Consider the following 57,671-nt stretch of genomic DNA (forward strand, 5'->3'; position numbering starts at 1 on the left):
CCCCTCCTGCGCCAACGCCGCCTTCGTGGAATTCGCCTCGGCGCAGTATCGCAACCTGCATCCGGGCTGGACCTTCTTCGGCTGTGTCTCGCGCTATCTCGACGAGCTGCCGGATGACGAATACGACCTGATCATCTTCGACTGCCCGCCGGCCATCGGCTATCAGTCGCTGAATGCCACCTTCGCGGCGGACGTGCTCTATATCCCCTCCGGGCCCGGCTACTGGGAATACGATTCCACGACGTCCTTCCTCGGCCAGCTGGCCACCGCGATGGAGGATATCTCGGCGGGCTATGCCTCCCATGCGGCGGGCGCGCGGCTGGCCCTGCCCAAGAAGTTCCTCGCCATCCGGGTGCTGATGACCCGGTTCGAGCCCTCCAACGAACTGCACGAGGCGATGAAGCGCGCCTTCCACAATGTCTTTGACGGGCGGGTCTGCGCGCATTCCATCGAGATGACCCGCGCGGTCGAACAGTCCGGGCGGTTCCAGAACTCGATCTATGAACAGGATTACCGGGAGATGACCCGCGACACCTGGAAACGCGCGCGCAAGAGTTTCGACGACGCCTACGCGGAATTCCGCGACACGATCCTGTCGGTCTGGCCGGATCAGGCGAAACCGGCAAGGAAGGCAGGCTGAGATGGCGAAGTCCAAATTCGATATCGTCCCGGGCGTCTCGGCCCGCAAGGCGGCCCAGGCCGAGGCGAAACCCGGCCCGATGAGCACCGCGATCCGCGAGACCGCGCAGACGCTGGACAAGGCCGAGGAGGACCTGCGCCAGCAGCGCAAGCGCAATGCCGAGGAGGCGCGGCAATGGCGGTCCGCGATGGAGGAAGGCCTGATCCTGCTGCGCCTGCCGCTGGATCTGGTGCGGGCCGAGGACCTGGCGCGCGACCGTTCCAATCTGGCGGAAGAGCTGAAGAGCCCCGAGATGGAGGAGCTGAAGCAGTCGATCCGCGTTCTCGGCCAGAAGGAGCCGATCGCGGTGCAGCAGACCGAGGAGGGCTATTCGCTGACCTCCGGCTGGCGGCGGCTGAACGCCTTGCGGATGCTGTTCGAGGAGACCGGGGAGGACCGGTTTTCGCTGGTCATGGCGAAGGTTCAGGTTTCCGCCCATGGCCGCATGGACCGCTATGTCGACATGGTCACGGAAAACGTGGTGCGCAAGAACCTGTCCCTGGCCGAGATGGCGGGGCTGGCGATGGCTGTGGCGGCCGATCCCGAGGCGGGGACGCCCGATCTGCGCGCGGCGATCAACCGGCTCTATCACGCGCAGAGCCCGGCGCAGCGCTCCTATATCAATGCCTTCGCCCGGCTCCTGCAGCTGCTGGGCGACAGCCTGATCGATGCGCGCTCCCTGGCCCGCGACCTGGGCGTCCAGGTCGCGCGGGCGCTGAGCGACGACAACCTTGCCGGGTTGCGCAAGGCGCTGGATGAGGCCGAGGATCCATCGGCCCAGCAGAAGATCCTGCGCGACTTCGTCGAGCGGGTCGAACGGCGTCCGGATCCGCGGGGATCGGCCCGGTCCGGGGCCGCCAAGACCGAGTTCCGCATGGGGCAGGCGAAACTGACTGCCCGCCGGGGCGAGATCCGCATCAAGGCGCCGGTGGATTACGCCGAGGTGCCCCGCGAGGTTCTGGAAGAGGCCTGGCGTGCCTTCGAGGCGGTGCTGCGCGGGGAAAACCAGGGCTGAGTTTAACGGCCGTTAAACCGGCCGGGCGCTGCGGATGCCGGGATTTAACGGCCGTTAAATCCCGGTGCGGGACGGGGTCATCCCTCCAATCCGCGCAGGCGTGCCGCCGTTTCCGGAAGGCGGTCCAGGCTGGCCCCGATGCGGGCCCGCCAGCGCGGCCCGCGCGACAGCGCCTCTTCCAGCGCCAGGGCCAGATCGTCGGGCCGGTCCTCCGCCAGCGCCGCGATGAGGAAGGCCGCCTGCCCGAGATCCTTGCGCGACTTGGCCTGGTCCGGTCCGCCGCGGCGGCGATCGGCGACGATCAGCTTGTGGATGGCGAAACGTTCGGGGCGCGGAACCTGCACCAGCACGCCGGAGCGGTAGAGGACCAGGGCCTGGATCGGATCGGCGATGAGGTAGTTGAGATAGTGCAGCGCTTGGGCGCTGACGCCGAGGGCGGGCAGGGGACGGACGGTCTCCTCTCCGAAGGCGGGGGTCAGGAACTCGACCATGGCGGCGCCCCGGCTCTGCCGCCAGCGCCAGACCTGCCTGTCATGGATGCCGGGCACGGGCTCGAATTTCAGGGCCCGCAGGATCGTGTCCGGCGTTTCCTCGACCCGGTCCTCCAGCGCGATGGACAGCCGTTCGAAACTGGCGACGTCGACATCGCCGGTCTGCGCCAGCTCGTCCATGGAGAAGCGCAGCCCAAGCTCGCCCTGATAGAGGCCGTAGGCCGCGGTGCCGATCAGGGTGCCGCCCAGCCGGAAAAGCCCGGCACGGGCGAAGGCCAGCAGCATGGATCCCGTCTCCCGGTCCGCCGTGATCAGCCCCTCGGCACGGAGGATCCGCGCCAGCCGGGCCATGGTCCTGCGCCGCTCCTGCGCCCCGGCGCGCAGCCCTTCCGCCCCGGCGAGCCGCGCCCGCAGGGCCGGGCTGTCCTCGCCGAGATAGCGGCTTTTCATCTCGGTCCCGATGCGGAACTTGTCATAGAGATAGACCCGGCCATTGCGCGGCCTGGCCTCGAGGCTGCCGACATGACCGGCGGCTGCCTCGTCGAGCTGCAGCCGAAGCAGGTCCTGATAGGCCGCCTGGGCCGCGCGGGAGAGGGAGGGCATCGTCATGGCCGGGGTTGCATCCTGTGTGCAGCATAAGAATCCATGCTGCACATCATGCAGGTGTGCAGCGATTTTTCAAGTGCTGCACATCCCCCGGAAACCGGGGATGCGGATCCGGTTGAAGCCGCCCGTGCGACGCGTATATCGGGATCATGGCACCCAAGAGCTTCTCCCTCGCCCTGCGCGACGACGGCACCGCGCGGCTGTCCTTCATCTACCGCAAGCCCGGGGAACCGGGGATCTCGCGGCTGTCCTGCGACCTCTCGCGCCCTGGCCTGTCGCGCCTGATCGCCTTTGCCGAGATCTGCGACCTGCATTCCGGGCGGCGCCCGCGCTTCGGGCTGGAGCTGGAGGCGCTTTCGCTGCGCTGCCTGCCCGACGGGGTGCAGGTGCTGCGGCTGGGCCGGACCGCGCCGGCGGGGGCGGCCATCGCCTTTGCCGAGCTGCGCGAGGAACTGGGCGAGGCCACGGATCGCTGCCTGGCGCTGGCGCGGCAATCCGGCCGCGGCGGGATGATCTGGGATCTGCTGCAGGATTGCTGCAGCCCCGGGATGCTGCCGCGCGGGGGCGGGGGCGATGCGGCCGATCACCTGCTGCACCGGCTGGCCGAGATCACGCTTCTGTCGCTGGCCGGGGAGGCGGCTAATCCCAGGTCCGGACTGTCCCGCAAGCTGCGCCGCCGGAAGGGTTCGGCAGAGGCGCTGGATCACGTCCGGGCCGCCCTGGCGGCCCAGGCGCGGCTGTTGCACCATGGCGCCGTCCCCGCGCCGGCGATCCCGGCTGCCATTTCCGGGTGAGGCATTGCCGCATATTACCGGACATCGGAAAGCGGGGCAGGGGCGGCGCTTCATCGGTCCGGATGCCGCTCTATCCGCCGCGGATCAGGGACGCCCCTTCGCGCCGGATCAGGATGGCGCCGCAGGCGCAACAGGGGTCGCATCTTTTGCCGGGCCTTCGTGACCGGCCGCCATGCCCTGTCTTTTCAGCGGCCTGAAGCGATCCGGCCCGGCCGGCGTCCTCCGCGCGCCTCCGGACCGGTCATGATGCCCGTTGCCGCGATGGCGCCGCAGCCGGCATGCGCTATTTCGGGGGAGGCGGGCGCAGCATGGTCTCTCCCTCTTTCATCGTCTGAAATCGATCATGGGCGACGCCTTGCCGGTCCAGGGCCTCGGACAGGTCACGTTCCGGTTGCGCGAAGCCTTCCGAAGCCAGCTGGAACGTGCCGAAATGCATGCCGATGCTTGTTCCGGCGCCAAGGTCCCGATGCGCGGTCACGGCCTCGGCGGGGTTCATGTGGAGCGGTTTCATGAACCAGCGGGGCTCGTAGGCGCCGATGCCAAGGAGGGCGACCTCGGGCGGACCCAGCCTTTCCCGGATATCGGAGAACTGGGTGGAATAGCCGCCATCGCCACCGAAGAACAGGCTGCGATCACCATCCTTGATGTAGAAGCTGCCCCACAGGCTTCGGTCGCGATCAAGGAGGCCCCGGCCCGAGGAATGTTGCGCCGGTGTCAGGATCACCCGGGTGCGGGAGCCCGCGCCCGCGCTTTCCCACCAGTCGAGTTCGCGCACATCCTCGATTCCGAGAGAGGACAGCAGGTCGGCATTGCCGAGCGGCACGACGAAGCTCGGCGCGAACCGCTCGTTCAGCGTCTTCAGTGTCGCCGTGTCGAGGTGGTCATAGTGATTGTGGCTGATGAGGACGAGGTCGATGGCGGGAAGCTTGTCCAGGTCGATCCCCGGCCTCCGGATGCGTTTCGGGCCGAACCAGCCAACGGGACTGACGCGGTCGGACCAGACCGGGTCGGTCAGGATGTTGAGGCCCGGAAGCTGGATCAGGAAAGTCGCGTGATTGACAAACGTAATCGCCATTCCGTCCTGACCCAGGTCCTCTGCCAATCGGGGAACGCCGGTCGTCTCGGCGCGGGCGGGCCAGTCGGGCCGAGCTTCGCGGATCATCCTGAACACGTCGGAAATGCCGGGCGACACCTGATCGGCCAAGGTCGGGTTGAGGAACGTCTTGCCGTTGAAATGGTCGCTGGTGTCATAGGTCCGGTCTGGCGTGCAGCCGAGCAGCGTCAGCAGAAGAAACGCGATCTTTCGATGAGCGGACCTGAATCGGGACGGGGCGGGTCTGGCATCAGTCATCGCGGTTCGGACCTGCGGCGATCGCGTCCGCCGGTCTGGGCGGGTAGCGGGGGATTTCCATGGTGATCACCAGCCCGCCCCCGCCCGGCAGGGCGGCGCGGACATCTCCGCCGTGGCGTTCGACGGCCTGGCGCGCGATGGCGAGGCCAAGCCCGTAGCCATCATGGTGCTGTGCATCCTTGCCGCGGGAAAACGGCTGGAAGATCCGGTCGAGGTCTTCGGGAACGACGCCCGGCCCGCTGTCGGTGACCTCGATGGCAAGCCTGTCGGTTGCGGCATTGCAGGAGACCCGGACCTGCGTGCCCGGCGCAGAGTGGCGGACCGCGTTGCGGATCACGTTCTCCAAGGCGCGGTAGATCAATTCGCCCTCGACCTCGGCGGGGAAGGTGCCGCCGATATCGGTCGTGATGCTTATGCCCCGATCCTGGCCTTCGAATGCAGCATCGGCGAGAATATCGTTCAGCAGGTCGATCACGTCCAGCATCTGCGTCTGCAAGGGCACTCCCGAACGGACGGTCAGGCGCGCAAGGGTCAGGATCTCGCCGACCAGTGCATCGAGCCGCTCGACCTCCCGATCCATCCGCTCGAGCATCGGTTCCAGGCGGGCAGGGCTCTTGCGCAGGATCCCCACCGCCGCCTGCAGCCGCGACAGGGGCGATCTCAATTCGTGCGAGACGTGGTGGAACAGCCGCTGCTGGGTCTCGCGGTGTTCCTGCAGCCGTTCGGCAGTCACGTCGAAATCCTGCCCGAGGGCGGTGATCTCGTCATTGCGGCGGGTCATCTTCCTGCCGATCCGCACGTCGAAACGTCCCTGGGCCAGCGCGCTCAGCCCGTCCCGTAGATCCTTGACCGGCCGGATGAGATAGCGCGCCAGCAGGACGGCCGCCAGCAGGCTGGCAAGCAATCCGGCGAGGACAAGCATGATGGGCGCGACCTTGTCCGGAAGGAGCCGGTCATAGGGCTGCAGGGTGATCCGGAAACACGCCGCGCCATCGCGCACCGTCCTGGCGGCCTCGGTCGGGGCATCGGCGCAGTCGCCCCCGATCCTGTCGATGGCAAGCCCCAGAGGGTCGAGCCGGTTGCTTGTCCGGATGAGCTGCCGGACTTCATCCTCGCCGTGCTCGATCAGGGTTTGCTGCGCGAGGTCCAGCAGGATTTCCCGTTTCTGCAGTTCGAGCTTCGGCACCAGCGGCGAGGCCTGGAACTCCATCAGGACAAGCGTCATGCCGGCGATGGACAGGGCCAAGGTCAGCCATATGGTGATGAGGAACTTTCGGAACAGACGCGGCATGTCAGTCCAGCAAAAGCTGGTAGCCCTGGCCGCGCACGGCCTGGATCCGCGACTGCCCGTCCTGCCGCAATCCCAGCTTGTGGCGGACGCTGCTGATATGGACGTCGATCCGGCGGTCATAGGGCGTCAGCGGCTTGCCGAAAGCCTGTTTCGAGATGTCCTGCTTGGATACGAGCTGACCTGCCTTGCGGGCCAGGACCTCGAGCAGGCTGAATTCGGTTCCCGTGAGATCCAGCAGGTGCCCGTCCCATTCGGCCGTCCTGTTGCCGGGGTCCAGGACCAACCGGCCCGCCCGTATCGGGGCCAGCTCGGCCGTACCGGCGGGCTGGCCGCTGCGGCGCAGGATGGCCCGCACGCGCGCGGCCAGTTCGCCGGTGGAACAGGGTTTCGGGACATAATCGTCCGCGCCCAGGTTCAGCCCGGCAATGCGGTCGATATCGTCGCCCCGCGCCGTCAGCATCAGGACCGGAACCTGGCTTTGCCTGCGGATCCGTTGCAGCACCTCGATCCCGTTCATGGCGGGCATCATGATGTCGAGAACGATCAGGTCGACCGAGCTGGCCACGGCCGCGGCAACGGCCGCGCGACCGTCCGTGTTGGTCGCCACGCCGAAGCCTTCGTCGGACAGGTATTCCTGCAGAAGCGCGGTCAATTCGGTATCGTCATCGACGAGAAGGATCCTGGTCAAAGGCTCTTTCCCCATTTGAGTTGCGTCCTTCATATCGTGCCGGCACGGGGTGTCGTGAAGTTTTACCGAACTTTACACGCTCTTGACCGCACTTGACGTTCACCTCGCTACAGCTGGTCGCGACGCGGATGGCGGTCGCCGGTGGTGGCCCGTCACCTGCCGAAGTCACCTGAACCGCCTGGACGTCACCGTGAAAACCCTGCTTGCCCTGCTGGCCGCTGCCGCGGTCGCGACATCTGCCATATGCTCCGCCGCGATGGCGCAATCCGACGCCCCGGCATTGACCGTGTCGCTGGTGACCCCGGCGACGCGCGACTGGCCCGAGACCGTCCCGGCCAGCGGCTGGCTGGCCCCCTGGCAAGAGGCCGTGATCGCATCCGAGGCAGGCGGCCTGCGCATCACCGAGATCCTCGCCGATGTCGGAAGCCGCGTGACCAAGGGCGATCCCCTGGTGCGGCTGACGCAGGAGGGCATCCTCGCCGATATCCGGATCCAGCAGGCGGCCGTCGAGACGGCGAAGGCAAACCTGACACGGGCCAGATCCGATGCCGACCGGGCGCGAAGACTGCGTGAATCCGGCACCGTATCCCAGCAAAGCCTGACCGATGTCCTGACGGGCGAACTGACGGCGCAGGCGGCCCTCGCCTCGGAAGAGGCCGCGCTGGAAAGCCAGCGGATCAGACTCGACCAGACCGAGATCACCGCGATCGACGATGGTGTCATCACCTCGCGCGCGGCAAGGCTGGGCGCAGTCGTGTCGCCGGGAACCGAGCTGTTCCGGATGATCCGGCAGGGGCGCATCGAGTGGCAGGCGGAGGTTTCGGCCCGCGATCTGCCCCTGCTGGCCGAGGGACTGGCGGTCGGGCTCGAGGGGCCGCATGGCGAAGCGTTCCGCGGCGCCGTCCGGCTGGTCAGCCCGACGGTCGATACCGCCACCGGCAGGGCAACCGTCTATATCGCCCTTGATGCCGACACCCCGCCGCGCCCCGGCCATTACGTGACCGGCAGCATCGAGCTGCAGGACACGCCCGCGCGCACCGTCCCTGAAACCGCCATCGTGTTCCGCGACGGGCTGAACTACCTCTTCACCGTCGGCCCCGACAACCGGGCCACGCGCGCGCGGGTCGAGACCGGGCGGCGCCGCGACGGCGAGGTGGAAATCACCTCGGGTCTCGACCCGTCGGCGCGGGTCGTCGCCTCGGGTGGCGCGTTTCTGTCCGACGGCGTGCTGGTGCGTGTGGCGGAGGCCGGGCAATGAACGTCTCGGCCTGGTCGATCCGCAATCCCATTCCCGCGATCCTCCTGTTCGCCCTGTTGACCATCGGCGGCTTGCTGGCCTTCCGCGGCCTGGCGATCCAGGACTTTCCGGACATGGATCTTCCGACGATCAGCGTGACCGCGCGGCTCGACGGGGCGGCGCCGGCCCAGCTTGAAACCGAAGTGGCGCGGGTGATCGAGGACAGCCTCGCCTCCCTCAGCCATCTCGATCACATCAACACCACGGTGTCCGACGGCACGGTCTCGATCCGGGTGTCGTTCAAGCTGGAGAAGGACACCGAAGAGGCCCTGAACGAGGTCCGCAATGCCGTCGATACGGTCAGGTCAGACCTGCCTGCACAGATGGAGCCGCCGAGTGTCACCAAGGTCACGCTGCAGAACTCGGCGCTGATCACCTTCGCGGTGCGCTCGGACCGTCTGAACGAGACCGAACTGTCCTGGTTCGTCGACAACGACATGACCAAGGCGCTGCTTTCGGTTCCGGGCGTCGGGCAGGTCAGCCGCATCGGCGGGATGGACCGCCAGGTGCATGTCGATCTCGATCCCCGGATCATGGCGCAGATGGGTGTCACGGCCGCCGCCGTCTCGGCCCGGCTCGGCGATGTGCAAAGCGACACCTCGGGCGGTGTCGGCGAGATCGGCGGCATCCGGCAGTCGGTGCGCACCATCGGCACGGTGGCGTCCATCGAGGATCTGAATTCGCTGCGCATCCCGCTGGCCGGCGGCGGCCAGGTGCGGCTGGGCGAGATCGCGACGATTTCCGACAGCCATGCGGATCGCAGCTCGATGGCCTATCTCGATGGCGAGCGGGTCATTGCCGTCGAGATCAGGCGTTCGAACGGCTTCTCGGATACCGGCGTCGCCGAGGGTGTCGAGGCGGCCATGGCCGGTTTCGCCGCGGCCCATCCGGCCGTCGAGATCGAAGAGGCCTATAGCGTGGTCGGCCCGATCCTCGAAAGCTACGAGGGGTCGATGCACATGCTCTACGAGGGCGCGGCACTGGCCATCGTCGTGGTGTTCTTCTTCCTGCGCGACTGGCGCGCGACCTTCCTGTCGGCGGTGGCCCTGCCGCTCTCGGTCATTCCGACCTTCCTGGTGATGAACCTGCTCGGCTTCAGCCTGAACATCTTCACGCTGCTGGCGCTGTCGCTGGTCGTCGGCATCCTCGTCGATGACGCGATCGTCGAGATCGAGAACATCGCCCGCCACCTGCGCATGGGCAAACGCCCCTTCGACGCGGCGATGGAGGCCGCGAACGAGATCGGGCTGGCCGTGGTCGCGACGACCTTCACGCTGGTGGCGGTCTTCCTGCCCACCGCCTTCATGGGCGGCGTGCCGGGACTGCTGTTCCGGCAGTTCGGGGTCACCGCGGCGGTGGCGGTGGTCGCTTCGCTTGTCGTGGCGCGGCTGCTGACGCCGATGATGGCGGCCCATATGATGAAGGCGCGCCCGGCGGAGGCGCGCGACGGGCCGGTCATGCGCGGCTACATGGCGGTGGTGAAGGCCTCGCTTCGCCATCGGCGGATCACCGCGCTGCTCACGGTCGTCGCGCTGGTGCTGTCCTTCGCGACGATACCCTTCCTGCAATCGGGGTTTCTGCCTGCCGCCGACGACGCGCGCAGCCAGATCAACCTGACCCTTCAGCCCGGCGTGACCATCGGGCAGACCGGGGACACGGCCCGCAAGGCGGCACAGATCGTCGGCGGGGTCCCGGAGGTCACGCATGTCTTCACCTCCATCGGGTCGGCCTCGTCGGGGGGAGGGCCGGGGTCGGCCACGGTGGGCAGCGTGGCCGCGGCGACGATCACCGCGGTGCTGACACCGATCCATGATCGCGACGTCACGCAGCAGCAGGTCGAGGAGGACATCCGCGAGGCGCTGGCCGTCCTGCCCGGTGTCCGGATCGCGGTGGGGGCCGGCGGCAATGGCACGACGCTCGACATCACGCTGGCCGGCGATGATCCGGCGGCGCTGGATGCGGCAAGCGTGGCCCTCGAAGATGCGCTTCGCACGCTGAACGGCGTCGGCGCGGTGACCTCGACCGCCTCGCGGCAGGCCCCCGAGATCCGGATCACCCCCGACTTCGCCCGCGCCGCCGCGCTTGGGGTGACATCAAGCGATATCGCCCAGGCCGTGCGCGTGGCGACGGGCGGGGATTATTCCGCGATGCTTCCCAAGCTGAACCTGCCGCAGCGACAGCTGCCCATCGTGGTCCGGTTCAGCCCCGACGCCCGGATGACCCTCGATGACATCCGCACCATGCGCGTGACGGGCGCGCGGGGCAGCGTCGATCTTGGATCGGTCGCGGATATCCGCATCGGAGGCAGCCCGTCGCAGATCGACCGCATCGACCGGATGCGCAATGTCACGCTGTCTGTCGAGCTGAACGGGCGGGTTCTCGGCGATGTCTATGCCGAGGTGCAGGCGCTGCCGGCCTTCCAGAACCTTCCCTCCAGCGTGACCCTGGTCGAGCAGGGCGAGCTGCAGCAGGCCTCGGAACTGTTCGCGAGCTTCGCGATCGCCATGGCGATCGGGGTCTTCTGCATCTACTCGGTTCTCGTGCTGCTCTTCCATGATTTCCTGCAGCCCTTCACCATCCTGATGGCGCTGCCGCTGTCGATCGGCGGGGCGCTGGTGCCGCTGCTGATCACCGGGACGGCGTTTTCGCTGCCGGTCGTCATCGGCCTGCTGATGCTGATGGGGATCGTCACGAAGAATTCGATCCTGCTGGTCGAATACGCGATCATGTCGCGCCGCAACGGCATGCCGCGCTTCGAGGCCATCGTCGATGCCTGCCACAAGCGGGCGCGGCCCATCGTGATGACCACCATCGCCATGGCCTGCGGGATGCTGCCCGTGGCGCTGAGCCTGACCGGCGGGGATCCCGGCGTGCGCCGCCCCATGGCCCTGGTTGTGATCGGCGGCGTGATCACCTCGACCTTCCTCAGCCTCATCGTCATCCCGATGATCTTCACCTTCCTCGATGATGTCCTGAATGCCCTGAAACGGATCTCGCGCTGGTTCGGGTCGGGCAGAACCGGCGGAGACCGGGGGACCGGGGACCCCTCGGGCGTCCTTGCCTTCGAACGCGGGGCGGCGAAGGGGCAACGCTGAGCTTCGGAAATGGAGATGCAAATGAACAGGCATGACGGAAAACGCGTGGTCGTGATGACCGGTGCCACGAGCGGCTTCGGCGTCCATGCGGTGCGGCAGATCGCGGCCGAACCGGGGACGCGGGTCATCATCGGGGCGCGCGGCACCGGAAGGACCGCGCCGCCGGGCGTGAGGATCCTGCCGCTCGACCTCGCCTCGCTGGCCAGCGTGCGCAGCTTTGCCGCCGCCGTGGCGGGCGAGCTGTCAGGCACGCGGATCGACATCCTCATCCTCAATGCCGGTCTCCACGGCTCCGCGGCGGAAGACCGCAGCGCGGAAGGGTTCGGCCTGACCTTCGCGGTCAATCATCTTGCCCATTACCTTCTCGCCCGGCTCCTGCTTCCGAACATCGCCGATGGCGGCCGGCTGGTGATCACCTCGAGCAACATGCACGATCCGCCGCTCGGGCGGATCGCGCCCGGATCCCTCGATATCGACGAATGGGCCCATCCGACGCCGAAGGGGTCCGGCGCGGGCATCCGCAGCTACACGGCATCGAAGCTCTGCAACCTGATGACGGCGCTGTCCTTCTCGCGGCTGGGAGCGGTCGGGACAGGGCGCCTCGACGTGGTCGCCTTCAATCCGGGCCTGACCGGCGGCGCCGCCGGCCGGGATGCTCCCGCGATCCAGAAGGCGCTGCTGGCGGTCGTCATGCGCATGGTGTTTCCCATCATCGGCCTGGTCCGCCCGGAATTCGTCATGAATGCGCCCGAACATTCGGGCGCCATGCTGGCCGATGTGGCACTGGGAAAGATCAGGCCGCCGGAGGGGCAGGTCTACGTTTCGCTGGTCAGGGGGCGGCCAACCTTCCCCGAGCCGTCCGAACTCGCGCGTGACCGCGCCGCACAGGACCTGCTATGGCATGAAAGTGCCCTCATGACGGGAATCTCGCCGTGATGTCGCGTCGCACGGGCCGCTCGGCCGATGACCATCCTGCCTGTCCGAAATGCACCGGGTTCCATCCGTCCATCTGCAAGGATTTCCAAGTGACCTCCATCACCGCTTGCCCGCTCGGTCTTATGGCCGCCCTTGCTGTCCTTGCCGCTCCCGACAGGTCCTGCGCGGAGGAACATCCCGGCCTCGCATTCGAAGCGATCGCCGCTGCGGCGGCCTCCGGCGAAGCCGACCTGGGCGATGACAATTCCATGTCCTGGTCCCGCGCCGTGACCCGGTTCGAAGCCGCCCGGAGCAGCTCTCCCGCCCGGTCGATCGGGGTGCAGCTGGAGTTCGGGCGGACAGGCTATGACTTCGGGAGCGATACGCTGGGACAGGACAGTCTCGACATCGACGAGTTCAGCCTGTCGCTGCCGATGCGGATCCCCCTGGGCGAAGAGGCCGGCGCCTTCCTGACGCCGAGCGTGAGCTACGCGGGCGAGAGCGGCGTCGATTTCGACGAGGGGGCGTCCTACGGATTGCTTGCCGGGGTGGCCTGGCGCCTCGGACCCGATCTCATGCTCGGTCCCGCTCTTGGCGCGCAATCCACCCTTCGGGACGAAACCGCCTTCTTCCCCTTCCTCATCGTCGACTGGCGCTTCGCCGAACGCTGGTCGCTTTCCACCGGCTCCGGCTTCGCGGCGAGCCGGGGCCCGGGGCTTCGGCTGGCGCATCATGCATCCGACGCCCTGGAATTCGGGATCGAGGCCCGTTACGAGCAATTCGAGTTCCGGCTGGATGAGGATCACGCGGTCTCGGACGGCATCGGGACCGACAGTTCCATTCCCGTCGTCGTGACCGGGCGCTGGTCGCCGAATGACAGGGTCTCGGTCTCGGGGTTTGCCGGCGTCGCCCTGGCGGGTTCCATCACCTTCGATGACGAGGATGATCGCAAGGTCTATGACGAGGACTATGACGCCGCGCCGCTTGTCGGCGTGGCTGCCAGGATCGCATTCTGATCCCGGCCGGGCGGACCATGGGGGCCGCTGCATTGGCGGGGCCGCGACCGGGCGCCAGGCAAACGAAGGCTGAAATGCTCGATCTCTTGCGATAGGCTGGGGCGCGTGTCGATCCCGGCGGTGCGCCGCATGTCGAGGCAGCGCAGCCCACGGACCGCCCCCGTGGCCCCGGAAAATTCTGCGCTGCGGTCTCTGCCGACCTGTGAATGCCTATGTCGCGGTCGAAATTTTCGGACATTGCCCTGAGATTCAGCGTGATTTTTATAGCGATATGCCCTTGCTGCTGATTTGCGGGATGCTTGACCGGGCCGGTCTGGGACAGTCCGAGGCCGGGTTCGGGCCCCGGGCGGCCTCGGCCAGGCGCTGTCGCGAGGAGGGGGCAAACCGTGGCGCGCCGTCCGGATGGCGCTGGACCCACAGATTGCCGATCCGGAAAAAAACCAATTGCAGGAAGGGGTAAAGGCCCAAGATCGGGAATCCGAGAGGCTGCATGTCGCGGCCTTGGGGGCGGGGTTTGCGAAGGGCCGGGGAGAGGGAAAACCGGCGGAGCCCCCCTTGCCATCCCGGGCATGAACGAAGGCCGGATCGGGGCCGCACCGGCCGGGTTCGGCTTGCCTGGCGGGCCTGATAGGCCATTCCCTCAGATCATGGATTTCCGCATTCTTGGAATTTGAGTTCAGGGTGGGATCCCCGCTAGCTGTGCCTCGAGTTGAATATCGAGGACGTCATGGCAGAGTTCGACAAGGTTGTGCGCGGCAGGCTGGTCACCGAGGACCGGATCATCGAAAACGGGTTCATCGCGATCCGCGACGGCAAGATCCAGGTGGTGGGCGAGGGGGTGGCGCCGGCCGCGGCCGAGGTCGACGATCATGGCGACGCGCTGATCCTGCCCGGCGCCATCGACCCCCAGGTGCATTCGCGCAGCCAGGGGGACCAGGAAGATTTCATCTGGTCCTCGCGCGCGGCCGCAGCCGGTGGTGTCACCACCATCGTCGACATGCCCTATGATCAGGGCAAGCTGATCTCGACCCCCGAGATGCTGCGCGAAAAGGCCGGTGAAGCGGCTGAACAGTCGCGGGTCGATTTCGCGCTCTATGCCACGATCAACCCGCTGCACGGTGCCAGCAAGGTTGCCGCCATGGCCGCGGCCGGGGCGGCGGCCTTCAAGTTCTCGACCTTCGAGACCCACCCGGAGCGCTTCCCGCGCATCACCACCCCGATGCTGCACGAAGCTTTCGCCGCGGTGGCCAGGACCGGGCTGATCGCGGGCGTCCACAACGAGAACCAGGAAGTCGTCGAAGCGGCAACCCGGGCCGTCAATGCCTCGGGCGTGACCGACTACCGCGCCCACGGCGCCTCGCGTCCCGCCATCGCCGAGACGCTGGCCATCGCCGAGGTCTACGAGATTTCCAAATCCACCGGTGCCCGTGGTCACATCGTGCATTGCTCGCTGGGCCGCGGCTACGAGATGGCGCAGAGCTACCGCGCGCAAGGCGTGGACGCGACCATCGAAGCCTGCATCCACTATCTCGTCTGCTGCGAGGAAGAGGACGTCGCGCGGCTGGTGGGCAAGGCAAAGTGCAACCCGCCGATCCGTCCGCGCGCCGAGCGTGAAGCCCTGTGGGATCACCTGGCGAAGGGCAATATCACCGTCGTCTCCACCGACCATGTCTCCTGGAGCCTCGATCGCAAATCCTCCGCCAACATGCTGGAAAACGCTTCGGGCATGCCGGGTCTGGAAGTGATGGGTGCGCTGCTGCTGGACGGCCTGGTCGAACGCGGCCTGCCGCTGACCCATGCCGCCAGGCTGCTGTCGGGCAATCCCGCCCGGCTTTTCCGCATCGCCGACCGCAAGGGCGTCCTGGCGCCCGGCGCCGATGCAGACATCGCCGTCTATGTCGACCGGCCGCGCGTCTACGATGCCGCAGCGTCCGGTCACAACGTCGTCGGCTGGAGCCCCTACGAGGGCCGCACCATCCGCCACAAGGTCGTCGCGACCTACCTGCGTGGCGAACTGGTCTTCGACGGCTCCGAGGTGCTGGCGGAACCGGGCCGGGGCGAATGGATCAAGCCGCGCCTGCCGCTGGCGCTGGATCAGGCAGCGGAATGACCCGGACCATGCGCCCCGAAATCGACGCTGACCGCTTGTGGGCCGACATCGAGGCCCTGGCTGCGATCACCGACCCCGACCGCCCCTATACACGGCGATCCTTCTCGGCGCGCTTCCTCGAGGGCCGGGACTGGCTGATCCGTGCCTTCGAGGCGGAGGGGCTGGCTTGCCGCATCGATGCGGCCGGGAACCTGATCGGCCGGCTCGAGGGGACGGAAGCCGCTGCCGCGGATCCGGGCGTGCTGATGACCGGGTCGCACAGCGACACCGTGCCCGATGGCGGGCGTTTCGACGGGATCGGCGGGGTGCTGGCGGGTCTGGCCGCGATCCGCGCCATGCGCGCGGCCGGCTACACGCCGCGCCACACCATCGAGCTGGTCGACTTCCTGGCGGAGGAACCCAGCGAATGGGGCCTCTCCTGCGTCGGCAGCCGCGGCATGGCCGGGGCGCTGGGTGAAAAGGAACTGGCCTTGACGGGGCCGGGGGGCGAGACGCTGGCCGATGCCATCGACCGTATCGGCGGCAATGTCGCAGAGCTCAAGAGCGCCCGGCGCGACGACATCACCGGCTTTGTGGAGCTGCATATCGAGCAGGGCCCGGTGCTGGAGGCCGAGGGCATCGCCCTGGGTGTGGTCACCGGCATTGCCGGGATCAGCCGCGTCAAGCTGGCCTTCGAGGGCGAAGCGGGCCACGCGGGCACCACGCTGATGTCGATGCGGGCCGATGCCAGCATGGCGCTGGCGCGGTTCCAGCTGCGCATGCGCGATGCCGCCGTCGCCGCCGCGGCGGCAGGCCGGGGCCATTTCGTCGCCACCATCGGGGTGGTGAACATCCTGCCGGGCGGCGCGAACGTGGTGCCGGGCAGGACCGAGGCGATCATCGACATCCGCGCCGAGGACACCGCGCTGATGAACGAACAGGTCGAGCTTTACCGCCAGTTCGGCGAAGCCGCCGCCGAGATGGAGGGATGCCGGCTGAAAAGCTTCGAGCGCATCAGCAACGTGGCCCCTGCCGCCTGCGCGCCGGGACTGCGCGCCGCGATCAGCCAGGCCGCGGGCGAACGGCAGGTCTCGACCCGGGATCTGGCCTCCGGCGCTGGCCATGACACGGTGTTCCTCTCCCAGGTCGCCCCGGCGGCGATGATCTTCGTACCGTCCAGGAAGGGGCAGAGCCACTGCCCCGAGGAATGGACGGACCCGGCCCAGATGGCGCAGGGCGCCACCTGCCTGCTGGACACCCTTTTGCTGGCCGACAAGGCCTGAGGACGAGAAAGACGACCCATGACCCTTCCCGAGAGCTACGCCCAGGAAAAGAACACCTTCCGCAGCTTCCTTGCGCAGCTGGAGCAGGCGAATGAACTGGCCGAGATCGCGACGCCGGTCGATCCCGACGGGTTCGAACTGGCCGCCATCGCCTCTGCCACCCATGACGGTCCGGCGACGATCTTCACCGATACCGGCGCGACCGGCATTCCGGTTGTGGCCAACATCCTGAACTCCATCGACCGCGTGGCGCTTGGCCTGGGCCTGACCCGCGCCGACCTGCCGACCGCCATCACCGATGCCATCGGCCGCCCCGTCGCCCCCGAGGTCGTCGAGACCGGCGCCTGCCAAGAAGTCGATCTGGGCGCGGACCTGACCAAGCTGCCGATCCCCCGCTTCTTCGAGAAAGAGGGCGGCCCCTACATCACCGCAGGCTGCATCGTCGGCGTTGACGGCGAAACCGGCATCGCCAACCTCTCCTATGCCCGGCTGCGCCCCGAAGGGCCCGATACCGCGCTGATCGGCATCGCGCCGAACCACCACTTGGCGGTCATGGCCCGCAAGGCCGCCGCGCGCGGTGAAGAGCAGCCGATCGCGATCACCCTGGGCAACTCTCCCTCGGTGTTGCTGGCGGCGGCCCTGTACCTGAAGATGGGCGACGACGAGATGGAGATCGCGGGGGCCATGGACGGCGCGCCGGTCAAATGCGTCCGCGCGAAGACCGCGCCCGAGATGCTGGTGCCGGCCGACTGCGAGATCGTGATCGAAGGCGTCATCGACCCCGAAGCGCGCGTGCACGAAGGCCCCGTCTCCGAGTATCACGGCATGTACGAGGATTACGGGCCCGGCCAGCTGGTGCGGATCAAGAAGATCACCACCCGCAGGAAGCCGGTGTATCAGGCCATCGTCCCCGGCTTCCACATCGAGCACCTGCTGATCGGCGGCGTCTCGATCGCGGCCGGTCTCGAGAGCCTGCTGAAGGGCATCATCCCGGCGGTGAAGCGCGTGGCGGTCGACAACTCCGGCTGCGGCCGCTTGTCCTGCGTCGTGACCCTGGCCGAGGGCCACCATCCGGGCGATCCGAAGAAGGCGATCCTGGGCGCGCTGTCGGCCGTCAACCTGGTCAAGCACGTCATCGTGGTCGACGAAGACGTGGACCCCTGGGACGAATTCGCCGTGCGCACCGCCGTCATGACCCGCATGCGGGCCGAGCGCGATATCGTGATCGTTCCCGACATGCGCACCGACCGCTCGGAGCCGATGAAGCTGGGCGGCACGATCACCAATTACGGCTTCGTGGCGACGCGCCGCGCCGAGGACCGCCCGGACTGGACGCCTGCGCTGCCGCCCGAGGACGCCTATGCCGCGACCGCCGATATCGTTGCCCGCATCCGTGCCGGCGCGCGGACGGCTGCCGAAACGGATGGGACCGACGCCTAGCCGGACGTCGGGGGAGAACCGTCAGGGGAGGGGACATCATGACAAGAACCAAGACAGGGATTAGACCATGATCAAGACCACGCGCCGCCAGTTCACCGCGCTTGCCGCGGCCGCTGCCGCGACCACCCTCCTCGGCGCCGCTGCCAAGGCACAGGATGCCTACACGCTGAAGATCCACAGCTTCTCCGGCCCGCAGGCGCCGGAAGCCATCAACATGGTGCTGCCGTTCATCGAGGCGGTCGAGGAACAGTCCGGCGGCAGGCTGAAGATGGAATTCTACCCCTCGATGCAGCTGGGCGGTTCCGCCTCGGACCTGGTCGAGCAGATGGAAGACCAGGTGGTCGACATCATTGTCGCGATCCCCGGCCTGACCCCCGGCCGCTTCTCCGGCCTGGAAGGCATGGACATGCCCTTCACCAATGTCGGCACCTCGCAGGGCCAGACCGCCGCTCTGCTGGACTTCACCAACAAGTACCTGCTGGATAACGAATTCAAGGGCATCAAGATCCTGCACATGCACGGCACCGACGCGGCCGTGATCCACACGACCGAAACGCAGATCGAGTCCATGGATGACATGAAGGGCCTGAAGCTGCGCGCCCCCGGCCGCTACACCGGCGAAGCCGTCAAGGCGCTTGGCGGCACCCCGGTCGGCCTGTCCCTGGGCGAGACATACGAGGCGCTCGAGCGCAGCCAGGTGGATGGCATGACCATCAACTGGGCAATCATGACCCCCTACAAGCTGCAGGAAGTCTCCAAGTACCACATGGAGAATCCGCTGTATCAGAACTCGATCTTCGTCCTGATGAACCAGGACAGCTTCGATGCGCTGCCCGAGGATCTGCAGAAGGTCATCGACGACAACATCGGGTTCGACAAGTCGGTCGAGATCGCCGGGAACATCGACAAGTTGACCGATGCCGCCAAGGCCACGATCTCCGAAGAGGGCGGCGTCCTGTACTCGGTGTCGGACGAGGAAATCGAGAAGTGGAAGGAAGCCGTCAGACCGGTCTACCAGATCTGGATCGACGAGATGGACAAGCGCGGCCTGCCCGGCCAGGAGATGTTCGACGACATCATGGCCCTGACCGCGAAATACGGTCGTCCTGAATGAACGAGCACCACGGCAAGGCCCTGTATGACCGTATCGGTCAGGGCCTCGCCCGCCTGAGCCACTGGCTTGGTCTGATCGGCGGCGTCTTCATGATCGCCGCCATGATGACCCTGGTGGTCCACGTGATCGGCAACGTCTTCGGCGCTCCGATCCTGGGGGCGGACGAAATCGTCGAGTTGCTGATCGGGGCGTCGATCTTCTGCTTTCTCGCCCCCACCCACCTGAAGGGCGCGAACATCGTCGTCGACTACTTCTCGAAACCGCTGCCTCCGGCGATGCGCAACCTGGCCGATGTCATCATGACCCTGGTCTTCGCGCTGGTGGCGGCCCTGCTGACCTGGCGTCTCTACGTCGGCGGCCTTTCGGCCTGGGACCGCAACAAGCAGTCGATGTTCCTGAGCTTGCCGGAATGGCCGACCTACCTGGTGGGCGCCATCGCCTGCACGGTCTGGGTCGTCGTCATCCTCTACACCACCTGGACGTCCCTGCGCGTCTTCCTCGGCATTCAGCCGCCCGCGGCCTCCGAAGAAAGGGAGCACATCGATGGATAAGTTCGACATCGGGCTCCTGATGTTTGCCGCGGCGCTGATCCTGATCGCCCTGCGCATGACCGTGGCCGGCGCCATGCTGCTGGCCGGCATGGCGGGCTACGTCATGATCACCGGGCAGGGGGCGCTGCTGAGCACGCTGAAGTCGCAGACCTTCTCGAAATTCGCCAGCTACCAGCTGTCGGTGCTGCCCTTCTTCCTGCTGATGGGCGAATTCGCCACCCGCGGCGGCATGAACTCGCGGCTGTTTGCCTGTGCACGGGCCTGGCTTGGCCATTGGCGCGGCGGGCTTGCGGTCGCCACGATCGGCGGCTGCGCGGCCTTCGGCGCGATCTCGGGCTCTTCGCTGGCCACGGCCGCGACCATGTCCAAGGTGGCCCTGCCGGAGATGCGCAAGATGGGCTATGCCCCCTCGCTGGCCACCGGCACCCTTGCAGGCGGCGGCACCCTGGGCATCCTGATCCCGCCCTCGGTCATCCTGGTGATCTATGCGATCTACACCGAGCAATCCGTCGGCCTGCTGTTCATCGCGGCACTGCTGCCGGGGCTGCTGGCAGTGCTGCAATATGCGGCCGTCGTCACCATCTGGGCGATTTTCAAGCCCGAGGCGGCGCCTTCTGTCCCCAGGGCAAGCTGGGGCGAGCGGGTCCGCACGACCAGGTCGGTTTGGCCCATCGTCGTTGTCTTCGCCGTGGTCGTGCTGGGCATCTACCTGGGCTGGTTCTCTCCGACGGACGGGGCAGCGGTGGGCGCCTTCGCCACGCTGATCCTGGCGATCTTCACCGGCGGCCTGCGCTGGAAAGGCTTCGTCGACAGCGTGCTGGCCGCCGGCATCACCTCGGCCATGATGTTCCTCATCATGTTCGCAGCCGAGCTCTTCTCGGCCGCGCTGGCCCTGTCGCAGCTGCCCAACCAGATCACCCGGGCCATCTCGGGTTTCGACCTCCCGCCGATCGTGATCCTGCTGTGCCTGCTGCTGATCTACATCGTGCTGGGCTGCTTCATGGAAAGCCTTGCCATGGTCCTGCTGACGCTGCCGGTCTTCGTGCCGGTGATGACCGGGCTCGATTTCGGCATGCCCTCCGATGCGGTGCTCATCTGGTTCGGCATCCTCGTCCTGATGAGCGTCGAGACGGGCATGATCTCTCCGCCATTCGGCATGAACCTCTTCCTGATCAACTCGATCGCGAAGGACGTGCCGATCCAGCAAACCTACCTGGGGGTCCTTGGCTTCTACCTGATGGATATCCTGCGGATCCTGCTGGTCCTCTTCATCCCCGGCCTCGCCTTGTGGCTGACCGGGCTGCTCTGAGCAACGAACACCCCTCCCTGGCTCCCCGAAATCCAGAACAAGACGTCCCTCGAGGGGACACAGAAAGGAAAACTGATGACTGCGATTATTCTCGATGGCGACAGCCTCACGATCGAGGACGTGGTTCGCGTCGCACGCGACGGCGTGAAGGTCGAACTGGCCCCTGAATCCCGGACCGAAATCGTCAAGGTCCGCAACTACATCGAAGAGAACTGGCTGACCGAGAACGCCCCGGCGACCTATGGTTTCAACACCGGCGTCGGCAAGCTGAAGGATTACAAGATCAGCCAGGCGGACAACGCCCGCTTCCAGAAGAACATCATCCTGTCGCATTGCTCGGGCTTCGGCGAGCCCGCTTCGGTCGAGATCGTGCGCGCCATGATGGTCGTTCGCGTCAACGCCTTCTGCCTGGGCGTCTCGGGCTTGCGCGTCGAAGTCGTCGAGCGCCTGATCGAGATGATCAACAAGGGCGTCACCCCGATCGTTCCGATCCAGGGTTCCGTCGGCGCATCGGGGGACCTCGCACCGCTGGCGCACATGGTCTCGGTGCTCGTGGGCTACCACGAAGCCGAAGCCATCTACGAAGGCGTCACGATGACCGCCCCGGAAGCGCTGGAGAAAGCCGGCATTTCCCCGGTTGCCTTCGACCTGGAAGCCAAGGACTGCCTGGCGCTGATCAACGGCAACTCCCTGTGCGCCGGCATGGCCGCCCTGACCCTGTGGGATGCAGAGCGGATGATGAAGGTCGCGGACACCGCAGGCGCGCTGTCGCTGGAAGCCATCCGCGGCGAGCAGGCCGCTTTCGACCCGCGCATCCACTCCGCGCGCAAGCAGCCGGGCCAGATCAACGCGGCGGAGAACATCCGCAAGATCATCGAAGGCTCCAGGCGCACCACCGAAGCCTCCCGCGCGGTGCATCTGGAAGACGACATCCTGCACCCGACCCATGCGCCGCGGGTCCAGGACCAGTACTCCTTCCGCTGCCTGCCGCAGGTCCACGGGTCCTGCCGTGACCAGATCGAGCACGCCAAGACCCTCGTCTCCCGCGAATTGAACGCGGCCACGGACAACCCGCTCGTCTTCTGGAACGAACTGGGCGCGCTGGAATTCATGTCCGGCGGCAATTTCCACTGCGAACCGATCGCCTTCGCGATGGATCTCGCGGCGATGGCGCTGATCGAGATCGGCAACATCTCGGAGCGCCGGCTGTTCGCCCTGAACGACGTGACCCTGAACTACGGTCTGCCGCCGAACCTCGCGGGCAAGCCGATCGGCCTGAACTACGGCTACGGCATCATCGCGACCTCGGCCGCGGCGGTCGCCTCCGAGAACAAGACGCTGGGTTTCCCCTCGGTCGTTGACACCATCCCGACCAAGTCGAGCCAGGAAGACCACGTTTCCATGGCCGCATGGTCCTGCCGCAAGGCCCAGCAGGTCCTCGACAACATGCCGAAAATCATCGGTGTCGAGTATCTCCTGGCCGCGCGCGCCATCTTCCTGACCCAGGACGTCCTGGCCGATTACAAGCTCGGCAAGGGCAGCCAGGTTGCCTATGACGTGATGTCCTCGAAGGTCCCGTTCCAGCAGGAAGACAGCTACATGCCGAACCAGCGCATCCCCGCGCTGGCCCTGGCGGAGTCGGGCGAAATCCTCGACGCGGTCGAAGCGGCCATCGGCGCGCTCAACTGATCATGGCGGAAGGATTGCGCATCCTTGAAGAAGCGGCCGGTCGTCTGACCGGCCGCTTCGGCCCTTCCGTGGTTGTGACCGGGGCCGAGGCGCGGCCCTATGCGGGCGACATGATGTATCGCGCGACGCAGGCAGCTGTCTGCGTGTTTCGCCCCGACAGCACCCGGATGCTGTCCGACGGCCTGAAGGCCCTGGCGGATCTGGACCTCGATTTCGTGCCGCGCGGCGGGGGCAGCGGGCTGGCCGGGGGGGCAACCCCGGACGGGACGCGCGCCAGCATCATCGTCAGCACCGAACGCATGCGCGCCATCCGCCGGATCGACCCCCGTGGCCGCCTGATGGTGGCCGAGGCCGGCGTCGTCCTGGCCGAGGCGCAGCAGGCGGCGCTGGAGGCCGGGCTGCAATTGGGGCTGACCCATGGCGGCGCGGGCAGCGCGAGCCTCGGCGGCTCCATCTCGACCAATGCCGGCGGCGCCAACGTGCTGCGCTACGGCATGGCCAGGGACCAGCTTCTGGGCCTCGAGGCCGTGCTGCCCTGCGGTACGGTGATCGGCCAGGCCTCCGAGCTGTGGAAGGACAATACCGGCTACAACCTGGCCCAGCTGATCGCTGGCGCGGAAGGCACGCTGGCCTTCGTCACCGCAGTGACGCTGAAGCTGCGCGCCGGGGCCAAGGACCGTCAGGCGGCGCTGTTCGCGGTGAGCAGCCCTGCCGCTGCGCTGGACCTGCTGGCGCTCTCCCATGAGACACTGGGCGAGGCGATCTGCGCGGCCGAGCTGATGTCGGGCGATGCCGTCGATTTCGCCGCCCGCATGGATTGCGCCGGATCCCCGCTGGAAGATCGCCACGATTGGCTGCTGCTGATCGAGGCCGAGGCGACCAGCCGGTTCTTCGATCTGGCCGGGGGCTTCGAGGCGCTTCTGGAAGAGGCCTTCGAACAGGAGCTGGTGCATGACGGCGTGCTGGCCCAGAGCGAGGCGCAGCGCCTTGGCCTGTGGCACCTGCGCGAGGGCGTCGCCGAGGCGATGGACCTGCATCGCGGACCGATCCTGCGCACCGACTGCTCGGTCCCGGTCGAGGCCGTGCCGAAATTCGTTGCGGGCGTGGCAGAAGGCACCGCGGCCAAGGCGCCCGAGGCCTTCGCCGCGTTCTTCGGGCATCTGGGTGACGGCAACATCCACGTGAATTTCCTGCCCCGTCCCGACATTGCCCCCGCCGGCCTGCCCGGGGCCCTGTCGCTGATGGTCGAGGACGTGGCGCGCGGCCTTTCGGGCAGCGTCAGCGCCGAGCATGGCATCGGCCTGCACAAGCGCGACGCGCTGGCCCGCATGAAGCCCGCCGCGGAGCTGTCTCTGATGGCCCGCATCAAGGCGGCCTTCGACCCCGGCGGCCGGCTGAATCCCGGCAAGATTTTCTCCGCGCCGACAGGTGCGGCCGACAAGGAAGGAAGCGAGTGATGTTCGAAACCATGAAGGCCCCGCCGCCGGACAAGATCCTGTCGCTGGCCGAGCTGTTCCGCGCCGACACCCGCCAAGGCAAGCTGGACCTGGGTGTGGGCGTCTACAAGAACGAGGCGGGCGTGACCCCGATCCTGCCGTCGGTTGCACAGGTGGAGGCCGCCCATGTGGCCGCCCTGACCACCAAGGCCTATGTCGGCCCGGGCGGAGACCCGGATTTCGTGGCCCTGGTGCGCGAGCTGGCCTTCGGCAAGGACGCCCCCGTCGCGCGGATCGCCGGGGTGCAGACGACCGGCGGGGCAGGCGCGCTGCGCACGCTCGCGGGCCTCATCGCCTTTCAGGCGCCGGGCACCATGGTGCATGTGCCGGATCCTACCTGGGTGAACCATCTTTCCGTGCTGGCCGATGCGGGTCTGCCGACCAAGGCCTACCGCTATTTCGATGCGGCCAGCAGCACCGTCACGGTCGACGCCATGCTGGAGGACATCAAGGCGATGGCGGCGGGCGACGTGATCCTGCTGCACGGCTGCTGCCACAACCCCACCGGCGCCGACCCGCAGCCCGGGGACTGGGATCGCATCATCGCCGCCGTGGTCGAACAGGGCGTGCTGCCCTTCGTCGATCTGGCCTATCAGGGCTTCGGCGAGGGTCTTGACGAAGACGCTGCCACGCTGCGCAAGCTGGTCGTCGCCGCACCGGAGCTCGTGCTGGCCTACAGCTGTTCCAAGAATTTCGGCATCTACCGCGACCGCACCGGCGCGGCCTTCGTGCTGTCGAAGTCGGAGGCAGGCTCTGTCGCGGCCCGGGGCCAGCTGCAGGTGCGCAACCGCGTGGCGTATTCCATGCCGCCAGACCACGGCGCCAAGATCGTCGCCGGCGTGCTTGGCTCGCCCGAGCTGAACGCCCAGTGGCGGGCCGAGGTCGGTGCGATGCGTGCCCATGTGGGCCGCAACCGCGCCGCGCTGGCCGCCGCGCTGGAGGATATCGACGCCACCCGCTTCGGTGCGCTCGCAGGGCAGAAGGGCATGTTCTGCTGCCTGCCGATCTCCGAAGCCCAGGTGGACAGGCTGCGCGAGGAATTCGCGATCTACATGGTCTCCGACGGCCGGATGAACCTCGCGGGGCTCGACGTCTCCCGCGCGCCGGAATTGGCGCTGGCGGTGGCCAGGGTTCTCTGAACCGTCAGATCGCGAAGACGACAGGCCCGCCCCCGGCCCGGGCAGGATGCCCGTCTGCCGCGACGGGGCCGGGGGCGGGCCTCAGTCCGCGTCCTCGCGGGGCTGGCCGATCCCGGCCAGCACGATCCCCAGCCGGGCGGTGATCTGATCGGCCTGGCTGCGCCGGTCTACCGGTCCGTGAGGCCGCCGGCGGGGCAGCAGCGCGCCGAAGACCACGTCCATCATCATCCCGGCCAGGTCGCTTGCGTCATGGCGGGGCATCGCGCCGCGATCCATCTGCGCCGCCAGCCAGTCGATCAGCAATTCGCGCGACCGGATGATGCCGGTATCATAGAGCAGGGCGTTCAGCTCGGGCAGCAGCAGGCTCTCGCGGGCGACCAGGTTCATCAGCGCATCGCGTTCCGCGGCATCGCGGTCCTCCAGATCCAGGCGGAAGATCTGCCGCAGGGTCTCCAGCACCGGTCGCTCCTCCCGTGCCGGCCGGGGAAGGTCCAGGATCAGGTGGCGCCGCGACAGGATGGCGGCGGTGAACAGATCCGTCTTGTCCGGAAAGGCGCGATAGACATCGCGTTTCGAGAGGCCCCCGCGCTGCGCGATATCGGCGGTGGTGGCGCGGGCGAAGCCCTTCTCGATGAAACTGGTCATCGCCGCGCTGAGCACACGGTCGCGCAGGGCCTGATCCGAGATCCTGCGCGGACGGCCGCGTCGCGGCGGCTGGGGGGTCTGAGGCGGTGGGTCGCCGAGCATCTGCGTTTTGTGTCAAAATGTTTCTCCCCGATGGGTAGCCGGTCGGGGCCGCGATGACAATGATGCAGCGGCGGGGGCCCGCCCCGGAGCGGGGGCGGGCGGGGCAGGGATCAGAATGTCGAGCTGAGCCCGACATAATAGGCGCGGCCCGGTTCGTTATAGGTGTTGGCGCCCTCGTTCGAGCGCAGCACGGTCTTGTCGAAGAGGTTCGTCACCCCGGCGGAGACGCGGATCTTCTGGCTGTAGTCGTAGTAGAAGCCGAGATTGACCAGGCCATAGGCCTTGCGGCTGTCGGTCTCGTCATTGTCGTAGCCGGTGAGCTCGCTGGTTTCCGCGGCCTGGATCGGGCCGTAATAGGTGACCGCGGGGATCATGCTCAGCTTGTCCGTGGCCTGCCAGTTCAGCTGCGCATTGATGGTGTAGTCAGGCACAAGGGACAGCGGCTCGCCGGACTCCTTGTTCTCGGACACGGCCATCCAGGTGAAGTTGGCCGAGAAATCGAGCACATCCGACAGCGGCGCCGCGACGCTGCCCTCGACCCCGCCGACTTCGGCTTCGGGAACGTTTTCCCATTGGTACAGCCGGTAGGTGCGGCTGCCGCTGGTGACGGTGCCGATCTGGTTGGTGCCCGACTGAATCTTGTCGTGGTAGTAGTTGTAGAAGCCGGTCAGCGTGGCATTGAGCCCGCCGAGGCCATTATAGGCGATCCCCAGCTCGGTGTTCAGGCTGGTTTCCGCGTCCAGATCCTCGTTGCCCAGAACATAGCACGGGCCGTTGCGGTGATAGGGATAGGGGCAGCCATTGCCCGAGGTCACATAGGCATAGCCTTCGTTCAGCTGGTAGATATTGGGCGCCTTGAACGCCTGGGCCGCCCCGCCCTTGAGGGTCCAGCTGCCGGAAAGCGCATAGGAGGCGTTCAGGCCGCCGGACACGGCATGCCCGAAAGTGTCCGCCCAGTCATAGCGCAGCGCCGGGATCACGGTCAGCCGGTCGGTGGCCAGGATGTTCGACTCGACATAGAGCCCCGCCATGGTCTGCTGCAGGTGGCGGTCGCGTTCCGCCGCCGTCTGCGGGTAGTCGCCGAAATCGACCGAGATCTCGTTGGTCGCGATCGAGACCGGGTCGTCCATCCGCTCGTGCCGTATCTCGGCGCCGACGGTGGTCGAGGCGTCCCTGCCCGCCAGGGACATCGGCATCGTCCACTCGGTCTTGGCGGTGATGTTGTTCATCACCCGGATGCCCCATTCGGACTCCGAGTTGATGGCGCCTTCGCCGCCCCCGGCCGAGCCTTCGGAGAGCCGCTTGTCGCGGGTATGCTCCCACTGGAAGTAGCTCATCGTGTCGCCGAAATCGTATTCGCCGCGATGCGTCAGCTTGAAGGTCCGCCGCAGCATCTTGTTGGTGGTCTCCTCGTCATCGGCCAGCGCGGTGGTGGTGTCGGTGGAGTTCGACAGCAGCGTGTCGCCGGCGTAGATGTTGTCCTGTTCGCTGATGCCGAATTCGAAATCGTATTCCTGGCCGCCCACCGGTTCCCAGCTCAGCAGGAAGGTCGCGTCCCTGTTGATCACGCCCTCGCTGCCGGCCGCCGAGTCGCAGTCGTCGCCGGTGCTCGTGCAGCCCGAGGTGGCCGCGTCGTTGATGTCCGGGTCATCCGGCTCGGTGCGGTTGTAGTTGGCGGTGACGCGGAAGCTCAGCTTGTCGCTCAGCGGCTTGGCCCACATCACGTTGACCCGCTTCGTCGCGCCTTCCATGTCGCTTTCGGGCTGGTCATAGCGCAGGTTGACCGAGAAGGTCTCGGTCTCGGGGCGCTTGGTGATGATGTTCACCACCCCGCCGGCCGCACCCGAGCCGTAGCGCGCCGCCGCCGGGCCGCGGATGACCTCGATGCGCTCGATCAACTCGGCCGGGACCCAGTTGGAGTCGCCGCGCGTGTCGCGTTCGCCGCCGCGGCGCATCTGCACCACGTTGCGCGATTGCACCGGGACGCCGTCGATCAGGATCAGGGTGTTCTCCGGGCCCATGCCGCGGATGTCGATCTGGCGCTGGTTGCCGCGCTGGCCGGAGGAGGACGCGCCGGTCAGGTTGACGCCCGGCTGCTTGCGCACCAGCTCGGAAATGTCGTTGGAGACCGGGGTCTTCTCGATCTGCTCGGCGGTGATCTCGGAGACGCCGAGATTCTGCAGTGTTTCCTGCTGCGCGGAAATCACGATGTTTTCCAGCGTGATCGCCTCGGAGGTCGTGGCGGTCTGTGCCAGGGCGGCGGTTCCGCTCAGCGCGGCTGCGGTCAAGAGCGAGGCGGCTCCGCGAAGGCGGAGCCCGGGGAGGCGTGTCATTGCAGCGTCCTTCTGTCCTGCGGGGAAGGGATCGCATGGCTGGCGTGTGCGGCTGGCCGGCGACGGCATCGGTCCGGCAGCCGCAGGGTCAACGAGAGCTGCCGGTGGGGGGCGACAGCCGGACCGGAACCGGTGCGGGACTGTCATGTCTGGCCGGCGAAGAAGGACCGGGGCATGTCCGCCAAGGGGCGACCATCAGTGGTACCGGTCAAGTTCCGCATTGCTGCCGCGTGATTATGGTACCAACACGGTTTCGTCAACGCCCCGTTAGCAGCGGCCTGAAGATCTGTTGCCGCAGCATGGCGGGGGGCAGGGGGGCCCGGCTGCGATCGGCCGGGAGGATCCGGGCCCGGGATGGGATCCGGCATCCCCGCTCGCCTTCGGCTTCTCTTTCGAGGGCATCGTCTTTCCGGACCCGGGCAGACCGAAGCAGATCGCGGCGGCAAGGGGGGCGGATCGCATCCCGCCGCCACCATGGGGCTGCGACATTGCACCATGCGGGACGGGGAAATCGCACGCCATGCGCGGCCGGTGACACGCGCCGGCGGGGGTCTTTCGGAAAGGAAGCAGGGCGGACGGCGCTGGCTGGCGCGACGAGGGACGCGCCTGGCTTGCGTCGCGGGTAACGTCCGCGTCACTCGTACTGCACGCCGCGCCGATGCTGCCATCCGCGCCCGGTGCCGGTCGCCGCGTCAGTCCACCTATGCTGCCGCTGCGCCCGGTACGATATGCGCCCTTTCGCGCGGATCGCGGCGAAGGTCAATGCCCCGCCGCCGGGGCGGGCGGATCCCGGCCGGGTCGCGGTTGCCTGCGGCGGGGCAGGGGGATAGACCTGCGGCAGGGCCCGCGCGCCCGGATCTGCAGGACAAGCCCATGAGATTGCGCCAAATCGAGGTCTTCTTCGCCATCTGGCGCAATGGATCGGTGACGGCCGCGGCCGAGGAACTGGCGATATCGCAAAGCTCGGTCAGCAAGACGCTGAAACATGCCGAGCAGAGCCTGGGATTCGAGCTGTTCCACCGGGTCCGCGGCAAGCTGGTCCTGTCCGAGGAGGGCGAGATCCTGCTCAACGACGCGGCGCGGATCTTCGAAAGCCTGGAGCAGATGCGCGGCCGCGCGGCGGGGCTGCGCCACGGGCTGAGCCGCTCGGTACGCATCGTCTGCCTGCCCAGCCTGGGCCAGTGGCTGGTCCCGCAGGCGGTCGTGGCCTTCCACAGGAGGTTTCCCGAGGTCGCGCTGGAGATCACCACCAAGCACGAGGGCGAGATGCTCGAAGGGGTGCGGGCGCGCGAATACGACCTGGCCTTCACCTTCGGCCCGCCGGGGCTGGCGCCGCATATGGCGGGGCTGGGCAGCGACCTGGTCGCCGAGGGTCAGATGGTCCATATCCAGCCGGGGCGCGGCGGCTGGGCGGCCCCCGTCACGCTGGCCGAAATCGACGTGTCCTCGCTGATCGTGCTGAGCGGTCGGCATTTCCTGGGCACGCTGCTGCGCGACGAATTGCGCTCGCGCGGCCTGCCGGAACGGCCCCGGCTGATGGTGCAGACCTATTCGGTGGCGCGCGAGCTGATCGCCAACGGGGTAGGGTCGTGCATTGTCGACGAATTCACCGCCATCACCCGGCCGATCAATGTGCGCATCCGGCCGATCCGGCCGCATATCCGCTTCGGCATCCATCTCTACCGGCGCGAAGGCACGGCGCTGTCGCGCCATGAACGCGCCTTTCTCGACATCTTCCGCGACCTGGCGAAGACCGCGGAACGGCATTAGGGCGGGGGGGCGCCCCGCCGCCGGTCAGGTCAGCGCGCCGGCAGCCGCCCCGACCGCATCCGGGACCGATCCCGATTGCGCGGCGGCCAGGGCGGGGACGCGCCGGTTGGGCATGGCGCTGTCTTCCCGGGCGAAAGGTGCCACCGGCATGCCTCTGGCGCCGGGCAGCGCCAGCGCGTCGCCGAAGTGGTGGGTCTCGGCGGCGGCGGGCCCTGTGCCGATCCGGGCGATGCGCCCGTCGCGGATGCGACCACGCCGTTTCCGGTCACGCCCTATTCGGTCCCCAGCCTGCCGCGCACCACCTTGTCGAAATCTGCCATCTTGCCCCCGGCCTGTCTGTTCGCAGCCCTGTTCCAAGGCTTCCCTGACGCCGCGGGGGCATGACCCCGAATGCCAATATGGCGGCTATCCATAGCCTGCGTTCATGCAGGTTCAGGTTGCGATCCGGCAGGCGATCGCGTCGATGCGCTGCCCTGCCTGCGGCGCGGACAGGCCCAGCGACAGCAGGTAGCGCCGCGCCAGGGCGCCATCGCCGGACCCGTGCAGGAACTCTGCGGCCAGGTGCTCGACATGCAGCCGCTCCGCCTCCAGCTCGCAGGATTTTATCCTTTCGCGAAAGTCGTTTATCTGCGGATCCGCGATCTTCGGCTTCAGCCGGACGCGCAGGGCGCGCAGGGGCTTGATGACCTCGTCGCGCCATGCGGCGGAGGCCTGCAGCCAGGCAGCGAACCCCGCCGGATCAAGGCCCAGCCCGGCCCGGTCGGCCATCAGGCAGATCAGGAAAAGCGGCACATCCGCGTCGAACTCCTGCTGCAATGACAGGCAAAGCGCCGAAATATCGCCTGTTTTATAGATCTCCACCATCTCATCGAAGATCGTGGCGCAGAAATTCTCTCTTTCCATGGGGCACCGCCGGGTGGTTGAAGGGTCGCGTTTCCGCACCGAGCTTAGGACAGGGTTTCGCAGATGGGGCAAAGCAGAATCGTCGTGGGCATTTCCGGTGCCTCGGGGGCCATCTACGGGCTCAGGGCGCTGCAGATGCTGCGCGAGGCCGAGGTGGAGACCCACCTCGTCGTCAGCCGTTCGGGCGAACTGACGCTGCGCTCGGAATGCGGGATGGGGCTGCGCGACCTGGAGGTGCTGTGCGACGTGCTGCATCCGGTCGGCAATGTCGGCGCCACCATCGCCAGCGGATCGTTCCGCACGATGGGCATGATCGTCGCGCCCTGCTCGATCCGCAGCCTGTCGGAAATCGTCTCGGGCGTGACCTCGACGCTGCTGACGCGGGCGGCGGATGTGGTGCTGAAGGAACGGCGGCCGCTGGTTCTGATGGTGCGCGAAAGCCCGCTGCATCTGGGCCATCTGCGCAGCATGACCGCCGCCGCCGAGATGGGTGCGACCATCGCCCCGCCGATGCCCGCCTTCTATGCCAATCCCGAAAGCATCGACGAGCTGGTCTCGCATTCGGTCGGGCGGGTGCTGGACATCTTCGGGATCGACAGCGAGATCAGGCGCTGGCCGGGGCTGGGGCGCTAGCCGCCGCGCCCAGCGGGTGATGGCAGGCGGCCATGTGGCCGCCGGGGACGGGGGCCAGCGGCGGGCGCTGCGTCGTGCACAGGCCGGTCGCCCGCGCGCAGCGGCCGCGGAAGGCGCAGCCGCCGCCATCTTCCAGCCGCGAGGCGCGCGCCGCCCGCGCCCGGTCCGGCACCAGCTTGCGGCTGGCATCGGGCACCGGCACCGCATCCAGCAACGTGCGCGTATAGGGATGGGCGGGGGCGGCGAAGATCGCCGCGGACGGGCCGATCTCGACGATCCGCCCCATATACATCACCGCCACCCGGTCGCAGATGCTGCGCACCACCGCCAGGTCGTGCGAGATGAAGATCATGCCCAGGCTGCGCGCCTGCCGCATCCGGCGCAGCAGGTTCAGCACCCGTGCCTGCACCGACACGTCGAGCGACGCGACCGGCTCGTCGCAGACCAGCATGGAGGGCCGCAGCGCCAGCGCGCGGGCGATGGCGATGCGCTGGCACTGCCCGCCCGAGAACTGGTGCGGGCGCCGGCCCTTGACCATCGCGCGGCTCAGCCCGACCTCGGCCAGGGCGGCATCGACGCGGTCGCGCGTCTCGGCGGCGGGCAGGCCCTGGATTTCCAGCCCCTCCGCCACGATCCTCTCGATCGTCCGGCGCGGGTTGAACGAGGACACCGGGTCCTGGAACACCATCTGCGCCTCGGCGCGGAACCGTTTCAGCGCCCCGCCCCGCAGATCGCTCAGCGCGGCGTCGCGGAACCGCATGCCGCCCACGATGCCGCGATGGCCCGGCGCCAGCAGCCGCAGCACCGCGCGCCCGATCGTGGTCTTGCCGGACCCGCTTTCGCCCACCAGCCCCAGCGTTTCCGAGGGGGCGAGGTCGAAGGAGACGTCATCCACCGCCAGGAAGCTGTCGCGGCCGCGCGGAAAGCGCACGGAGAGGTTGCGGATTTCCAGAAGGGGGGCGGTCATCGTGCTTGCTCCGGCAGGGGGACGTCTTGCGGCGGGTGATGGCAGGCGGCGCCGTGCCCGGCCGGGTCGCGGCGCAGCACGGGCATCCGGTCGGCGCAGGGCGCATCGGCGGCATGGCAGCGCGGCGCGAAGGGACAGCCCGTGATGCCGATCAGGCGGTCGGGGGGCTGGCCGGGGATGCTGCGCAGGTCGCGGTCGGGCGGGCTGTCGAGGCTCGGCACCGCCGCGAGAAGCTGGGCGGTGTATTGATGGCGTGCCGCGGCGAAGACCTGCGGCGTGGGCCCGGTCTCGGCCAGCCGGCCGCCATACATGACCGCGACCTCGTCGGTCCGCCCCGCCACGACCCCCAGGTTATGGGTGACCTGGATCATCGCCATCCCGGTTTCCTGCTGCAGGATCTGCAGCAGATCGAGGATCTCCTTCTGCACCGTCACGTCCAGCGCGGTCGTCGCCTCGTCGGCGATCAGCAGGTCGGGCTCCACCGCCAGGGCGGAGGCGATCATGATCCGCTGCTTCATGCCGCCGGAGAATTCATGCGGGAACCGGTCATGGCAGCTGGCCGCGTCGGGGATGCCCACCCGGTCGAGCAGGGAAATCGCCAGCTCGCGCGCCTGCATCTTCGTCAGGCCGCGATGGACGCGGGCGGATTCCGAGACCTGCGGGCCCACGCGCTGATAGGCGTTCAGCGCCGCGGTCGGGTTCTGGAACACGACGCCCACCCGCGCCCCGAGATAGCGCCGCCGGTCGCGTTCGCGCAGGGCGCCCAGATGCTGACCGTCCAGCCGCACCGCCCCGGTGATGCGCGCCCGGCGCGAGGCAAGGCCCAGGATCGCGCGGATCAGCATGGACTTGCCCGCCCCGGATTCGCCGACGATGCCCAGCGTGCGGCCCCGTTCCAGCCGCAGCGTGATGTCATTGAGGATCTGCAGATCCCCCGCCGGCGAGGGCAGCGACAGCGACAGCCCCGCGATGTCGAGAAGGACGGGATCGGCCATCAGATCTGCCTTTCGCGGATGTCGATGCGGCGCGCGAGGAAGTCGCCGGTGGTGTTGAGCGCATAGACCGTCAGCACGATCGCCAGGATCGGCCCGAAGATCAGCAGCGGAAAGCGGCTGATGAGGTCGGTCGATGCGGCGATCATGCCGCCCCAGCTGGGCGCGGGGGCCGGGATGCCGAAGCCCAGAAAGCTCAGCGACCCCTCGGTGATGATCAGCCCGGCCATCAGGGGCGGCACGACGGCGGTCATGGTGGGCACCAGGTTGGGCAGGATCTCGCGGAACAGGATCCGCCCGTGCCCGGCGCCGAGCGCCCGCGCCGCCAGCACGTAGTCGCGCTGGTTCTGGCTGATCACCCCGCCCTTGGTCAGACGCGCATAGGTGCCGATATCGAGGATGCCCAGCGTCAGCGTCATGGTCACCACGGAAGTGCCGGTGACCGAGACCAGCGCCAGGATGATCAGCACCGGCGGCAGCACCGCCATCGTGTTGGCCAGCAGATCGACGGTCCGTTCGGCCATGCCGCGGCAATAGCCGGCGATCATGCCCAGGATCAGCCCGCCGGTCATGGAAATGGCCGTGGCGAGGATTACGATCACCAGCGTCTGGCGCGCCCCGTAGATCACCCGCGACAGGATCGAGCGTCCCAGCGCGTCGGTGCCGAACAATCCGTTCAGCGTCAGATCCGGCGGGGCGGAGAAATCGCCATAGGGGAAGTTGGGATTGACCAGCCCCGGGATCCAGTCGGCCAGCACCGCCAGCGCGACCAGCAGGATCAGGAAGCCGATCGAGAAGGCCTCGAGAAAGCTGGAGCGGGGGAAGCGCATCCGCGCGATCCCGGCGCGCCAGCCGCTCAGGGTCTCTGCGGTCATCTCAGCGCACCTCCAGCCGCGGGTCGATCAGCGCATAGCCCAGATCGACGCAGGCGAAGACGATGACGAAGATCGCCACGGTCAGGCACAGGATCGCCTGCACCATCGCCAGGTCATGGTCCTGCACTGCCGCCAGCACCGTCCAGCCGATGCCCGGCACGGCGAAGAAGCTCTCGACGATGAAGGAGCCGCCCAGCAGGTAGGTCAGCGACAGGCCCATGACGGTCAGGATCTGCGGCAGCGAGGGCATCAGCGCATGGCGCCACAGGATATAGGGGGTGGAGAACCCCTTGGCCCGGGCGGAGGCGATGAAATCCTGCTGCAGCGTGGCGAGGAACTCGTTGCGCGCCACGCGGAAGAAATAGGCCACCTGGTGCACCGACAGGCACAGCACCGGCAGCGCGATATGGCGCAGGTTCTCCAGCGGATCCTCGAAGAGCGGCACCCAGCCGGTGGCGGGAAGCCAGCGCAGCGTGATGGAGAAAAGCAGGCTCAGCACCACCACCGACACGAAGGTCGGCACGGCCAGCATGGCGCTGGCGGCAATACGGAAGGCGCCGTCGATGCGGCTGCCCGCGCGCGCCGCCATCGCCAGGGCCAGCGGGATGGCGATGGCCAGCGACAGCAGCATCGCCGCCAGCGCGATCTCGAAGGTGACGGCGGCGCGGGCAAGAAGCACCTCCGCCACCGGCTGCTGGCTGTAGAGCGTCACGCCGAAATCGCCCTGCACCGCGCCGCCCAGCCACCGCAGGTAGCGTTGCCAGGCGGGCAGGTCATAGCCATAGGCGGCGTTCAGCTGGGCGATCTGCTCGGGCGTGGCGAATTCGCCCAGGATCGCCTGGGCGGCGGATCCGGGCATCAGGTCGGACAGTGCCGTGGCCAGGAAGGTCACGAGCAGCACCACCGGTATCCCGGCGGCGATCCTTATGGCGAAAGCCCTGAGATAGCTCCGCATCGGGGCGGTCATGGCTGGTCTCCTTTCCTGGCCGTTGGCTCGGTGGCTCAGAGCGCCTTCCAGCGCGCGTCGCCTTCCATCCAGCCGCGGTCGCGTTCCACCGAGGCGCGGCGCTCGGCCTCGGTCAGCCCCCCCATGTCATGTTCGTCGGCATAGCGGGTGGACTGCTCGGCAAAGACGCGGCGGCCGTAATCCATCATGCCGTACATCGACCCCTTTTCCAGATAATGCATGGTCACCAGGTTGAATCCCAGCTCGGCGATCTCCTCCAGGGTGACGAAGGGCTTGCCATTGACCCAGGCGACATCGCCGAACATCTTCCAGCCGGGCAGGCGCGCGGCAACCGTGCGGCATTCCTCCAGCGTGCGCAGCGCATGGACATAGGTCATCTCGGCGCCCAGCTTCTCGGCCATCTCGCAGCGCACGATCGCCTCTTCCAGCCCCAGTTCCAGCTTGGCCTCGGTGCGGGCGATGACCACGCAATCGGTGCCCTCGCAGGCCTCGATCGCCGCCTTGATCTTGGCCAGCCAGTGCTCGCGCGAGACGACCGGATGGGGGACGTTGCCGTCGACCCGGCCTTCCAGCGTCGCCTTCTCCATCGCCGCGCCGAACCGGGCGAAGCCGCGTTCATTGGGCGTGTCCTCGATCAGGATGGCGCCCGCGCCCGCCTTGGCCAGGCGGTGGCAGGTGCGGTAGACATTGACCACGTCGCCGAAGCCGTCATCGGCATCGATGATCAGGGGCAGGGGCGAGTAATCGGCGATCCGGTCGGTGGCCCAGACCAGTTCCTCCTGGTTGTGCAGGCCCAGATCGGGGACGCCCGACATGGAAAAGCCCAGGCTCGCGCCCGACAGCAGGATCGCCTGGAACCCGGCCATCTCGGCGGCCTTGGCCGAATAGCAGTCCCAGACGCAGGGGGTGAAGACCTGTCCCTTGGACATCAGGTCGCGGAAGGTGACGCGGGGGGACTTGTGCAGCATTCGGGGTCTTGCCTCGTTGAAGTGATCCGGTCTCGGCCGGGCGGGAAGGGGCGGGACCGGAAGGTCCCGCCGCAGGGGTCACTCGGCGCAGGGGCCGTCGCATTTGAACAGGTACTGCTTCTGCAGGATCCCGCCGTTGGAGTTCACCACCCCGCCGGTATCGTCGCGCATCAGCAGGAAGCGGTTGTCGACGCCGAAAAGGTAGAAGGGCAGGTCCTCGGCAAAGAGCTTCTGCACGCCGACATAGCTTTCGCGGATCTCGTCCTCGTCGACGGTGCGGGTCGCGGCCTCCAGCAGCGCGTCCATCTCCTCGCTGGAATAGTGGCTCCAGTTCAGCGTGCCGCCGGTGCCCAGCAGCTTGGAGATGTTGGGCTCCGCCCCGTTCGAGACCAGCGCGCCGCCATCGACGCAGAAATCATAGGCCATCTGGTTGCTGCAGGTGTCGCGCAGGTTGGCCATGGCGACCTCGGTGATCGTCGCGCTGGCGCCGTCATAGGCGTTGATCACCTGCTGCATGTATTCCGCCAGCCGTTTCATGTCGGAATTCGGATAGGTGACGATTTCCACCTCGAAGGGCTTGCCGTCCTCGGCCAGCGCGTCGATCAGCTCCTGCGCGCGCTCGGGGTCATAGCCCGGCACGGCGTAATCGGCGGTGTAATAGGAGGAGCCCTCGCCGAAATAGTTGCCCGGCGCCTCGTAGCCCGCGGTCTGGGTATAGGCCTGCATCAGCCGGTCGCGGTTGATCGCGGCATAGAGGGCCTCGCGCGCGCGGGGATCCTGGAAGATGCCGTGCTCGAAGTTGAAATAGCCGCGATAGATGCCGCGGATCGGGATCTCCTTGGCGGTGACGCCCGGCGCCTCGGCATTGTTGCCGAACTGGTAGGGATAGCCCGCCATCATCGTCGCGCCGCCCTGCACCACGGTGGAGATCCGGCTGTTGGTCTCGGGGATGATCTTGAAGTTCAGCGTGTCGAGATAGGGCCGCTCTGCATCCCAGTAATCGGGGTTGCGCACCAGCGTCATGCCGATGCCCTGGTCCCAGCTGTCCAGCGTGAAGGCCCCCGCGCCCACCGGTTTCAGATCGGCGGGGGTGGCGGCGGCCTCCAGCATCGCGGGCGAGGCGATGAAGGGCACCAGTTCCGCGACCTGCTGGGCGAAGATGGCATTCGGGCCGGGCAGGGTGATCTTCAGCGTCAGCGGATCGACCACCTCCATGCCCGCCGCCCAGGAGGCGACCCAGTCGCGCGCGCTGGCCAGCGATCCCTCGGCCCCGGCGCGGTCCCAGTTCATCTTCACGGCCTCGGCGTCATAGGGCGTGCCGTCGGTGAAGGTCACGCCCTCGCGCAGCTTCAGCACCCAGGTGACGGCATCCTCGCTGGTCAGGCTCTCGGCCATGCCGCCCTGCACCTGCCCGTTGACGTCGACATAGACGATGAAGCCGTAGATCGCGTCCAGCACGTCCATCGGCCCGCCGGGATAGGTCGAATTGGTCACCGCCGGGTCCCAGCCCTTGATGTCCGACCCGTTGATGATGGTCATCTCGCCGCCGCGGACGGGATCCTGCGCCCAGAGGGGCGCGGCAGGGAGCGAGAGGGAGAGTGCAAGCAGCGAGGCCGCCGGCAGCCATGCCGGGAGCCCAGGACGTGTCATCGACATGTTCCCGGTACCTTTCTGTTGGAAATCCAGTGTTTCTGGGTGGCGGGCCTGTTGTGTTTCATTGGTCCGGTGCCGCCTTCCCGGTGGGTCCAAGCTAGGGACGGGGCCCCCGCAATGTCAACGTGGTATCGATACCATGATCTGGTCCGAATTCGGGCTGCAATCGGGGCGCCCGGCTGCACGGGCAGGCAGAGGCGGAAGATTTGAGAACCTGAGTTCATGGGGGAATGACGCAGGTTCCTGTCCGGGTCCGGATACGGCATGGTTCGGGTGATTCGCGGCGACGCGGGCAATTGCGGCCTCCGCGTGGTAACGATACCATGATGAAGGAGATCGAGGGGCAGGGCGATGACGGAACACGGGACCGGACGGCGCGGACAGCATCGGCGCGCGGCGCCGACGATGAAGCATGTGGCGGCGCTGGCGGGGGTGTCGGTGATGACCGTCTCGCGGGCGCTCGCGACGCCGGACCGGGTCAGTCCCGAGGCGCTGGAAAAGGTGCGGCGGGCCGTGCTGCAGACGGGCTACGTGCCGGACCGCAACGCGGGCGCGCTGTCCTCGCAGCGCTCGCATATCGTCGCGCTGACCCTGCCGACGCTGGCCAACGGCAATTTCGCCGATCTCGCCGAGGGGATCTCGGACATCCTGCTGCCCGCGGGCTACCAGCCGCTGATCGGCCATAGCGGCCATTCCCTGGAAAAGGAGGAGGAACTGGTGCGCATCATGCTGGCGCGGCGCCCGGATGCCTTCGTCCTGGTTGGGACGACCCACAGCCGGGAAACCTCGCGGCTGCTGCATGCCAGCGGCATCACCGTGATCGAGACCTGGGAATATACCGACAACCCGGTCGATCTGTGCGTCGGCTTCTCCAACCGCCGCGCGGGAGAGCTGGCGGCGGAACATCTCGCCGGGCTGGGGCACCGCCAGCTGGCGGCGATCGGCGGCAGCCTCGACGACACGCTGAAGGATTACCGCGGCGAACAGCGGCTGCGCGGGTTCCGCGACGCGGCGCGGCGCCTGGGCCTGCCCGACCCGGTCATCCTGCGCGAGGCGGTAGTGCCGATCCGCCATGGCCAGGGGGCCGGCACGATGGCGCGGCTGCTCGACGACCATCCCGGCGCCAGCGCCGTCTTCGCGATTTCCGACACGATGGCCTTCGGCGCGATGATGGAATGCCAGCGCCGGGGTATCGCCGTGCCGCGGCAGCTGTCGATCCTGGGCTTCGGCGATTTCGACATTGCCGGGCAATGCCTGCCGGGGCTGAGCACCATATCCGTCGATCCCGTCGCGATGGGGCGCATGATCGGAGACAGGATCCTCGAGCGCATGGCCGGGTCGGCACCGCGCAGCGAGGAAACGGCGCCGCGGATCGTCCTGCGCCACAGCACCTCGGCCCCGCCCGGCGCCTGAGCGGACGGCCCGCCGCGGCCCGGCCGGGCCATCGCGCCCTCCGCCGGGCGCTGATGAAGGCCGCGCGGATGGAAGGCGCGCCGGACCCGAACGCGGCGCGCGACGGGGCGGGGCGGGAAGACGGTCGAATTATCGGCTGGCCCCTGCGCTCCAGTTCTGTATTTATGCGCCCGAACCAGCCAGCTTTCCCGACCCCGTCGCCCGAGCAAGCCGGAATGCCAATCTCTGCAGGTCGGGAATGGAACCGGAACTCAGCACCCAGAAGGCGCCCGGCGCGCTGGCGCGGATCGATGCCGGGCTGGCCCGGGCCGAACTCGCCCTCGCCGCCCGGCTGACCGGCGCGCTGGCGCTGGTGCTGGCGGCCGCGGCAGTGGCGCGCAGCCTGGGCGCCCCGCTGATCTGGGCCGACGAGGCGGCGGTGGGCCTGATGTGCTGGGCGGCCTTTGCCGGGGCCTCGGCCGCGCTGGCGCAGGGCGCGCATGTCTCTGTCAGCATTCTCGAATCCAAGCTGTCCCCGCGCGCCGGGTGGTGGCGGGCCCTGGCCGAGACGCTGATCCTCGCCGCGCTGCTGGGCTGGCTGGCCTCCGTCATCTGGCGCTGGCTCGACCCGGCGGGACTGTGGCAGGCCGGATCGGGGCAGCGCCTGGCCGAGACCGCCTTCAACTTCGTCTGGGTGGAACCGACCGTGACCCTCGGGCTGCGCAAGATCTGGCTTTGGTCGGTGCTGCCGCTCTTCTGCCTCGGGGCGGGGGTGCATCTGGCGGCGCGGCTGGCCCGGCTGGCGGAGGCGGCGCGATGACGGTGCTGGCCTTGTTCTCGGGGCTTCTGGTGCTGGGCCTGCCGGTCGCCTTCGCGATCCTCGCCGCGGCGCTGTGGCAGATCGCGGCCACCGGCAACCCGGCGCTGTTCCTCAGCGTGCCGCAGCAGCTTTTCGCCGGGATCGAGAGCTACGGCCTGCTGGCGCTGCCGGTCTTCATCCTGCTGGGCGAGCTGATGAATGCCGCCGGGGCCGGGCGGCGCCTGCTGGCGCTGGCGGCGCTGGCCGTGGGACCGGTGCGCGGCGGGCTGGCGCAGGTGACGCTGGTCGCCAATGCGATGATGGCGGCGATCCTGGGATCCTCGGTGGCGCAGATCACGCTGATGTCCAAACTCGCCGTGCCCGAGATGGAGCGCGCGGGCTATCCGCGCGACCTCGCCGCCGCCGTCACCGCGGCGGGCGGGCTGCTGGCGCCGGTGCTGCCGCCGTCCATGCTGCTGATCCTCTTCGGGGTGACGGCGCAGATCCCCGTGGGCGAGCTTTTCGTCGCGGGGGTGGTGCCGGGGCTTCTGCTGTTCGCGGCGCTCGCGGCGGTGACGGCCGCCGGGGCGCGGCGGCGCAACCTGCCGGTGGCGCGCCGCCCGGCGACGGGGCGAGGGCGCATCGTGCTGGCGGCGCTGCCCTCGGCGCTGGTGCCTCTGGCGATGATCGCCTCGATCCTCGGCGGCATCGCCACGGCGGTGGAGGCGGGCACGTTCGGCATCCTCGCGACGCTGGTCGTGGGCTTCGCCATCCATCGCGAACTGCGCGTGGCCGATCTGTGGCCGGCGCTGAAATCCACGGCGCTGACCTCTGCGGTGATCCTGATGCTGGTGGCGGCGGCGGGGCTGTGGTCCTGGATCGCGGCCTGGCAGAACCTGCCCGCCCAGGCCGGCGCGCTGATCTCGGGGCTGACCTCGGACCCGCTGGTCTTCATGCTGCTCTACAACCTGATGCTGATCCTGATCGGCATGGTGATCGACCCGATCCCGGCGCTGATCCTGGTCGTGCCCGTCTTCCTGCCGATCGCCACGGGCAGCTACGGGTTCGATCCGCTGCAGATGGGGGTCGTGACCTGCCTCAACCTGACGCTGGGGCTGCTGACCCCGCCGGTGGGATCGGGCCTGTTCACCGCGGCGCGGCTGAACGGCGTGCGGCCCGAACGGCTGGCGCGGCTGACGCTGCCCTATCTCGCCGCCGGAGGGGCGGTGATCCTGCTGACCGCGCTCTGGCCTGCCGTCTCGGGCGGGCTGGGGCGGCTTCTGAACTGAAGGACAAATCCATGCGTGCGTTTCTCGTCCCGTTCCTGATCCTTGCCGCGCTGCCTGCCGAGGCGCGCGACTACCGGCTGGGGCTGATCACCCCGCCGCCGCATCAATGGACCAAATCCGCCGAGGCGGCGGCGGCCGAGATCGCCGAGGCGACCGGGGGGCGGGTCAATATCCTCGTCTTCCCCTCGGGCCAGCTGGGCAGCGAGGCGCACGTGCTGCAGCAGCTGCAGACCGGCGCGGTGGATTTCTCGATGATGACGCTGGGCGAATTCGCCAGCCGCGATGCCGATTACGGCATCTTCCATGCGCCCTACCTGGTGGAGGACATCGCGGCGGCGGGCGATCTGCTGCAGGGTGAGGTTGCCGCCGGTCTCCTGCAGGGGATGTCGCAATTCGGCCTGCACGGGCTGGGCTGGGGCCTGGCGGGGATGCGCCAGGTGCTGCTGGCCGCCCCGGCGGAGGATGTCGGCGCGCTTGCGGGACGCAAGATCCGCACCGTGCCGCTGGCCCCCGAGATGGAATTCTGGAGCCTCCTGGGCGCCGCGCCGACGCCGATGCCGCTGCCCGCGCTCTATGACGCCTTCGCCAATGGCCAGGTGGACGGGATGCAGATCGATTACGAAGGCAGCTGGAACACCGGCTATTACACCCATGGCGGGCAGATGCTGGCCTCCGACCACATGATCTTCCCGATGGCGGCGGTGGCCTCGGGGCGCAGCTGGGCGGCGATGGCGCCCGAGGATCGCGCGGTGGTCGAGGAGGTGTTTTCCGAGCGGCTGAAGGATCTCGTCGGGCTTTATGCCGGGATCGACGCGGAGAACCGCGAAAGGATCGAGGCGGCGGGGCTGACCGTCACCGAAGTCGGCCGCGACTGGTTCGAACCGGCGGTCAGCGCCTGGTACGACGCCTGGCACGAGAAGACCCCCCTTCTGGCGGAGCTGGAGAAAGAGGCGGCACGATGAGGGGGGGCTGGACGCGGCGCGGCGTGATCTCGGCGCTGCCCGGCGCCATGCTGGCCGGTCAGGCCCTGGCCCAGCCCTCGCAGGAGCTGAAGGGGCCGACGGTCTTCGAGACCGGATCGCCCGATTACCACACCGCCAGCTTCACCCTTCCCGGACCCGAGGGCGGCAGCGACGATTTCATCGAGGTGGCCTGGCCGAAGCGCGGCACGCCGAAGCCCGACATCCTCTATGCGCTGGACGGGCGCGCGGTGGCCGAGTTCCTGACCCCCGAGCGGCTGGCGGTGCTGGCGGCGCAGGGCGGCCCGGCCATCGTCGCGGTGGGCTACAGCCTCAAGGCCCGTTTCGCCACGATGGAGCGCGCCCGCGACTACACCCCGCCCGGACCCGACGGCGCGCATGTGCCCGATCCGCGCGGCCGTCCCGGCGGCGGGGCGGCGGAGTTCCGCGAGAGGCTGGTCCGCGAGATCCTGCCGCGCGCGGAATCCTACCTGCCGCAGGGCGCCGGGCGCCGCGCGCTGTGGGGCCATTCCTATGGCGGGCTCTTCTCGCTGTGGGAAGGGATGCGGGCCGAACCGGATTTCGACCGCGTCATCGCCGCCAGCCCGGCGCTGTGGTGGAATGACGGCGCATTCTGGCACGACATTCTGGCGCAGCTGGAAACCCCCCCGGTGCCGCGGATCCGCATCGACCTGCATCGCGGCGGGGCCGAGCGCGAACGCGCCAGCCGCCCCGACAATGCCGCGGCCCAGGGCGTGGTCGCGATGCGCGACCGGCTGCCTGCGGATGCCTCCGCGCAGCTTGACGCCGCATTGCGCGGCGCGGGCGTGGCGGGCGAGACACGCGTCTTTCCCGGGCTCAGCCATGGAGAGGCCTTCTCGGCCTCCCTGGCCCATACGCTCGGCCTCGACGCCGCCTGATTGCCGCAGCACCATCTGCGCCGCGACGGATTTCCGCCGCCGCGACGTTCAACACCGCAAGCCAGCCGCCGGGCCAGCCTTCCTCCAGGATCACAAGGGATCTCCGATGACGTCCATTTTCCGCCTGACCAGCGCCGCCAGCGCGCTTGCCCTCTGCCTCGCGGCGCCTCTGGCCGCGCAGGAGGCCTTCGGGCCGCTCGACACCGCCTTCGATGCCCGCGTCCAGTTCTCGGGCGTGGATCGCGGCCCGGTCACCGCCGGATCGACCGTCACCGTCAGCGGCGAGCGGTTCGAGGCCGGGCAGACCGTGATCCTGCGCCAGAACGGCGTGCCGCTGAACGCGGTGCCCTTCGAGGCCGATGACGAGGGCCGCATCTCGGCAGAGGTGAACATCCCCGAGGATGTCGAGCCCGCCGTCTATCCGGTGGTGATCGAGGTGGCGAACCCCGCCTATGCCGATGTCACCAAGCTGAAGGTCTCGCCGGTTCTGGAAGAGACCGGCAACCTGGAGATCACCACGACGCCGATGGCGCCGGGGCTCTACCAGGTGGCGCATTCCGCGGATGGGAACGTGCTTTATGTCACCAGCGCGGTGGGCCGTCCGCCGGTGAAGGAAAGCGCGCTGCTGAAGGTCGATGCCGCCACCGGCGAGATCCTGGCGCAGGCGACCCCGCCTGCCGCCCCCGCGCGCGAGGATGGCAGCGATGGCGGCGTCTTCGCGGTCTATGGCGTGGGCGTGGACGACGCCACGGGCCAGGTCTGGGTCACGAATACCCGCCAGAACACCATCGCGGTCTATGACGGCGGCGACCTGAGCCTAGTCAAGCAGTTCGATCCCGGCCAGCTCGGCCATCCGCGCGACGTGGTGGTGCATGACGGCAAGGCCTATGTCTCGGCCACCTTCCTGCCCGAGGTCCATGTCTTCGACACCGCCACGCTGGAGCCCGCGGGCATCATCGAGATCCCGTCCCATGCCGGGCGCGGCTCGGAATTCGGCACGGCGAGCCTCAGCCTCGACCCGGAGGCCGCAGAGATCGTCGTCACCAGCCTGACCTCCAACGAGGTCGCCACGATCGACCTGGCCTCGGGCGAGGTCGCCTCGGTCCACCAGGTGCCGGGATCGGACAGCTCGATCGGCGTCAGCCATGATCCCGAGACCGACCGCATCTTCGTCGCGGGCCAGGGCAGCGACACGGTGACCATCCTCGACGGCCAGTCGGGCGATGTCGTGGCGCAGGTCCGGGTCGGGGCGAACCCGCTGAACGTCGCCTTCGATCCGGTCAGCGGCCTGGCCTGGGTGGCGGTGCGCGCCTCGGGCACGGTCGTGGCGCTGGATGCCGATGGCGAGATCGTCGCCAATGCCGCGGTCGGCCCGCTCCCCAACCACCTGATCGCCGACGGCAAGGGCGGCGCCTGGATGGTCAACAAGGGCAATGGCGATGACGGCAACCAGCTGATCCACATCTCGCTGAGCGAGTGAGCGACCGGCCGGGCGGGATCCCTTCCGCCCGGCCTCCCGACGGACAGGAAGACAGACGATGCCCGAGATCACCCAGATCTGGCCCGAGGATTTCGCCGCGCGGTACCGCGCCCGCGGCCATTGGCGGGGCGAGACCTTCCCGGCGCTCCTGCGCGCGCGCGCCGCGGCACATGGCACGCGCGAGGCGGTGGTCGGCAATGGCCGCAGGATGACCTATGCCGAGCTGGCCGCCGGGGCGCAGGCCTTCGGCGCGGGACTTCTGGCGCGCGGGCTCGTCCCCGGCGACCGGGTGCTGGTGCAGATGGGCAATTGCCCCGAGTTCTTCACCGCGGTCTTCGGCCTCTTCGCCGCCGGTCTGATCCCGGTTTATGCGCTGCCCGCGCATCGGCGCACCGAGATCGCACATCTTCTGGCCAGGTCCGGCGCGCGGGGCATGATCATCGAGGCGCGGATCGCCGGGTTCGACCATGCCGCTCTGGCGCTGTCGCTGAAGGACGAGCTGCCCGCGCTGGAGCATGTCATCGTCGCAGGCAGCGCCGGGGGCGCCGCGGAGATGGCCGCCGTCGCGGGCGATCCAGCCGGCCTGCCTGCCGATCCCGATCCGCAATCGGTGGCCTTCCTGCAAATCTCGGGCGGCTCGACCGGCCTGCCCAAGCTGATCCCGCGCACCCATGACGACTATATCTACACCCTGCGCGAAAGCGCCCGGATCTCGGGGCTCGACGGCGACAGCCGCTATCTGGCGGCGCTGCCGGTGGCGCATAACTTCACCATGAGCTCGCCCGGCACCTTCGGCACGCTCTATGCCGGGGGCACGGTCGTGCTGGGTCCGGTCGCCACGCCCGAGGCCTGTTTCCGCCTGATCCGCGAAGAGGCGGTGACGATCACCGCGCTGGTGCCGCCGCTGGCGCTGACCTGGCTCGATGCCGCCGCCGAGACCCGGCCGGACATCCCGACGCTGCAGGTCCTGCAGGTGGGCGGCGCGAAATTCCTGCCCGAGGCGGCGCGCCGGGTGCGGCCCTTGCTGGGCTGCACGCTGCAGCAGGTCTTCGGCATGGCCGAGGGGCTGGTGAACTACACCCGGCTGGACGATCCCGAGGAGGTCATCACCGAAACCCAGGGCCGCCCGATCAGCCCCGATGACGAGATCCGCGTGGTCGACGATGCGGGCGACCCGGTGCCCGACGGCATGGCGGGCCACCTGCTGACCCGGGGGCCCTACACGATCCGCGGCTATCACGACGAGCCGGGCGCCAACGCCCGCAGCTTCGAGCCGGGCGGCTGGTACCGCTCGGGCGACATCGTCGCGCGGCAGGGCTCGGGGCATCTGGTGGTGATGGGCCGCGCGGGCGACCATATCAACCGCGCGGGCGAGAAGATCTCGGCCGAGGAGATCGAGGACCACCTGATCGCCCATCCCGACGTGCAGGATGCGGTCGTCGTTTCCATCCCCGACGCGGTGCTGGGCGAACGCAGCTGCGCCTTCATCCTGGGCCGGGCCGGGACCGCGCCGAAACCGGCGGAGCTGCGCCGCTTCATGCGCGGGCGCGACATCGCCGCCTTCAAGATCCCCGACGAAATCCGCATGGTCGCGGCGCTGGACGTCACGGCCGTGGGCAAGATCAGCCGCCGCAGCCTGCGCGAGACGCTGAAGGCCGAGGCAGAGGCAAGGAAAGAACAATGACGACCGCCCCCCTGACCCGCGCGCAGATGCGCGCCGACATCGCCGCCCAGCTGGGGATCGACCCCGAAGAGATCGGCGGCGGGGACAGCCTGCTGGATCTGGGGCTCGATTCCGTGCGCCTGCTGAAGCTGGTGACCGCTTGGGAGGCGGCGCTGCCGGGGCTGGACTACACGCGCTTCGTCGAGGTCGAGACGCTGGACGAGTGGTGGGACATCGTCGCCGAGACGCAGGCAAGGGCATGACGGCGACGCCGCTTCTGGAGGAGCAGCTGGGCGTCTGGTACGCCCAGCGTCTGGCCCCCGACAGCCCGGCCTTCAATACCGGGCAGGTGCTGTTCCTCGAGGGACGGCTGGACGTGGCCGCGCTGGAACGCGCGGTGGCGATGCTGGGCGCGGAGGCGGAGGCGCTCAGGCTGCGCTTCGACGAGACGCCGCAGAGGCCCTGCCAGATCGCCGGTGCGCCCGCCCCGCAGCTGGCGCACCGGTCCCTGGAAGGTGCGGATGATGCCGCGGCCATGGCGGCCTTCGAGGCCGAGGCGCGCGTGCCCTTCGATCTCGCGGCAGGTCCGGCGGCGGCCTTCACCCTGTGGCGGCTGGGACCGTCGCGGCATGCGCTGACCCAGAAGCTGCATCACCTGATCGCCGATGGCTATGCCAACCTCCTCGTGACCAACCGCCTGGCCGCGCTTTACGGCGCGCAGGCGGCCGGGCGCGATCCGGGCCGCCCGCTGGCGCCGCTGTCCCGCCGCGCCGAGGCCGATGCCGCCTGGCAGGCCGATCCGCGCCGTGCGGCGGAACGCGACTGGTGGCATGCCCGCCTGGACGGCATGGGCGCGGTGGGCAGTCCCTCGGGACAGGAGGCGCGGCCGGCCGGGCCGTGGTTCCATCGCAGCGAACTGGCGCTGCCGCCCGGGGTTTCCGCGCGGCTCTGCGCGCTGGCGGAGCGCGCCGGGATCGGCTGGCCCGATGCGCTGACGGCGCTTTGCGCCGCCTATCTGGCGCGGTTCTCGCCCGATCGCGATTGCGTGCCGGGCATTCCGCTGATGAACCGGATGGGACCGAAAGCGGCGCGGGTTCTCGCCTCGCTGGTCAATATCCTGCCCTGGCGCGCGCCCCTGGACCCGCAGGCGCCGCTGCCGGACTGGCTGGCGGCGGCGGGCGCGGATCTGGCGCTGCTGCGCCGCCACGGCCGCTATCGCGGCGAGAGCCTGCGCCGCGAGACGGGGCGCCTGGGCGGCGGCCGCAGGCTGTACGGCCCGCTGATCAACGTGCTGCCCTTCGAACCCTGCCCGCGGATCGAGGGGCTGGACACGCGGCTGGAGATCCTGGGCGCGGGCGCGGTGGAGGACATGACCATCTGTTTCCGCGGCACCGGGGTTGCCGGGCTGCGGCTGCAGGTCGATACCAATCCCGGGCTCTACTGCGCTGCCGCGACCGCCGCCCATGCCGAGCGCCTGCGCGCCTTCCTGACCGCGGCGGCAGGGGCGGAGCGGCTGGCGGACCTGCCCAGCCTCACGCCGGCGGAACATCGCGCCCATGTCGAGACCCGCAACCGCACCGCCCATCCGGTGCCCGCGACCACGCTGGCGGCGCTGATCGCGCAGGGGCTGGCCGAAGAGCCGGAGCGCCCGGCGGTGGTCTTCGGCGACACGGTGCTGAGCCGCGCCGAGCTGGACCGGCGCAGCCTTGCCCTGGCCGCCGACCTGGCCGCCCGCGGCGCCGGGCCGGGCACGCGTGTGGCGGTGGCGCTGCCGCGCTCGGCCGATCTGATCGTCGCGCTTCTGGGCGTGCTGCGTGCCGGCGCCGCCTATGTGCCGCTCGACCCCGAGGACCGATCGGCGCGCAGCCGCGACATGCTGGAGCGCGCCGCGCCGGAGCTGGTGCTGGCCGAGCGGGGCTATGCCCCGGACGGGCTGCCGGTCCTTTCGCCCGCGGACTGGCCCGCGGCGCCGCGGCAGGCCCTGCCCGCCGGGCCCGCACCGGACGATCCGGCCTACCTTCTGTACACGTCCGGCTCGACCGGGCGGCCCAAGGGCGTGGTCGTGTCCCATGATGCCATCGTCAACCGGCTGCTGTGGATGCGCGACGCCTACGCGATCGGCGCCGGGGACCGCATCCTGCAGAAGACGCCCGCCACCTTCGATGTCTCCGTCTGGGAATTCTTCCTGCCCGCGATCTCGGGCGCGACGCTGGTCGTGGCCCCGCCCGGGGCGCATCGCGATCCGCGCGCGCTGGCCGGGCTGATCCGGCAGGCCGGGGTGACGGTGGCGCATTTCGTGCCCTCGATGCTGGCGCTGTTTCTCGACGTGCCCGAGGCCCGGGGGCTGCGCCTGCGGCATGTCTTCGCCTCGGGCGAGGCGCTGCCGGCGGATCTGGCGCGGGCCTTCCACGAGCGCATCGCGGCGCGCCTGCACAACCTCTACGGCCCGACCGAGGCGGCGGTGGATGTGACCTTCCGCGAGGCGACGGGGACGGAGACCGGCGCCAGCGTGCCGATCGGGCGGCCGGTCTGGAACACGCGCACCTACGTGCTGGACGATGCCCTGCGGCCGGTGCCCGACGGCGTGCCGGGGCGGCTGTTCCTCGCCGGGCGGCAGCTGGCGCAGGGCTATCACGGCCAGCCCGAGCTGACGGCCGAGCGGTTCCTGCCCGATCCGTTCCATCCCGGCGAACGCATGTACGATACCGGCGACATCGTCACCGCCGACGCCACCGGCGCGCTGACCTATCTGGGCCGGGCCGACGGGCAGGTGAAGCTGAACGGCGTGCGCATCGAGACCGGCGAGATCGAGGCGGCGGCGCTGGCGACGGGCACCGTGCGCCAGGCGGCGGCGGGACTATGGCAGGACGCGGCGGGCAGCGCGCATCTGACGCTCTGGGCCGTGCCCGCCCCGGGGGAGGATGCCGCCTCCATCCGGCGGGCGCTGACGGCGGCGCTGCCGCCGCTGCTGCAGCCGGGGCTGGTCGCCTGCCTCGACGCGCTGCCGCTGAGCCCCAGCGGCAAGCTGGACCGCCGCGCCCTGCCCGCCCCGTCCCGGACCGTCGCGGCACGGCGCGGGCTGGCAGCGGGGACCGAGACGCTGCTGGGGCGCCTCTATGGCGAGATCCTCGGACTGTCCGATCCCGCCGGACCCCGGACCGATTTCTTCGCGGCCGGCGGGGACTCCCTGGCGGCGATGCGGCTGTGCCTGGCGATCGAGACGGAAACCGGGCGCGATCCGGGCCTCGGCACGCTGATCGAGACCCCGGTCCTGTCGGATCTGGCGCGTCGGCTGGACCGGCAGGCGGCAGCGGATCACGGGCTGGGCCCGGTCCTGCGCCTGCCCGGTGCCGGCCCCGGGACGGTGATCGCGGTGCACCCGGCCGGCGGGCTGGGCTGGTGCTACCGGGCGCTGGCGCGGGAATTGCCGGGACTGCGGGTGATCGCGCTGCAATCGCCGCTGCTGGATCCCGGCAGGCCGGACCCGCAAAGCCTGTCGCAGCTGGCCGCGGATTATGCCGATCTGGCAGAGGACCTGGTGCCCGAGGGGCCGGTCTCGCTGATCGGCTGGTCCCTGGGCGGGATCATCGCCCATGCGATGGCGGCGGAATTCGAGGCGCGCGGCCGCGATCCGGGGCGGCTGTGCCTGCTGGATGCCTATCCGTCGGAATGCTGGCGCAACGAACCCGAACCCGATGACGGCGCCGCGCTGCGCGCGATCCTGGCGGTGGCGGGGTTCGACCCGGAGGCCCATCGCGACCTGCAGGACGTGGCCGCGGTGCTGGGGTTCCTGGCCGCGCGGGGCCATCCGCTGGCGGCGCTGCCGCCGCAGGCAGCCGCCGGGGTGATCCGCGCGGTGCGGGCCACCAACAGGCTGGTGCGGGGCCATCGCGAACCCGTGATCCGCGGGACGGTGCGCCATGTCCATGCGCGGCTGGAACATCTGCGGACGGGATTCGCCCCGGATCTGTGGCTGCCCTATTGCGGGCGCCTGGAGACGCTGTCTCTGGAATGCCACCACCGCGAGATGATCGCCCCGGCGCAGGCTTCGCGGATTGCGAGTTTTTTCTCCGCCCCCGCGACGCATCGCGAGGCGCAGTTGCAAACGGGACACAAAATCCGGACATATTGAGACATCAACCTCACGGTCCCGTGCATTTGTCGCGGTGATGTGACAGTCGGTGCGGGAGAGCTAGCGACCCCGAGCGAGCCAGTACCGTTTCATTTGACAAGGTAAACCAATGCGTAACACTCATTGGGTGCGCGGCCGGACCATGTCCGCGCTGCTCGGGACCGCCATTGCGTCCGTTGCCGCCTCCGCCGTCATCGCGCAGGAAGCCACCGCGACCGGCGAGGCGATCCGGCTGGAGAACATCCTCGTTTCCGCGGAAGACCAGGTCCTGCAGGCGCTCGGCTCCACGACCGTCACCTCCGAGGAGATCGACGAGCAGCCGGTCACCAACGACCTGTCGGAAATCATCCGCAAGCAGCCCGGCGTCAACCTGACCGGCAACAGCGCCTCGGGCCAGCGCGGCAACCAGCGCCAGATCGACATCCGCGGCATGGGCCCGGAAAACGTCCTGATCCTGATCGACGGCAAGCCCGTGACCTCGCGCAACTCGGCGCGGATGGGCCGCCAGGGCGAACGCGACACGCGCGGCGACTCGAACTGGGTGCCCGCCGAGATGGTCGACCGCATCGAGATCCTGCGCGGCCCGGCGGCGGCGCGCTACGGCTCGGGCGCCGCGGGCGGCGTGGTCAACATCATCACCAAGAAGCCCGAGGAATTCTTTGCCCAGCTCTCGGGCTATGCCGAGATCCCCGACAATGACGACGAGGGTTCGACCTATCGCACCAACGCGCTGGTGGCGGGGCCGATCGGCGAGAAGCTGAGCTTCCGCGTCTATGGCAGCTGGAACGAGACCGAGGCCGACGATCCGGGCGTCAACGACGACGAGAACGCGGGCTATGAAGGGGTCATCAACAAGGACCTCAACGCCTTCCTGCGCTGGCACATGATGGAAGGCCACACGCTGGACTTCGAATATGGCTGGTCGCGCCAGGGCAACGAATATGCGGGCGAAAGCGGCTTCGGCACCGGCCTCGCCACGGGCGTCTCCGAAGAGCTGATGGGCGAGGAGACCAAGAAGGAGCTGCGCGAGACCTTCGCCATCACCCATAACGGGACCTACGAATTCGGCGAGTCCTTCAGCTACATCCAGTACGAGAAGACCCATAACGAGTCGCTCTGCCAGGGGATGTCCGGCGGCGGCGAAGGCACCTACAGCTACTGCGCCGATACCGACGGCGACGGGTCGGCCGACGACTTCGCCTGGCTGACCAACGATTACGAGTCGCTCAGCGCCAAGACCGAATGGGACATCTACGGCTCCATCCTGGGCCGCGAGAGCGTCTACACGCTGGGTGCCGAATATCGGGGCGAGAAGATCGACCAGAAAGTGCCCTCCAGCGTCTCCAGCATCAGCGACACGCGGCTGGAATTCAAGGATTCCGACTACAAGGAACAGGCGCTTTACGGGGTCTATGCCGAGGCCAACATCCAGGCCACCGACCGGCTGATCCTGACGCCGGGCCTGCGCTATGACTATTCGGACCGCTTCGGCGACAACCTCTCGCCCAGCCTGAATGCCGAATACGAGATCAGCGCCGCCTGGACCATCAAGGGCGGGATCGCGCGGGCCTTCAAGGCGCCGAACCTCTACCAGCTGAACCCCGACTACTACTACAACACCCGCGGGCGCGGCTGCCCCGAGGGCTATTCCGGCCCCTGCCGCATCAAGGGCAATGACGACCTCGATCCCGAATACAGCATCAACAAGGAAATCGGCGTCGCCTATTCCGGCCTGAACGGGGTGGACGGGACGCTGACCTACTTCCACAACGACTACAAGGACCGCATCGCGGCCGATGTCGTCGACGGCGCGGTCGATCCGGCCACCGGCGGGTCGGTCTTCGAATGGGCCAACACCCCCGAGGCCGTCGTCCGCGGTCTCGAAGGCAGCTTCAACGCGCCGATCGGCAGCGCGCTGAGCCTGAACGTCAACCTGACCTACATGCTGGAATCGGAAAACAAGCAGACCGGCAACCCGCTGAGCCTGGTGCCCGATTACACCATCAATGCCGGTCTCGACTGGCAGGCGCGCGACGACCTGCTGCTGACGCTGAGCGGCACCTATTACGGGCCGATCCCGACCATTACCCGGTCGCTCAGCCAGAATACCGAGATCACCGAAGAGGAAGACCTGGTCGAACAGGGCGAATACGGGATCTTCAATGTCGGCGCGCATTGGGATGTGACGGATGCGGCCTTCATCAAGTTCGGCGTGACCAACATCTTCGACAAGACGCTGGAGCGCACCGGCAACGGCTCGGAATCCTATAACGAGCCCGGCCGCGGCTTTTATATCGGGATGACCCAGACCTTCTGATCCACCCGCGATCCGCGACCATCTGGACACCCCCGGCCCCGTGCCGGGGGTGTTTTCCGTTTCGGAACGGGGCCGCGGCGCGCCTGCCGGAGACGGTGGGAAACAAAATGCGGGAAAACGACATTTTCCGCGCCGGAACCCGCGCGCCTCCGCGTTGAGGCCATGAGGGGCGACCGGCCGCAGGGTCCGGCGGCGGTGGTCCGCTCAATTCGCTTGCCGCGAGGCGGCAGACCATCGACACTGTCCCTGGATCATCCGGAGCGCCCGCCCATGCAAGCCCTGAAACTCCTGATCGGAACGGCGGTCGTCGTCGCCGCCGGCCTTGGCGGGCTGGAACTGAGCGAACGGTTCCTGGCCTCGGGCCCCGCCCAGGCGGCGCTGGGACCGGCCCGTGACCGGGACGCCGAGCCCCTGCGCGTCGCCACCGTTCCCGCCGCCTCCCACCGCTTCGTCACCCGCGTCAGCGCGGTCGGCACCACAAGGGCACATCGCGCGATCTCGCTGCTGCCGGATGCCTCGGGGCGCATCACCGAGATCCTCTTCGTCGCGGGGCAGAGCGTCGAGGCGGGGGCGCCGCTGCTGCGCCTGGATGACGCGGTTGAACGCGCGACGCTGAAATCCGCCGAGGCCACGCTGGAGGAGGCCCGCGCCGCCTATGACCGCCAGGAGACGCTGCGCGCCCGCGGGGCCGCCGCCGATGCCACCTGGCAGAGCGCGCGTGCCGCGCTGCTGCGCGCCGAGGCCGAACGCGACCTGGCCGAGGTCGCGCTGCAGGAGCGCACCCTGCGGGCGCCCTTCGCGGGCGTGACCGGGCTGACCGAGCTGGAAATCGGCGGCATGATCGACACGTCCACCATCGTCACGACCCTGGACGATCCCAGCGTGATCGAGGCCGAATTCCGCGTGCCCGAGACGGTCATGGCGCGGCTGGATCCCGGCCTGCCCGTGGAATTGACCTCGGCCGCCTATCCCGGGCGGGTCTTCTCCGGGGGGATCACCGGCATCGACACCCGCGTCGACAGCCAGACCCGGTCGATCCTGATCCGCGCGGCCATCGAGAATGCCGATGCCGCGCTGACGGGGGGGATGTTCATGGAGGTGTCGCTGCTGCTGGAGGACCGGATGAGCCCGGCCGTGCCGGAACGCGCGCTGAGCGTCGAGGGCGACCGCACCATGGTCCATGTGGCGCGGGACGGCCATGCGCAGCTGGCGGAACTGGTCACCGGGCAGAGCGCGGACGGGCTGGTCGAGGTGCTGGACGGGCTGGAACCCGGCGCGCAGGTCATCGTGTCCAACCTGCACAGGGTCTCGGACGGGATGGCGGTGGCACCGGCAGAGCCTGCCCTCCCCGCCGCCGGGGCGCGGCCATGAGCCTGCCCGATCTCTGCCTGCGCCGCCCGGTCCTGGCCTGCGTGCTGAACCTGCTGGTGGTGCTGATCGGGGCGGTCGCGCTGACCCGGCTGCCGGTGCGCGAACTGCCCCAGACCGACACGGCCGAGGTGACGGTCCGCGTCAACTATACCGGGGCCTCCCCCGAGGTGGTCGACGCCCAGGTGACGGCGGTGATCGAGGGCGCGCTGGCGGGGATCGCCGGGCTGCGCTCCATGGAGTCGGAATCCGAACGCGGCCGCATGCGCAGCAAGCTGACCTTCGACCCGTCGGTCGATATCGACAGCGCCGCCAATGACGTGCGCAGCGCCATCGACCGGGTGACGGGCGACCTGCCCGAGGAGGCCGGCACGCCCGAGGTCGAGAAGAACGACGACGAAGGCGATCCGGTGATCCGCATGAGCGTCACCAGCGCCGACATGACGCCGATGGAACTGTCGGATTTCGCCGAGCGCATGCTGCGCGACCGGCTGGCGCGGTTGCCCGGCGTGGCGGCGGCCCAGATCTATGGCGAACGCGTTCCCGCGATGCGCGTCTGGCTGGATGTCAGCCGCATGGCCGCCCACGGGATCACCGCGGGGGATATCGTCTCGGCGCTGCAGGCCAGCAATATCGAACTGCCCGCCGGCGAGATAGAAACCGGGGCGCGGCAGCTTCAGATCCTCGCCGATACCCGGTTCTCCTCCGTCGCGGAATTCGAGGACATGGTGGTGCGCGATGACGGGCTGCGGCCGCTGCGGCTGGGCGATGTGGCGCGCATCGAGATCGCCCCGGAAAACGACCAGTCCTTCTTCCGGTCGCAGGGGGTCCCCGCCCTGGGGATCGGGGTCCTGCCGCAGGCCCAGGCCAATACCGTGGCGATTTCCCGCGCCGTCCATGCCGAACTGGCCCGGATCCGGCCCTCCCTGCCCGGGGACATGCGCATCGACGTCACCACCGACGAGGCGGTCTTCATCGAAAGCTCGATCCGCGAGGTGGTCCATGTCTTCGCCGAGGCGGTGTTGCTGGTGACCGCGGTGATCTTCCTGTTCCTGGGCTCCGCCCGGCTGGCCATGGTGCCGGTCGTGACGATCCCCGTCTCGATCCTGGGGGCGGCCATCGTGATGCTCGGGCTGGGATTCTCGGTCAATATCCTGACGCTCTTCGCGATGATCCTGGCGATCGGCCTGGTGGTCGATGACGCGATCGTCGTGCTGGAGAACATCCAGCGCCACAGGCGGCTGGGCGTCCCCCCCGCCGAGGCGGCGCGGCGCGGCGCGAACCAGGTGAATTTCGCGGTCATCGCCACCACGGCCGTGCTGATCGCGGTGTTCCTGCCGGTCAGCTTCATGGAAGGCGAGATCGGCCAGCTTTTCGCCGAATTCGGCATCGTGCTGGCCGTGGCCGTGGCGGTGTCGGGCTTCGTCGCGCTGACGCTCTCGCCGGTTCTGGCGGCGCGGCTGATGCCCGCGAGGAACCGGGCCGGATGGCTGGCGCGCGCGGTCGATGCGGTGCTGGGCGGGCTGGAGCGCGGCTATCGCGCCGTGCTGGGCCTGATGCTGGCGCGGCCCCTGCCGCTCCTGGCGGGCACGGCCTTCGCCATCGCCTGCGCCTGGACGGCCTATGGCACGCTGCCCCAGAAACTGACCCCGGACGAGGATCGTGGGCGCATCATCATGTTCGTCTCGGCGCAGCAGGGCTCCAGCCTGGCGGTCACCGATGCCGTCACCGCGCGGGTCGAGGACATGCTGCAGCCGCTGGTCGAAGACGGCACCGTCACCAACGTCACCTCCATCATCGGCGCCTTCGGCGAGGTGCGCCGCGCGCTGATCCTGGTCGGTCTGGCCCCCTGGGAGGACCGCGATCTGGGCGTGGAGGAGGTGATTGCCGGGCTTCGGCCGCAGCTGGCGCGCATCTCCGAGGCGGGGGTGTATCTGCGCGCGGCCGGCGGGCTGGGCATCGGGTCGAACAGCGGCAGCCTGCAATGGATGCTGGGCGGGCCGGATATCGCAACCGCCGCGGGCTGGGCCGATGAGCTGCAGGCGGCGCTGGACGGCTATGGCGGGCTCGACGGGATCGAGACCGGCTATGCCGCCAACCAGCCCGGCGCGACCCTGTCCGTGGACCGGGTGCTGGCGCAGGATCTGGGGCTGGACGCGCAGACCGTGGCCTCGACGCTGCAGGCGCTCTTCGCCTCCCGTTCGGTCGGCGAGTATTCCCGCGACGGCCGCCAGTACCCGGTGGTGCTGCAGGCCCGGCCCGAGGATCGCGACACGCTGGAGGACATGATGTCGGTCATGATCCGCAACGATCGCGGCGACCTGGTGCCGCTTTCGGCCTTTGCCTCGATCGCCACCGGCGCCACCGTGCCCGCCGTCACCCGCTATGACCGGCTGCATTCGGTGGAAATGGAGGCCGACCTGGTCGCGGGCACGGACCTGAGCGAGGCGATGGCGGCGGTCGAGGCGGCGATGGCGGGGCTGCCTGCGGGCGCGACCCTGGCCTGGACCGGGCAGGCGGCGGATTTCCTCGCCTCCTCCTCGGGCGTCGCAATGGTCTTCGCCATGGCGCTGGCCATCGTCTTCCTGGTCCTCGCCGCCCAGTTCGAGAGTTTCCGCACGCCGCTGACCATCATGCTGACCGTGCCGGTGGGGCTTGCGGGCGCGGTCGCCACGCTGTGGCTGGCGGGCCAGTCGGTGAACATCTACAGCCAGGTGGGGCTGGTGCTGCTGGTCGGGCTGATGGCCAAGAACGGCATCCTGATGGTGGAATTCGCCAACCAGCTGCGCGAGGAAGGCATGGGCCTGCGCGAGGCGGCGCTGGAAGGCGCGGTGACGCGGCTGCGCCCGGTGATGATGACCACCATCGCCACGGTTCTGGGCGCGGTGCCGCTGGCCTTTGCCGAGGGCGCGGGGGCGGAGGCGCGGCGCGCCATCGGGCTGGTGATCGCGGGCGGGCTCAGCATCGCCTTCGTCCTGACCCTGCTGCTGACGCCGGTGATCTACCTGCTGGTCGAGAGGATCGGCCGCCGCCCCAGCGCGATCGCGGGCCATGCGGCGCCCGGTCCGGCGGAGTGACCCGCCGGACCGGATGCCCCCTCACGACAGATGGGCGGCAAACCAGTCCAGCGTGCGCTGCCAGCTGAGCTCCGCCGCCGCGGCGTCGTAGCGCGGCGTGCTGTCATTGTGGAACCCGT

Annotated in this window: 44 protein-coding genes (1 of these 44 running past the window's edge); 30 read left to right on the forward strand and 14 right to left on the reverse strand. The window is 68.7% G+C overall.

Annotation, left to right across the window (positions count from 1 at the left end; genetic code table 11):
* The coding region (locus ICN82_RS03345; RefSeq protein ID WP_193179615.1) for an AAA family ATPase at positions 1-640 on the forward strand (640 nt) is incomplete at its 5' end.
* Position 641: 1 nt separating this feature from the next.
* Entirely contained in the window at positions 642-1,694 is a 1,053-nt protein-coding gene (locus ICN82_RS03350) for a ParB N-terminal domain-containing protein (RefSeq protein WP_193179616.1), read from the forward strand.
* A 77-nt stretch (positions 1,695-1,771) separates the two neighbouring features.
* On the opposite strand, the gene ICN82_RS03355 is transcribed toward ICN82_RS03350, so the two are convergent.
* Complete coding sequence (locus tag ICN82_RS03355) at positions 1,772-2,794, reverse strand: nucleotidyltransferase family protein (RefSeq protein WP_193179617.1); 1,023 nt, start codon at positions 2,792-2,794, stop codon at positions 1,772-1,774.
* A 146-nt stretch (positions 2,795-2,940) separates the two neighbouring features.
* On the opposite strand from ICN82_RS03355, the gene ICN82_RS03360 reads away from it, so the two are divergent.
* The gene (locus ICN82_RS03360; protein ID WP_193179618.1) at positions 2,941-3,585 is read left to right on the forward strand and encodes a hypothetical protein; all 645 of its coding nucleotides are present in this window, start codon (positions 2,941-2,943) and stop codon (positions 3,583-3,585) included.
* 283 nt (positions 3,586-3,868) lie between these two features.
* On the opposite strand, the gene ICN82_RS03365 is transcribed toward ICN82_RS03360, so the two are convergent.
* From ICN82_RS03365 to ICN82_RS03375, 3 genes are read right to left on the reverse strand one after another with little or no spacing between them, the layout of a single operon-like run.
* Positions 3,869-4,936 (reverse strand): MBL fold metallo-hydrolase, encoded by a 1,068-nt coding sequence (locus tag ICN82_RS03365; protein ID WP_193179619.1) that lies wholly within the window; start codon positions 4,934-4,936, stop codon positions 3,869-3,871.
* On the reverse strand, positions 4,929-6,227 hold the full coding sequence (locus tag ICN82_RS03370) for a HAMP domain-containing sensor histidine kinase (RefSeq protein WP_193179620.1): 1,299 nt from the start codon (positions 6,225-6,227) through the stop codon (positions 4,929-4,931). Before ICN82_RS03370 ends, ICN82_RS03365 begins: the two co-directional genes overlap by 8 nt.
* Position 6,228: 1 nt before the next feature.
* Positions 6,229-6,915: a response regulator gene (locus ICN82_RS03375; RefSeq protein WP_193179621.1), complete on the reverse strand. Its 687-nt coding sequence runs from the start codon at positions 6,913-6,915 to the stop codon at positions 6,229-6,231.
* 190 nt (positions 6,916-7,105) lie between these two features.
* Here ICN82_RS03375 and ICN82_RS03380 point away from each other — a divergent pair, with 190 nt between their 5' ends.
* From ICN82_RS03380 to ICN82_RS03440, 13 genes are all read left to right on the forward strand, one after another.
* The gene (locus ICN82_RS03380; protein WP_330998956.1) at positions 7,106-8,173 is read left to right on the forward strand and encodes an efflux RND transporter periplasmic adaptor subunit; all 1,068 of its coding nucleotides are present in this window, start codon (positions 7,106-7,108) and stop codon (positions 8,171-8,173) included.
* Complete coding sequence (locus ICN82_RS03385; protein ID WP_193179622.1) at positions 8,170-11,307, forward strand: efflux RND transporter permease subunit; 3,138 nt, start codon at positions 8,170-8,172, stop codon at positions 11,305-11,307. Before ICN82_RS03380 ends, ICN82_RS03385 begins: the two co-directional genes overlap by 4 nt.
* Before the next feature lie 54 nt (positions 11,308-11,361).
* Positions 11,362-12,243, forward strand: a complete 882-nt coding sequence (locus tag ICN82_RS03390) for an SDR family NAD(P)-dependent oxidoreductase (RefSeq protein ID WP_226898270.1) — start codon at positions 11,362-11,364, stop codon at positions 12,241-12,243.
* An 89-nt stretch (positions 12,244-12,332) separates the two neighbouring features.
* Entirely contained in the window at positions 12,333-13,238 is a 906-nt protein-coding gene (locus ICN82_RS03395; RefSeq protein WP_193179626.1) for a hypothetical protein, read from the forward strand.
* Between the two features lie 727 nt (positions 13,239-13,965).
* A complete protein-coding gene (locus ICN82_RS03400; RefSeq protein WP_193179627.1) occupies positions 13,966-15,348 on the forward strand; it encodes a dihydroorotase in 1,383 nt (460 codons plus the stop codon).
* Positions 15,345-16,610, forward strand: coding sequence for a Zn-dependent hydrolase (locus ICN82_RS03405; protein WP_193179628.1), 1,266 nt, complete (start codon positions 15,345-15,347; stop codon positions 16,608-16,610). Before ICN82_RS03400 ends, ICN82_RS03405 begins: the two co-directional genes overlap by 4 nt.
* A gap of 18 nt (positions 16,611-16,628) precedes the next feature.
* Positions 16,629-18,050 carry a UbiD family decarboxylase gene (locus ICN82_RS03410; RefSeq protein WP_193179629.1) on the forward strand — a complete coding sequence of 474 codons (1,422 nt, stop codon included), beginning with the start codon at positions 16,629-16,631 and terminating at the stop codon, positions 18,048-18,050.
* A gap of 67 nt (positions 18,051-18,117) precedes the next feature.
* Entirely contained in the window at positions 18,118-19,164 is a 1,047-nt protein-coding gene (locus ICN82_RS03415) for a TRAP transporter substrate-binding protein (RefSeq protein WP_193179630.1), read from the forward strand.
* Positions 19,161-19,715 carry a TRAP transporter small permease gene (locus tag ICN82_RS03420; RefSeq protein ID WP_193179632.1) on the forward strand — a complete coding sequence of 185 codons (555 nt, stop codon included), beginning with the start codon at positions 19,161-19,163 and terminating at the stop codon, positions 19,713-19,715. The genes ICN82_RS03415 and ICN82_RS03420 overlap by 4 nt, the downstream gene beginning before the upstream one ends.
* Positions 19,708-21,024 (forward strand): TRAP transporter large permease, encoded by a 1,317-nt coding sequence (locus tag ICN82_RS03425; protein WP_193179634.1) that lies wholly within the window; start codon positions 19,708-19,710, stop codon positions 21,022-21,024. Before ICN82_RS03420 ends, ICN82_RS03425 begins: the two co-directional genes overlap by 8 nt.
* 75 nt (positions 21,025-21,099) lie before the next feature.
* Positions 21,100-22,713 carry an HAL/PAL/TAL family ammonia-lyase gene (locus tag ICN82_RS03430; RefSeq protein ID WP_193179636.1) on the forward strand — a complete coding sequence of 538 codons (1,614 nt, stop codon included), beginning with the start codon at positions 21,100-21,102 and terminating at the stop codon, positions 22,711-22,713.
* A 14-nt stretch (positions 22,714-22,727) separates the two neighbouring features.
* Positions 22,728-24,170: an FAD-binding oxidoreductase gene (locus ICN82_RS03435; protein WP_193179638.1), complete on the forward strand. Its 1,443-nt coding sequence runs from the start codon at positions 22,728-22,730 to the stop codon at positions 24,168-24,170.
* Positions 24,170-25,348 carry an amino acid aminotransferase gene (locus ICN82_RS03440; protein ID WP_193179639.1) on the forward strand — a complete coding sequence of 393 codons (1,179 nt, stop codon included), beginning with the start codon at positions 24,170-24,172 and terminating at the stop codon, positions 25,346-25,348. Before ICN82_RS03435 ends, ICN82_RS03440 begins: the two co-directional genes overlap by 1 nt.
* An 81-nt stretch (positions 25,349-25,429) precedes the next feature.
* Here the strand turns inward: ICN82_RS03440 and ICN82_RS03445 are convergent, their stop codons facing one another.
* On the reverse strand, positions 25,430-25,993 hold the full coding sequence (locus ICN82_RS03445; RefSeq protein ID WP_193179641.1) for a TetR/AcrR family transcriptional regulator: 564 nt from the start codon (positions 25,991-25,993) through the stop codon (positions 25,430-25,432).
* Positions 25,994-26,205: 212 nt separating this feature from the next.
* Entirely contained in the window at positions 26,206-28,428 is a 2,223-nt protein-coding gene (locus ICN82_RS03450; RefSeq protein WP_193179643.1) for a FepA family TonB-dependent siderophore receptor, read from the reverse strand.
* An 873-nt stretch (positions 28,429-29,301) separates the two neighbouring features.
* Here ICN82_RS03450 and ICN82_RS03455 point away from each other — a divergent pair.
* Positions 29,302-30,198: a LysR family transcriptional regulator gene (locus ICN82_RS03455; protein WP_193179645.1), complete on the forward strand. Its 897-nt coding sequence runs from the start codon at positions 29,302-29,304 to the stop codon at positions 30,196-30,198.
* A 432-nt stretch (positions 30,199-30,630) separates the two neighbouring features.
* Here ICN82_RS03455 and ICN82_RS03460 read toward each other — a convergent pair whose 3' ends face one another.
* Positions 30,631-31,101, reverse strand: a complete 471-nt coding sequence (locus tag ICN82_RS03460; RefSeq protein WP_193179648.1) for a TIGR02444 family protein — start codon at positions 31,099-31,101, stop codon at positions 30,631-30,633.
* Between the two features lie 63 nt (positions 31,102-31,164).
* Here ICN82_RS03460 and ICN82_RS03465 point away from each other — a divergent pair, with 63 nt between their 5' ends.
* Positions 31,165-31,734 carry a UbiX family flavin prenyltransferase gene (locus ICN82_RS03465; RefSeq protein ID WP_193179650.1) on the forward strand — a complete coding sequence of 190 codons (570 nt, stop codon included), beginning with the start codon at positions 31,165-31,167 and terminating at the stop codon, positions 31,732-31,734.
* Here the strand turns inward: ICN82_RS03465 and ICN82_RS03470 are convergent.
* The 6 genes from ICN82_RS03470 to ICN82_RS03495 form a co-directional block, all read right to left on the reverse strand.
* Positions 31,706-32,701 carry an oligopeptide/dipeptide ABC transporter ATP-binding protein gene (locus ICN82_RS03470; RefSeq protein WP_193179652.1) on the reverse strand — a complete coding sequence of 332 codons (996 nt, stop codon included), beginning with the start codon at positions 32,699-32,701 and terminating at the stop codon, positions 31,706-31,708. The genes ICN82_RS03465 and ICN82_RS03470 overlap by 29 nt on opposite strands.
* Positions 32,698-33,696, reverse strand: coding sequence for an ABC transporter ATP-binding protein (locus tag ICN82_RS03475; RefSeq protein ID WP_193179654.1), 999 nt, complete (start codon positions 33,694-33,696; stop codon positions 32,698-32,700). The genes ICN82_RS03470 and ICN82_RS03475 overlap by 4 nt, the downstream gene beginning before the upstream one ends.
* On the reverse strand, positions 33,696-34,568 hold the full coding sequence (locus ICN82_RS03480; RefSeq protein ID WP_193179656.1) for an ABC transporter permease: 873 nt from the start codon (positions 34,566-34,568) through the stop codon (positions 33,696-33,698). Before ICN82_RS03480 ends, ICN82_RS03475 begins: the two co-directional genes overlap by 1 nt.
* A 1-nt stretch (position 34,569) precedes the next feature.
* Positions 34,570-35,535, reverse strand: coding sequence for an ABC transporter permease (locus tag ICN82_RS03485; RefSeq protein WP_193179658.1), 966 nt, complete (start codon positions 35,533-35,535; stop codon positions 34,570-34,572).
* A 35-nt stretch (positions 35,536-35,570) separates the two neighbouring features.
* The gene (locus ICN82_RS03490) at positions 35,571-36,503 is read right to left on the reverse strand and encodes an isocitrate lyase/PEP mutase family protein (RefSeq protein ID WP_193179660.1); all 933 of its coding nucleotides are present in this window, start codon (positions 36,501-36,503) and stop codon (positions 35,571-35,573) included.
* Positions 36,504-36,581: 78 nt separating this feature from the next.
* Positions 36,582-38,042 carry an ABC transporter substrate-binding protein gene (locus tag ICN82_RS03495; protein WP_226898267.1) on the reverse strand — a complete coding sequence of 487 codons (1,461 nt, stop codon included), beginning with the start codon at positions 38,040-38,042 and terminating at the stop codon, positions 36,582-36,584.
* Positions 38,043-38,507: 465 nt separating this feature from the next.
* Here ICN82_RS03495 and ICN82_RS03500 point away from each other — a divergent pair, with 465 nt between their 5' ends.
* From ICN82_RS03500 to ICN82_RS03555, 12 genes are all read left to right on the forward strand, one after another.
* Positions 38,508-39,569, forward strand: a complete 1,062-nt coding sequence (locus ICN82_RS03500) for a LacI family DNA-binding transcriptional regulator (protein WP_193179664.1) — start codon at positions 38,508-38,510, stop codon at positions 39,567-39,569.
* A gap of 238 nt (positions 39,570-39,807) precedes the next feature.
* Complete coding sequence (locus ICN82_RS03505) at positions 39,808-40,368, forward strand: TRAP transporter small permease subunit (protein ID WP_193179666.1); 561 nt, start codon at positions 39,808-39,810, stop codon at positions 40,366-40,368.
* Positions 40,365-41,636, forward strand: a complete 1,272-nt coding sequence (locus tag ICN82_RS03510) for a TRAP transporter large permease (RefSeq protein ID WP_193179668.1) — start codon at positions 40,365-40,367, stop codon at positions 41,634-41,636. Before ICN82_RS03505 ends, ICN82_RS03510 begins: the two co-directional genes overlap by 4 nt.
* Positions 41,637-41,647: 11 nt before the next feature.
* Positions 41,648-42,598, forward strand: coding sequence for a TRAP transporter substrate-binding protein (locus ICN82_RS03515; protein ID WP_193179671.1), 951 nt, complete (start codon positions 41,648-41,650; stop codon positions 42,596-42,598).
* Positions 42,595-43,515 (forward strand): alpha/beta hydrolase, encoded by a 921-nt coding sequence (locus tag ICN82_RS03520; RefSeq protein WP_193179673.1) that lies wholly within the window; start codon positions 42,595-42,597, stop codon positions 43,513-43,515. Before ICN82_RS03515 ends, ICN82_RS03520 begins: the two co-directional genes overlap by 4 nt.
* A 106-nt stretch (positions 43,516-43,621) precedes the next feature.
* Complete coding sequence (locus ICN82_RS03525; RefSeq protein WP_193179675.1) at positions 43,622-44,995, forward strand: beta-propeller fold lactonase family protein; 1,374 nt, start codon at positions 43,622-43,624, stop codon at positions 44,993-44,995.
* Between the two features lie 58 nt (positions 44,996-45,053).
* Positions 45,054-46,679, forward strand: a complete 1,626-nt coding sequence (locus ICN82_RS03530) for a (2,3-dihydroxybenzoyl)adenylate synthase (protein ID WP_193179677.1) — start codon at positions 45,054-45,056, stop codon at positions 46,677-46,679.
* On the forward strand, positions 46,676-46,921 hold the full coding sequence (locus tag ICN82_RS03535) for a phosphopantetheine-binding protein (protein WP_193179679.1): 246 nt from the start codon (positions 46,676-46,678) through the stop codon (positions 46,919-46,921). The genes ICN82_RS03530 and ICN82_RS03535 overlap by 4 nt, the downstream gene beginning before the upstream one ends.
* The gene (locus ICN82_RS03540; protein ID WP_193179681.1) at positions 46,918-50,790 is read left to right on the forward strand and encodes a non-ribosomal peptide synthetase; all 3,873 of its coding nucleotides are present in this window, start codon (positions 46,918-46,920) and stop codon (positions 50,788-50,790) included. The genes ICN82_RS03535 and ICN82_RS03540 overlap by 4 nt, the downstream gene beginning before the upstream one ends.
* A 109-nt stretch (positions 50,791-50,899) precedes the next feature.
* Complete coding sequence (locus ICN82_RS03545; RefSeq protein WP_193179683.1) at positions 50,900-53,107, forward strand: FepA family TonB-dependent siderophore receptor; 2,208 nt, start codon at positions 50,900-50,902, stop codon at positions 53,105-53,107.
* Between the two features lie 270 nt (positions 53,108-53,377).
* Complete coding sequence (locus tag ICN82_RS03550; RefSeq protein WP_193179685.1) at positions 53,378-54,478, forward strand: efflux RND transporter periplasmic adaptor subunit; 1,101 nt, start codon at positions 53,378-53,380, stop codon at positions 54,476-54,478.
* Positions 54,475-57,552 carry an efflux RND transporter permease subunit gene (locus ICN82_RS03555; protein ID WP_193179687.1) on the forward strand — a complete coding sequence of 1,026 codons (3,078 nt, stop codon included), beginning with the start codon at positions 54,475-54,477 and terminating at the stop codon, positions 57,550-57,552. Before ICN82_RS03550 ends, ICN82_RS03555 begins: the two co-directional genes overlap by 4 nt.
* A gap of 21 nt (positions 57,553-57,573) precedes the next feature.
* On the opposite strand, the gene yghX is transcribed toward ICN82_RS03555, so the two are convergent.
* Positions 57,574-57,671: the end of a YghX family hydrolase gene (yghX, locus tag ICN82_RS03560; RefSeq protein WP_193179689.1), read on the reverse strand. The gene runs 820 nt beyond the window's last position; the window shows 98 of its 918 coding nt (coding positions 821-918); the start codon falls outside the window, past its right edge; its stop codon occupies positions 57,574-57,576.

Source organism: Mangrovicoccus algicola (genome assembly GCF_014903745.1).
GTDB lineage: Bacteria > Pseudomonadota > Alphaproteobacteria > Rhodobacterales > Rhodobacteraceae > Mangrovicoccus > Mangrovicoccus algicola.

Bases quoted from the DNA above. Each gene is read 5' to 3' on its own strand.
- ICN82_RS03350 (WP_193179616.1), top strand. From the start codon at position 642: ATGGCGAAGTCCAAATTCGATATCGTCCCGGGCGTCTCGGCCCGCAAG.
- ICN82_RS03355 (WP_193179617.1), bottom strand. From the start codon at position 2,794: ATGACGATGCCCTCCCTCTCCCGCGCGGCCCAGGCGGCCTATCAGGAC.
- ICN82_RS03360 (WP_193179618.1), top strand. From the start codon at position 2,941: ATGGCACCCAAGAGCTTCTCCCTCGCCCTGCGCGACGACGGCACCGCG.
- ICN82_RS03365 (WP_193179619.1), bottom strand. From the start codon at position 4,936: ATGACTGATGCCAGACCCGCCCCGTCCCGATTCAGGTCCGCTCATCGA.
- ICN82_RS03370 (WP_193179620.1), bottom strand. From the start codon at position 6,227: ATGCCGCGTCTGTTCCGAAAGTTCCTCATCACCATATGGCTGACCTTG.
- ICN82_RS03385 (WP_193179622.1), top strand. From the start codon at position 8,170: ATGAACGTCTCGGCCTGGTCGATCCGCAATCCCATTCCCGCGATCCTC.
- ICN82_RS03390 (WP_226898270.1), top strand. From the start codon at position 11,362: ATGACCGGTGCCACGAGCGGCTTCGGCGTCCATGCGGTGCGGCAGATC.
- ICN82_RS03400 (WP_193179627.1), top strand. From the start codon at position 13,966: ATGGCAGAGTTCGACAAGGTTGTGCGCGGCAGGCTGGTCACCGAGGAC.
- ICN82_RS03405 (WP_193179628.1), top strand. From the start codon at position 15,345: ATGACCCGGACCATGCGCCCCGAAATCGACGCTGACCGCTTGTGGGCC.
- ICN82_RS03410 (WP_193179629.1), top strand. From the start codon at position 16,629: ATGACCCTTCCCGAGAGCTACGCCCAGGAAAAGAACACCTTCCGCAGC.
- ICN82_RS03415 (WP_193179630.1), top strand. From the start codon at position 18,118: ATGATCAAGACCACGCGCCGCCAGTTCACCGCGCTTGCCGCGGCCGCT.
- ICN82_RS03420 (WP_193179632.1), top strand. From the start codon at position 19,161: ATGAACGAGCACCACGGCAAGGCCCTGTATGACCGTATCGGTCAGGGC.
- ICN82_RS03425 (WP_193179634.1), top strand. From the start codon at position 19,708: ATGGATAAGTTCGACATCGGGCTCCTGATGTTTGCCGCGGCGCTGATC.
- ICN82_RS03430 (WP_193179636.1), top strand. From the start codon at position 21,100: ATGACTGCGATTATTCTCGATGGCGACAGCCTCACGATCGAGGACGTG.
- ICN82_RS03440 (WP_193179639.1), top strand. From the start codon at position 24,170: ATGTTCGAAACCATGAAGGCCCCGCCGCCGGACAAGATCCTGTCGCTG.
- ICN82_RS03445 (WP_193179641.1), bottom strand. From the start codon at position 25,993: ATGACCAGTTTCATCGAGAAGGGCTTCGCCCGCGCCACCACCGCCGAT.
- ICN82_RS03450 (WP_193179643.1), bottom strand. From the start codon at position 28,428: ATGACACGCCTCCCCGGGCTCCGCCTTCGCGGAGCCGCCTCGCTCTTG.
- ICN82_RS03455 (WP_193179645.1), top strand. From the start codon at position 29,302: ATGAGATTGCGCCAAATCGAGGTCTTCTTCGCCATCTGGCGCAATGGA.
- ICN82_RS03460 (WP_193179648.1), bottom strand. From the start codon at position 31,101: ATGGAAAGAGAGAATTTCTGCGCCACGATCTTCGATGAGATGGTGGAG.
- ICN82_RS03465 (WP_193179650.1), top strand. From the start codon at position 31,165: ATGGGGCAAAGCAGAATCGTCGTGGGCATTTCCGGTGCCTCGGGGGCC.
- ICN82_RS03470 (WP_193179652.1), bottom strand. From the start codon at position 32,701: ATGACCGCCCCCCTTCTGGAAATCCGCAACCTCTCCGTGCGCTTTCCG.
- ICN82_RS03475 (WP_193179654.1), bottom strand. From the start codon at position 33,696: ATGGCCGATCCCGTCCTTCTCGACATCGCGGGGCTGTCGCTGTCGCTG.
- ICN82_RS03480 (WP_193179656.1), bottom strand. From the start codon at position 34,568: ATGACCGCAGAGACCCTGAGCGGCTGGCGCGCCGGGATCGCGCGGATG.
- ICN82_RS03485 (WP_193179658.1), bottom strand. From the start codon at position 35,535: ATGACCGCCCCGATGCGGAGCTATCTCAGGGCTTTCGCCATAAGGATC.
- ICN82_RS03490 (WP_193179660.1), bottom strand. From the start codon at position 36,503: ATGCTGCACAAGTCCCCCCGCGTCACCTTCCGCGACCTGATGTCCAAG.
- ICN82_RS03495 (WP_226898267.1), bottom strand. From the start codon at position 38,042: ATGACCATCATCAACGGGTCGGACATCAAGGGCTGGGACCCGGCGGTG.
- ICN82_RS03500 (WP_193179664.1), top strand. From the start codon at position 38,508: ATGACGGAACACGGGACCGGACGGCGCGGACAGCATCGGCGCGCGGCG.
- ICN82_RS03505 (WP_193179666.1), top strand. From the start codon at position 39,808: ATGGAACCGGAACTCAGCACCCAGAAGGCGCCCGGCGCGCTGGCGCGG.
- ICN82_RS03510 (WP_193179668.1), top strand. From the start codon at position 40,365: ATGACGGTGCTGGCCTTGTTCTCGGGGCTTCTGGTGCTGGGCCTGCCG.
- ICN82_RS03515 (WP_193179671.1), top strand. From the start codon at position 41,648: ATGCGTGCGTTTCTCGTCCCGTTCCTGATCCTTGCCGCGCTGCCTGCC.
- ICN82_RS03520 (WP_193179673.1), top strand. From the start codon at position 42,595: ATGAGGGGGGGCTGGACGCGGCGCGGCGTGATCTCGGCGCTGCCCGGC.
- ICN82_RS03525 (WP_193179675.1), top strand. From the start codon at position 43,622: ATGACGTCCATTTTCCGCCTGACCAGCGCCGCCAGCGCGCTTGCCCTC.
- ICN82_RS03530 (WP_193179677.1), top strand. From the start codon at position 45,054: ATGCCCGAGATCACCCAGATCTGGCCCGAGGATTTCGCCGCGCGGTAC.
- ICN82_RS03535 (WP_193179679.1), top strand. From the start codon at position 46,676: ATGACGACCGCCCCCCTGACCCGCGCGCAGATGCGCGCCGACATCGCC.
- ICN82_RS03540 (WP_193179681.1), top strand. From the start codon at position 46,918: ATGACGGCGACGCCGCTTCTGGAGGAGCAGCTGGGCGTCTGGTACGCC.
- ICN82_RS03545 (WP_193179683.1), top strand. From the start codon at position 50,900: ATGCGTAACACTCATTGGGTGCGCGGCCGGACCATGTCCGCGCTGCTC.
- ICN82_RS03550 (WP_193179685.1), top strand. From the start codon at position 53,378: ATGCAAGCCCTGAAACTCCTGATCGGAACGGCGGTCGTCGTCGCCGCC.
- ICN82_RS03555 (WP_193179687.1), top strand. From the start codon at position 54,475: ATGAGCCTGCCCGATCTCTGCCTGCGCCGCCCGGTCCTGGCCTGCGTG.